Raw genomic sequence first — 53,632 nt, 5'->3', positions numbered from 1 at the left:
AAGTGCCTGTTGATGTTGAGTTGGAAGCTTCTATGTCAAGCGGTGGCGGGTAGTTCGCTGTTTGTGCTGGCCAGGTCGGTGATGAGTGCTTTGTAGACGACGTCGGACAGGTGGCGTTTGAGGGCGCGGAGCGCGGCTTTGCGGGTCGCGTGCGGGCGGCGTTGCAGGTATCGGTCGAGGTAGTCACGGGCGGGCTGGTGGCGGCGTAGCTGGGTGATGGCCATGCGGTGCAGGGCGGCGTTGAGTTGCCGGTTCCCGCCGCGGGACAGCCGGAACGTCGGTTTGTTGCCGGTCCAGATCGGGATCGGCGCGGTGCCGTTGTGCGCGGCGAAGGCCGCGCTGGTGGGGAACCGGGTGATGCCGCCGGTCTCGCCGATGATTTTCGCGGCGGTGAGCACGCCGATCCCGGTCAGGTCGAGCAGGGTGGGCGCCATCGGCCGGACGAGCTCGCCGATGCGCCGCTCGAGTTCGCGGACGCGGCGGGTCAGTGCGGTGATGTCGGCCAGCAGCTCGTCCGCCAGGGCCTGGCGGACCGAGACGGGCAGGGCCCGCAGCCGCTCGGACAGTCGCTGCCGGCCGCGGACGCTGGTCAGGGTGGCGGTGGCCTCCAGGGCGGGGTCGAGGTCGTGCAGGTGCCAGCGCAGCCGGTTGATCGTCGCGGTGCGCTGCTCGACCAGGGTGTCGTGGTGGTCGGTGAGCAGCCGGACATCCAGTGCGTCCTGGTCGAGGTGCGCGACCGGCAGGTCGTCCTCACGCAGGGCGGCGCGGGCGACGGCGAGCGCGTCGATCGGGTCGGACTTGCCGCGCGTGCGGGCCGAGGAGCGGGCGCGGGCCATGAGCTTGGGCGGCACCAGCACCACTCGCTGCCCGGCGGCGAGCAGGTAGCGGATCAGGCCACCGGCCAGGCCGCGGCCGTCTTCGACCGCCCACAGCACCTCCCGGGCCTGGCCTCGCGCCCAGGCCAGCAGCCCGAGCCAGTTCTCCGGCCGCGCGCCGACCGTACGCTGGGTCAGCCTGCGGCCGACCGCGTCAGCGGTGACCGCAGTGAGCGTTGACTTGTGCGGATCGATCCCACAGACCACCATCGACACTCGTGTTCGTCCTCTCAGCCAAGGGAGACAGCACATTCCCTCGGACCGGCTGGACGACACACCTCAGTCGAGGCTGGTACAGCGTCTAGGCCACGCTTCTATCAAGTCAGGCCGGCCGGTCCGAGGACCCTGGTCGCGGTGGACATTTCCAACACAAGCCACCCGTTACCGGGGGCGTGGTACTTGAGAGTCACCCCACGACCAGGGCCGGACACTAACCACTGATCACCAGCGGCGACACCAACTCTGACACTGAGTGGTACTTGCAGACGCCATCAGAGCCGGAGGCACGTCCGGCGGGCGAGTAACGGACGAAACTTCTGCAGGTGCTTAACGGCCGGCGAAGCTCACGCGGTCACGCGGTGGCCGGGATGAACTCGCGCAGCACCTCCATGCCGCTGACCGCGGGCGCTCCCGACGGCTCGGGGCCGAGCACGCGGGCGAGGACGGGACCCAGCACCTCGCGGAAGAAGCGGTCCGCGTGGTCCTTCGAGTCCCACACGGCGATGATCTGGAACTTGCCGTCGGCCTGGCAGGCGTAGCGGGCGCGCAGGCCGTCCGGGACGACCGAGCCCATGATCTTGTCGAGCTGCTCGAGGGAGTCGGTCGGCGGGGTCGCGATGGTGAGCCACATGGTGTTCCTCCTGAAGTCGGTGTGACTTCAACCTAGGAACTTCGCGCTGGTCAGCCATCCGCCGGAGTACTCGCCCTGGTACTCATCCACGCCGCGATCTGGCTGCGGGTGCTGAAGCCGAGCTTGGTGAGGATGTGCTGGACGTGGTTCTGCGCGGTGCGTTCGGAGATCACGAGCCGCCGCGCGATCTGGCGGTTCGTCATGCCCTCGGTGACCAGCGACGCGACCTCGTGTTCACGGCTGCTCAGCTCCACCGTCGTGAACGCGGTCATGCCCAGGGAACGGATCGCGCGGTCGGCGGCGCGCTGCACGGCGTCCGCGTCCTCGCCCCGTGCGCGCAACGCGGCGGCGAGGTGCCAGCGGGCCTCCGCCGCGAACGCCTGGGCGCCTGCCCGCGACGCCTCGTCGACGGCGGTGGCGAGGTCGGTGACGGCCTGGTCGAGGTCACCGAGCGCCAGGTGGCCGCGGCCCAGCGCGAGGGACACCGGGCCCATGTACGCGACACCGTTGCCTGCCGCGTGCTCGCCGCGGAACTCCTCGAGTCTCGGCAGCACCAGCTTCAGGTCGTCGGTCAGGTCCAGGCCCGACGTCACCAGCACGGCGTCGACGAGACCGGGCAGCACGAAGAACGCGGGCAGGTCCCACTCGCCGGGCGGGCCGGTGCGGCGGTACCACTCCAGCGCTTCGTCGCGAAAACCCGCGCGCAGCAACAGGAACGCCCGCGTCACCTTCGCCATCAGGCGGAAGCGCGGTGGTGGGTCGTGGAAGTGGCGGGCGAGGGCGAGCCCGTCCTCGGAGACGGGGAGGTGGCACGCGAGTCCGCACTGCAGGGCGAAGTACGCGCCGGACGCCGGTTCGCGCTCGATCACCCGCATGCGGTCGTAGGCGCGCCTGCCGACCTCCTGCGCCTCGGCGAACCGGCCCTGCGCCTGGGAGAGGCACGCCGTCACGACGTCCAGGTGCCACTGCGGGACCTGGCCGCCCACGCGGTCGCACGCGAGCCGCAGAGCAGGCAGTTCCTCTTGCGCGGCAGCGAGTTCACCGCTCTCGATCAACGCGTGGATCCGCCACAGCGAACCCCACATCGCGCCGCGCGGGCTGCGGGTGCGCTGCGCCAGGTCGATCATCTCGGTGGCGAGCCCGAGCCGTTCCGCGCGGCCCGCCGGTCCCGGACAGGCCTCCTGCCTCGCGTGCAGGGCCTCGGCGAGCGCGCGGTCGTCGCCGCTGCGCCGGGCCTCCTCGAGGGCGTCGCGGCTGAGCTCGTCGAGACGGTGCTGCTCGCCGCGGTAGAACGCGAGGTGACTGCGCTGGGCGAGCAGCCGGGCGCGGGTGGCGGGGCTGACGTCGTGGCGCAACGCGTTGTCGCACAACGGGGTCGCGACCGCGTTCACCCCCGCGCCGGGGGCGGCTTCGAGGACCAGCGCGGCTTCGGCGATCTGCTCGGGCGTCCGCGCCAGCTCGGCGGCGCGCTGGGCGGCCTGGACGCATCCCGTGAGATCGCCCGCGAAGTACGCGGCCTTGCCCAACGCCACCTGGATCTCGTGGCTGTCCTCCAGCGACGCGGCGACGCGGTAGAGGCGGGCGCCCTCCTCGTAGGCCAGCCGTTCGACGGCGTCCCCGGCGGCCCGGATCGTCCACGCGAGGGCTTCTTTCGTGGCACCGCAGGCGTTCCAGTGCCGAGCGACGTCGGCGTAGTGCGTGCTGTCCGTCATCGCCTCGGCGATCCGGCGGTGGATCGCACGGCGTTCCGCGGTGGTCAGCGAGGCCTCGACAGCGTCACGGGTCAGTGCGTGCACGAACCGGTGCCCGGTCGCGTCGATCAGGGTCGTGGCCTCGTCCAGCGCGCTGATCGGCCGGCCGGACGCCGTGGCGGCGAGGTCCAGATCGAAGTCGCGGCCGATCAGCGCGGCCGTTCTGACCAGCTCGCGGGTGTCGTCACCGAGCCTCGCCAGGCGGGCGGTGACGATGTCGCGGACGCTGCGCGGTGGCTGGTCGGCCCGCCAGGTGCCGTCGGCGACCGCGCGGGCGATCTCCGTGACGAACAACGGGTTCCCGCTGGTCAGTGACGTGACGGCGGCAGCGTGCTCAGGCCCGACGAGCTCGGCGACCTCGTTCGCGGACAAGCCGTGCAGGTCGATGCGGACGGCGGAGCGCATGAGGTCCGCGACGGCGGGGCACGGGTCGCGGAAGGTCGCGAAGATCAGGACGTTGCGCTGCAGCGTGGCGAGGTGCGCGAGGACGAGCAACGACGCCTCGTCCGCCCAGTGCACGTCCTCGACGACGATGACCAGGCCGTCGCGGTCCAGCGCGGTCGCGATCGCGTCGAACACCCGGAACCGGTCCTGCGGCACCTCGGCGTCGTGCGCGAGCACCACGTCCGGGTCGGCGCCGACCGCCTTGAGCACCTGCCGCCACGGCCAGAACGCCGGTGCGCCGGCGGTTTCGACGCAGTGTCCCCACACGACCTGACGGCCCAGCGCGAGCGCGTGCCCCGCGAGCTCCTGCGCCAGCCTGGTCTTGCCGATGCCCGGCTCGCCGCCGCACAGCACCAGCCCACCGGTCGCCGCGTCCAGCCGCGATCGCACCAGCGCGAGCTCCCGGCCGCGTCCCACCACCTTCACGTCCCGGATATCGCGCAAACCCCGGGAGGTGTTTCGCCGAAATTCGGTTGAGAGGTCTCGCGTGCGACGCCATGATATCGGTGTTCGCGCAGCTCAAAGGCATGAGAAATGCATTTGAGCAATGGTGGAGATGGGGCTGTGGAGCCCCGCCCGTCTGTAAAACGGGAGCTGACGCAAAGGCGGTTCGACTCCGTCCTCCACCACCAGCCGTTGCGCCACCGGGGTGACCCCGGGCAACGACTCCGTTCCTCCTCACGACCTAGTAGAGGAGGAAGGGGAGTCACCATGTCGATCGATGTCCAGCAGCCGAGGCCGCTCGGTCTGGTCGGGAGCCACGTCCAGATCGCCGGTACCGCGGGCGGTGCGTTCGAGGCGCAGTTCAACTACCGGATCCACGAGGGACACGACGAGGTCACCGGCGGGTTCATGGCCGGTGACGGGATCGGCGGCCACGGCCAGTTCCAGATCAGCGTCGACGTCTCCGGCGCGTCGTTCGCGCTCGACCGGCTCTTCGTCGAGGTGTTCTGGCCGTCGCCCGAGGACGGCGCCGAGCTCGACAAGGTCATCGTGCCGGTCGTGTACGGGCCGCGGATCGTGCCCGGCTACCGCGTGTACCTGGAGTACACGATCCAGCCCGGCGACACGTTGTCCGCGATCAGCCTGCAGTTCTACGGCAACGCCAACCTCTACACGCGGCTGGTGCGGGCGAACCCGCACGTGATCACGAACCCGAACGTGATCCATCCCGGGGATGTGATCCGAATTCCGCAGGCATGACCTCGTGACGACCGGAGTCCACGACGGGATCGCGCAGCTCGAAGTGCACGATCCCGTTCTCCTCCCACACCACCTCGCCGAGGGACTCCCACAGGTCCAGGGCGCCGGGGGAGTGGCGGTAGGCGTGCAGGTAGATCGAGTGATAACCACCGTCGGCCTGCGCGAAGGCCAGCAGCTCGGCCACCATCGCCCGAGCGAGGCCGCGCCGCCGGTGCTCCGGCCGCACGTACACCCGCCGCACCTGCGCGGTCGCTCCGGACGGGTACCGCTGCGCGAGCCAGCCGGGTTCTCGTGGTCCGCGCGAGTCCAGGGCCGCGGTCCCGGCGACCGTGCCGTCCCGCCGGTCGATCGCGACCACCAGGGTGTGCCGCCGCGGCGCCAGGTAGTGGCCGGTCAGGTCGATGACGTCGTCGTGCCACTGCGGCACGTAGCCGGTGCCGAAGTCGCGGTACAGCGCGTCGAGCATGACCGACCGCGCGTCCCCGAGGTCCTCCGCCGTCGCCACCTTGATGCCATAGTTGTGCACTTGCCCATGATATGCAGCTGAGCGGGTTGTCCGGACGTGATCACGACCGGGTGAGGCTGTGGACCGACCGCGAGTTCGGGAAGCTCTGGCTCGCCAGGGTGATCTCGAACGCCGGGTCCGCGGTGTCGGGCGTCGCGCTGCCCGTCCTCATGTACTCGCTCACCGGCAGCGCCGTGCACACGGGCGCTCTCGCGGCTCTCACGGCCGCGCCCTATCTGGTGTTCGGGCTGCCCGCGGGAGCGCTCGTCGACCGCATGCACCGGCGCACGGTCATGGTCGTCACCGACCTCGTCAGCGCCGCGCTGCTCGTGAGCGTGCCGGTGGCCGCCGCGGCCGGCGCGCTGACCCCGGTCCACCTGCTCGTGGTGGCCGGGGGAGTGGCGAGCGTGACCGTGTGGTTCGACGCGGCCAACTTCGGTGCCGTGCCCGCGCTCGTCGGCAACGACAACCTCGTCCGGGCCAACAGTGCGATCTGGAGCGCATCGACCGCCGTGCACATCGCGGCACCGTCGGTCGCGGGCGTGCTGATCGCGGTGATCGGGCCGGCGGGGACGATGGCGCTCGACGCGCTGAGCTTCGCGGTGTCCGCGGTGCTGGTCCGGATGATCCTCAGGCCGCTCAACCAGCGACGGGAACCCCGGATCTCTCTCCGGGCGGACATCAGGGAAGGGCTCGAGTTCCTCTGGAGGGACCCCACAGTCCGGCTCTTCACCGCCTTGGGCGTCGGTCAGGCCGTCAACGGCGGTGCGGTGTCGGGACTTCTCGTCGTGTACGCGTTCCGGGTGTTCGACGTGCCCGAGAACGACGCGCGGATCGGGGTGTTGTTCAGCGCGCTGGCGGCCGGGTCGTTCGCGGCGATCGTCGTCATGCCCAAGATCAGCGACGCCTGCTCGCCCCGTCACGTCACGACGATCGGGCTCTCCGCCGGGGTGGTCGTGACGGCGTCGCTCGTGGGCGTGCACCTGTGGGAGCTGGCCGTGATCAGCACGGCGCTGTGGGGCCTGACCTCGACGATCGTGATAGTCAACGGCATCACGGTCCGCCAGATGATCACCCCTGATCATCTCCAGGGGAGGGTGAACCTGGTGGGGCGCATGCTGACCTTCGGTGTGGGGCAGCCCCTCGGGGCGATGGCGGGTGGAGTGATCGCCGACGCGCTGTCCGTCCAGACCGCCCTGGTGATCACGGCGTTACCGCTCGTGCTCGCGGCGGCGATCGGGTGGTCGCAGCTGAAGCCCGCGCCCGGCCGTGAGTTGGGACACGGGCTCAAGTGAAGCTGTGCCGAGGACCTGGTGCCTTGTTGGTTTCATACAAAGCACGCTGCTCAACTCGTTCCGATCCAGCGATTTTGTTACCCGGTAGTAGCCGAGAGTGTGTACGTCGAGTGGGCGGCGACTGCCGCTGAGGTCGTAATGTCCGCGAGGAGCCAAGTCGTTGTTCAGTCGTGTAGCGATCGTCAACCGCGGGGAAGCCGCAATGCGGCTGATCCACGCCGTCCGTGAGCTCGCCGCCGAGTCAGGGGAACGGATCGAGACCGTCGCCCTGTACACCGATGTCGACAAGTCCGCGCCCTTCGTCAGGGAAGCCGACCTCGCCTACAACCTCGGCCTGGCGGCTGATCGTCCGTACCTCGACCTCGAAGTGCTGGAGACCGCTCTCGTCGAGACGAAGGCCGACGCCGCGTGGGTCGGCTGGGGCTTCGTCGCCGAGATCCCCGAGTTCGCGGAACTGTGCGAGAAGGTCGGGGTCACCTTCGTCGGCCCGTCCGCCGAGGCGATGCGCAAGCTCGGCGACAAGATCGGCTCGAAGCTGATCGCCGAGGAGGTCGGCGTTCCCGTCGCGCCGTGGTCGCGCGGTGCCGTCGAGAACCTGGAGCACGCGCTGAAGGTGGCCGAGGAGGTCACCTACCCGTTGATGCTCAAGGCGACCGCCGGTGGTGGCGGCCGCGGCATCCGCAAGATCACCTCCCCCGACGAGCTGCGCGAGAACTTCGACCGCACCAGCATGGAGGCCGAGCGCGCGTTCGGCTCCGGCGTGATGTTCCTGGAGCGCCTCGTCACCGGCGCTCGGCACGTCGAGGTGCAGGTCATCGCCGACGGCCAGGGCACGGCGTGGGCGCTCGGCGTCCGCGACTGCTCGGTGCAGCGGCGCAACCAGAAGATCATCGAGGAGTCGGCGTCCTGCGTGCTGGAGCAGCACCAGGTCGACGAGCTGAAGGCGTCGGCGGAACGGCTCGCGAACGCCGTCGGCTACCGCGGCGCGTGCACCGTCGAGTTCCTCTACCACCCCGGTGAGAAGCTCTTCGCGTTCCTCGAGGTCAACACCCGTCTGCAGGTCGAGCACCCGATCACCGAGATCACCACGGGCTTCGACCTCGTCAAGGCGCAGCTGCACGTCGCGGGCGGCGGAAAGCTGGAGGGCGTCAAGCCTGCCGAGCTCGGCCACGCCGTCGAGGCCCGCCTGAACGCCGAGGACCCGGACCGCGACTTCGCACCGTGCCCCGGCACGATCGTTCGTCTCGAACTGCCCGCGGGCCCCGGCATCCGCGTCGACACCGGTGTGGCCGAGGGCTCGCAGATCCCCGCCGACTTCGACTCGATGATCGCCAAGATCATCGCGTACGGCCGCGACCGCGACGAGGCGCTCGGCAAGCTGCGCCGGGCCATGGCCGAGACGACCGTGATCATCGAGGGCGGCACGACCAACAAGAGCTTCGTGCTCGACCTGCTGGACGAGCCCGCCGTGATCGACGGCTCCGCCGACACGTCCTGGATCGACCGCGTCCGCGCCGAGGGTGGCCTGGTCTCGCACCGCCACTCCGCCATCGCGCTGGCCGCGGCCGCCATCGAGGTGTACGAGGACGAGGAGCAGATCAACCTCACGCAGCTGCTCGCGTCCGCCCGCGGTGGCCAGCCGCGCACGAACCACGAGGGCGCGCGCAAGCTGGAGTTCGTGCTGCGCGGTCAGCCGTACGTCGTGAACGTCGCCCGCATCGGTGCCGCGAAGTACCGCGTCGGTGTGTCGGCAGCGGACTCCGCCACCGTGCTGACCGGTGACGTCGACGTCGAGCGGTTCGACCACCACGTCGGCCAGATCACCGTGAACGGCACCAGGTTCCGCGTCGTCACCGGCACGCACGGCCCCGTCCACCAGGTCGAGGTCGACGGCGTCACCCACCGCGTCACCCGTGACGAGGGCGGTGTCCTGCGGTCGCCGATGCCCGCGCTCGTCGTCGCGACCCCGCTGGAGGTCGGTGCCGAGGTCGAGGCCGGCGCACCCGTCCTGGTGCTCGAGGCGATGAAGATGGAGACGGTGCTGCGCGCGCCGTTCCGTGCGCGGTTGAAGGAGCTCACCGTCGTCGTCGGCACGCAGGTGCCCGCCGGTGGTGCGCTGCTCAAGCTGGAGGAGATCGAGGACGCCGACGGCGCCGAGGTCGAGCAGAAGTCCGAGTCGTCGGTCGAGCTGGAGCTGCCGGCACCGCGCACGGACGTCCGGCCGGAGGAGCTCGTCACTCGCGGTCTCGACGACCTGCGCGCGTTGCTGCTGGGCTTCGACACCACGGCCGCGGACACCGACCGGGTGCTGAAGAACTACATGGACGCGAGGGGCGACCTGAGGGAGCGGCCGCTGGTCGCGGAGGCCGAGCTGCTCGGCATCTTCGCCGACCTGTGCGACCTCTCGCGCAACCGCCCGGCCGGCGAGGAGACCAAGCCGGAGAACCACATCCACTCCCCGCGCGAGCACTTCCACACCTACCTCAAGACGCTCGACGCCGACCGCGCCGCGCTGCCGGAGAGCTTCCGCGCCCGGTTGAAGAACGTGATCGGCCACTACGGCATCGCGGAGCTCGACCGCACGCCGGAGCTGGAGCAGGCCGTCTTCCGCATCTTCGTCGCGCTGCGCCGCGGTGTGTTCGACGCGGCCGTCGCGACGACCCTGCTGAGCCAGTGGGTGCAGGAAGCGCCACCGGTCGAGTCCGAGCGCGTGCAGGTCGGCCTGGTGCTGGAGCACATCGTCGCCGCCACCCAGGTCCGCTACCCCGCGGTCGCCGACCTGGCCCGCAGCGTGGTGTTCACCTGGTTCGCGCAGCCGTTGCTGCGGCGCACCCGCGCCCGCGTGCACAGCGAGGTCCGCAAGCACCTGATCCACCTGGACGCCCAGCCCCAGGCCGCCGACCGCGAGGAGCGGATCGCGGCGATGGTGGCGTCCGCCGAACCGCTGGTGCGCCTGCTCGGTCAGCGCATCGGCAAGCCCGGCGCGGACAACACCCCGTTGCTGGAGGTGCTGGCACGGCGCTACTACACCAACAAGGCGCTGGCGAACCCACGCGTGAACGGCGCGTTCTTCATCGCGGAGAACGAGCCGGAGCAGACCCGTCTCGTCTCGACCGCGGTGGAGTTCCCGGCGCTGGCGGACGCCGTCGGTGACGTCGTCAAGCACGGCAACGGCAGCGCCGTCGTCGCGGACGTGTACGTCAACTGGCCCGACGGCCCGTCCGACCAGGACGAGATGGCCGCGGCCCTGGGCGCCGCCCTCGCCGCGCACCAGCTGCCGCCCACGGTCACCCGCATCACCACCACGGTCGCGGGCCGCCGCGGCGAGTCGATGCACCACCACTTCACGTTCCGCCCGTCTTCCAACGGGTTCGCCGAGGAGAGGCTGGTGCGCGGGCTGCACCCGCGCATCGCCGAACGCATGCAGCTGGAACGGTTGCGGGAGTTCGACCTCACCCGTCTGCCCGCGGTGGACGAGGACGTGTACCTGTTCCGCGCGGTGGCCAAGTCGAACAAGTCCGACGAGCGTCTGGTGGCGCTGGGCCAGGTTCGCGACCTGACCCCGCTGCGCGACGACGACGGCCGGATCGTGGCCCTGCCCGCCGCCGAGGACGTTCTCGCGGCCTGCCTGGACGGCATCCGCCGCGCCCGCGCCCAGTCCGGTGGCCGGACCCGCCTCGCCACGAACCGGGTCGTGCTCTACGCGTGGCCGCCCACCGACCTGTCCTCGAAGGACCTCGACGCGGTGGCGCAGCGCGTGCTGCCGACCACGACGGGCCTGGACCTGGAGGAGGTCCTGTTCCTGGCGCGCCGCAAGGACAGCGAGACCGGTGAGCTGACCGACATCGGCGTCCGGATCGCGAACGACGCGGGCGCGGGCGTGCGGTTCTCGTTCGTGCAGCCGCCGACCGAGCCGATCCAGCCGCTCGACGACTACCGCCAGAACGTCCTGCGCGCCCAGTCGCGCGGCACGATCTACCCGTACGAGCTGGTCGACATGCTCGTGGGCGACGGCGGTTCGTTCGTGGAGCACGACCTGGTCGACGGTGCGCTGGTGCCGGTGGACCGCCCGCGCGGCGGCAACAAGGCGGGCATCGTCGTCGGTGTGGTGACCACGCCGACCCCGGCGTACCCCGAGGGCATGAAGCGCGTGGTGCTGCTCGGCGACCCGACCAAGTCGCTGGGCGCGCTGGCCGAGCCCGAGTGCTCGCGGGTGATCCACGCGCTGGACCTGGCTTCGTCGCTGGCTGTTCCGCTGGAGTGGTTCTCGCTGTCGTCCGGCGCCAAGATCTCGATGAGCTCCGGTGTCGAGAACATGGACTGGGTCGCGGCGGCGCTGAAGCGGATCGTCGAGTTCACCCAGGCCGGTGGCGAGATCAACGTGGTGGTCAACGGCATCAACGTCGGCGCCCAGCCGTACTGGAACGCCGAGGCCACGATGCTCATGCACACCAAGGGCATCCTGGTCATGACCCCGGACTCGGCCATGGTGCTGACCGGCAAGCAGGCGCTGGACTTCTCCGGCGGCGTCTCGGCCGAGGACAACTACGGCATCGGCGGCTACGACCGCGTCATGGGCCCGAACGGCCAGGCGCAGTACTGGGCCCCGAACCTGCGGTCCGCCTTCGACGTGCTGCTGGCGCACTACGAGCACAGCTACATCGCTCCTGGTGAGTCCGGCCCGCGCCGAGTGTCCACTTCGGACCCGGTTTCCCGGGACGTGTCCTCTTATCCGCACGTGGTCGGCGACAGCCCGTTCGCCACGGTCGGCGAGATCTTCTCGGTCGAGGCCAACCCGGACCGCAAGAAGCCGTTCGACATCCGCACGGTGATGCGCGCTCTGTCCGACCAGGACCACGACGTGCTGGAGCGCTGGGCGGGCATGGCCGACGCGGACACCGCGGTCGTCCAGGACGTGCACCTGGGCGGCGTCCCGGTGACGCTGCTGGGCATCGAGTCCCGAGGCGTTTCCCGCACCGGCTTCCCGCCCACCGACGGCCCCGACACCTACACGGCCGGCACGCTGTTCCCGAAGTCGTCGAAGAAGGCGGCCCGCGCGATCAACGCGGCCTCTGGCAACAGGCCTCTCGTCGTTCTGGCGAACCTGTCGGGCTTCGACGGCTCGCCGGAGTCGATGCGTGAACTGCAGCTGGAGTACGGCGCGGAAATCGGCCGCGCGATCGTCAACTTCCGCGGCCCCATCGTGTTCTGCGTGATCTCGCGCTACCACGGCGGCGCGTTCGTGGTCTTCTCGAAGGCCCTGAACCCGTCCATGACGGTGCTGGCGGTCGAGGGTTCGTACGCGTCGGTCATCGGCGGCGCCCCGGCTGCGGCAGTGGTGTTCGCCCGTGAGGTCGACGGTCGCACGGTCAACGACCCGCGGGTGAAGAAGCTGGAGTCGGCGGTGGCGGAGGCGTCCGGCGCCGAGCGCGCGGCGCTGACGGCCGAACTGGCGTCGACGCGGCAGGCGGTGCGGACGGAGAAGCTGAACGAGATGGCGGCGGAGTTCGACCGGGTGCACAGCGTGCAGCGCGCGGTCGAGGTCGGGTCGGTGGACGCGATCATCTCGGCTGCCGAGTTGAGGCCGGCGATCATCAAGGCGATCGAGGACGGGCTGGCTCGGGTCTAGTCGCTGGGTTTGGGGGAGCCCCGGTCGCTGTGGCCGGGGCTCTTTCTCGTGTGGGGGATGCTGTGCGTGACATCGCCGAACTCGTCGAGGTGGACGATCCCGGCTGGCCGGTGTGTTCGCGTTGAACGGCAGGGATCCGGACCGGGTCGGCAGGCCGGGAGATCGGGGCCAGGTCGTCTACTTCGCGCCGGACACCCTGGAGTGGGAGACCTTCGACGGCGGCGACGGCCACTGGCTCATGTCGATGCTGGACGGCGGGACGGGATCACGACGTGTCCGCCGTTGTGGTCGAAGGAAGGCTCGGAGAACATCGCGGCCGCAAGCCGCAAGGCGGTGCCGATGCGCGAACTCCTCTCGTTCCACGCGGCCACGTGCGGACAGCTCGGACTCGCCGCTCCCCGGACCCCTCGGAAAGGCCTGACCGTGGACTGGAAACAGGACCGCATCGGAACGTCGTTGCGCGGCACCAACCCCACCGTCCTGCGACGCCTCACCGCAGGCTTCGCGGCCATCGGCGACGTCCAGTTCCTCCCCGGCTACTGCGTCCTGCTGACCGACACCCCGGACGTCCAGCGCCTCACGGATCTGCCACGGCCACGGCGGCTCGAGTTCCTGTCCGATCTCGACGTGCTCGGCGAGGCGGTCGAACGCGTCTGCGCCCGCCGCGACGACGGGTTCCGCAGGGTCAACCTCGAGATCCTCGGCAACACGGACCCGTACCTGCACGCCCACGTCTGGCCGCGCTACGACTGGGAGCCGAAGCACCTGGTCGGCCGGCCCGTCTGGCTGTACCCGCTCGAGCGCTGGTCCGACCCGGGAACAGCGCTCGGCCCGCGCCACGACGACCTCCGGGCCGAGCTCACCGCGGAGATCGACCGGCTCAGGCGTCGAGCTTGAACGGGTCGTGCTCGGCCAGCAGCTTGTCCAGCCGGGCTCTGTCCACCCTGCTCGTGATGTACGTGTCCTCCTGCCGGTCCCTGATCACCTTGGACAGCGTGAACGCCGACGTGACCGTGTAGAGCATCGCGATCCCCAGGAACGCGCGCACCCACCCGTCGACCGGCAGGAACACGACTCCGATGCCGACCGCGGTCAGCGAGAGCCCGAACGAGAGGACCGCCTGCATGTAGAACGCACCGGTCGTCGGGGTGTGCGAGGGCGTCGTAGAAGTCATGATCCTGAGAGTCCTGGGTCACATCGGGACTGTCATGAGTACGGCTACTCAATGTCAGATCACGTTTCGTTCGTGACCCCGAACGGGATGTGCACGCACGGCACCGTCTGGACCAGGTGGCCGCGCTGGTCGTCGAAGAAGATGTGCGGCTTGAGCACGTCGAGGATCGGCGCCTTCTTGAGCCCTCCCAGGAAGAACGCGTCGTTCACCGTCAGTCCCCACGCCTTGAGGCTGTTGATCGCGCGTTCGTGCGCCGGGGCGGACCGGGCGGTGACCACCGAGACGCGAATGCGGTCCTCGGCCATGCGCTGGATCCGGTTGACGCCCGCCAGGAAGTTCCGCAGCGGTCCGGGATCGAGGGGCGTGACGACGTTCGTGGCCTCGTGCTGCTGGAACTGGTCGAGCCCGCCGCTCTGGTAGATCCGCTCCGCCGCGTCGTCGGCCAGCACGCCGTCGAAGTCGAACGCGATCCGCAACGCCGGGTCGTCGTCGTCCTGGAACGACGACTTGAGCACCTGGCCCGCGGGCATGCCGGCCGCGGTCGCCTTGCGCACGTCGTTCTCGTGCGCGGACAGGAAGAGCGACATGTTCAACGCGGGCATGAACTCGTGCGGGGCGCGTCCCTGCGTGAAGATCGCCCGCGAGATCGCGAGGCCGTGGTGGGCGGCCGAGCGGAGGATGCGCAGGCCCGTGTCGGGGGAGTTGCGGGACAGGACGATCACCTCGACCAGCGGTCCCAGCGAGTTGAGCTGCAACAGCCTGCGCAGGAACGGGAATGCGACGCCGGGCCTGAACGGTTCGTCCAGATGCGCTTCCTGGTAGGCGCGGTAGGCCTCCTCGCCCTCGGCGTGGAAGACCGCGTCGGACTCGGTCAGGTCGAACAGCGCGCTCGACGCGACGCCCACGACGAGCAGGTTCTCCAGGCTGGGCCCCATACGGCGTAGATCGTAGCGGGATGGGCGAGTGTTTCTGGTACGGTCGTACTAATGTACTGGGTGGTGCTGGTGGCCTCCGGGGTGCTGGAGGCGGTGTGGGCCACGGCGCTCGCGGAGTCGCGCGGGTTTCGTCGGCCGTGGCCGGTGGTGGTGTTCGTCGTGTCGATCGGGTTGAGCGTCGTCGGGCTCGCGTGGGCGATGCGCGGAATCCCCGTCGGCACGGCGTACGCGGTGTGGGTCGGCGTCGGTGCCGTGCTCACGGTGCTCGTCGCGGTGCTGCGCGGTGAGGAGAAGCTCGAAGTCGCACGAGCGCTGCTGCTGGTCGCGTTGATCGGCTGCGTCGCGGGACTGAAGGTGGTGAGCTGATGCACTGGGTCGTGCTGCTCGCCAGCGCCGTGCTCGAAGCGGTGTGGGCGACCGCGTTGTCGAACGAGCTCTACCTGCTCTTCGTCGTCGCCGCGGGACTGAGCATGGCCGGGCTTTCCCATGCCATGAAACGAATTCCGGTCGGAACCGCGTACGCCGTGTGGGTCGGGACCGGCGCGGCGCTGACCGTCGCGTGGGCGGTGATCACCGGTGAGGAGACTCTCTCCGCGTGGAAGATCGTGTTCCTCACCGGGATCATCGCCTGCGTCATCGGGCTGAAGTTCCTAGGAGAACGTCCAGCGCTGGTTGGGGCTTCCGGCGCAGTCCCAGAGCTGGAGCCTGGTGCCGTCGGCCGAGCTGGGGCCGGTGGCGTCGAGACATCTCCCTGACGCCGTGTTGCGCAGCTGGCCGTTCGACTCGGCGGTCCACTGCTGGTTGCCGGCGCCGGTGCAGTCCCAGAGCTGGGTCACGGCGCCGTTGGCGGTGCCGGACGCGTCGAGGCACTTGCCCAGGGCGCGCACGGTGTTGCCGTTGCGGGACCACTGCTGGGCGTTGGTGCCGTTGCACGTCCAGAGCTGCACCGCCGTGCCGTTGGCCGAGTTCGCCCCCGCCACGTCGACGCACTTGCCGCCGTAGCCCACGATCGTGCCGCCGGTGGGCGGGGTGCCGCCGGACGCGGCCTCCCAGATGGCGTTGAGCAGGCTGGTGCTGCCGGTGGTGTCCTGCGACAGCTCCCAGTTCATGATGCCGCCCGCGTTCGACACCGCCCACGTCGTCTTGCGCTTGATCGTGGGGATTCCGTTGTAGCAGTTGCCGTTGTAGCAGTCGCGGCCTGCGTTGGCCGGGTCCTGCGCGACGAGATCGCGGTAGGCGATGTAGGTCGGCCGGCTGTAGAACGGCACGCCGAGAACCGCTTTGCTGGCAGGAAGTCCGCGGCCCTTCCAGAAGTTGACCGCGTTGATCGACCAGTCGTAGTTCGCGTGCGGGCTGCCGCCGTCGTAGGCCATGATGTTCAGCCAGTCGACGATGCCGAACACCGCGGGCTGCACGCCGTTGGCCGTGCCTCCCTCACTCACCACGGCGGCCGTGAGGATCTTTCCGCGGCTGTGCAGCGCGTCGCCGAGCTGGCGCATCAGCAGGGTGTAGTTGTCACCCTCGGCACCGGGATCCGGGTACTCCCAGTCGATGTCGACGCCGTCCAGGTTGTACTGGTTGACCAGGTTGATCAGGGAGTTGACGAACGTCGTGCGGCCGTTGGCGCTGGCCGCGAGGATCTCGAAGTTGTCGTCGTTGCCGTTGTTCCAGCCACCGACGGCGATCGAGACCTTGACGCCGTTCTGGTGGCCGAGGCTCACCAGCTGCTGGAGTTTGGCGGGGTCGGGGGTGCCCTGGAGCGTGCCGTTCGAGTTCGGCAGCACGAAGGAGTAGTTGATGTGCGTCAGCTTGCTGTACTGGATCGCGCTGACGCTGCCGGACCACGACGGCATGTAGCCGACGCTCTTGAATCCCTGGGGATAGGCGGCCTGTGCGGCAGGCGCCATGACTGTCATCGTCGCCGCGGCGGCGGCCAGCGCGAGGCCGGCGGCACCGAGGCGTGAGCGGAGTGAACGCATTGCAGGGGTTGCCTTCCACTTTCGTCGAGCGCCCACTCGCGACGTTAGTGGTCTAGACCGGTTGTCGGGAAGATCAACTGGCGACCGGAACTGGTTCCGGTCGCCGTGCGGGGAATCACCGCAGGTGGGAAGCGCCGTTCACGTCGATGATCGTGCCGCTGGCCCACGTGGCGTGCTCGGTGGCCAGCCAGGCGACCGCGGAGGCGACCTCTTCCGGTTCGGCGACGCGGTTGAACGGGCTCTGCGCACGGATCGCGTCACCTTCCGGCCCGGCCAGGAAGTCGGTGACCATGTCGGTGCGGACGAATCCCGGTGCCACACCGGCGACCGCGATGCCCTGCGGGGCGAGGGACTGCGCGAGCGACTGCGTCAGCGCGTGCAGACCGGCCTTCGCGGCACCGTACGCCGGAGCGTCGGGCTCACCCCGGAACGCGCCCCGCGAACCGATGTTGATGATGCGGCCACCCTCGGTCATGTGCCGGACCGCGTGCCACGTGAGGTCGGCGGGGCCGTACAGGTTGAGCTCGATCGTGCGGCGCCAGGCCTGTTGCCACTCCTCGAAACCGGTCGTGGCGATGGGGTGGTGGAAGTAGATGCCCGCGTTGTTGACGAGGACGTCGAGCCCGCCGAGCTTCTCCACGGTCTCGGCGACGACCTGCTCCGCCTGGTTCGCCCCGAGATCGCCCTGGACGGTCACGTGGCCGCCGCCGGGAAGGCCCTCGGCGACGGCCTGAGCCGCGGCCGGGCCGGACCGGTAGTGGACGGCGACCTGGTGGCCGCCCGCGGCGAGGGCGTGGGCGATGGCCGCGCCGATGCCGCGGGAGGCTCCGGTGACGAGTGCGCGTCGGGTCATGTGGCGATCATGCCTGATTGTCGATCATCCACTTGCCGTTCTGCTGCACGAACGTGTACGTGTGCGTCTCGGTCGAGGAGACGGCCGAACCCTTCATGTACTGCAGCGTCACGGTCACGACGTTGTCGCCCTGCGGGACGAAGTTGGACAGCTGCACGCCGGTGTAGGCGCTCCAGAACCTCTGGTACTCCTGGAACGAGCTGGCGCGTGCCGCCTTGAACCTGTCGGTGAGCAACGAGTACCCGGTCTGGAGATCGCCGGGGATCAACGCGTAGTACGCGGTGATCGCCTCCTGGGCGTTCTTCGGCCCCGCGGGCGGTGGCGGCGGGGTCTCGCCCTGGCTCGAGGTGTTGTTCGGCGGGTTCGTCTGGGTGGTGGTCTGAGTCTGGGTCTGCGTCTCGGTCGGAGGCTGCTGCTGCGTCTGGCTCGTGGTGGTCGGGGTGGTGCTCGTGGAGCCCGACGCGGGCGGGTTGTTCGCCTGGTTGTTGTTGCCCTTGGGCCACAACAGGAACGACCCGACGCCGACCGCCAGCACGAGGAGGACGATCGCGATGGGGACGAGCGGGAACTTGCGGCGGTTCTGCTCGGGTTCGGCGGGAGGTGCCGGCGGGGGAGTCGCGAACACCGGCTCCGGAGCGGTCCGTGCCGGGGCGGGCTCGGGCTGCGGTTCCGGCTGCGGTTCCGGTTCTGGTTCTGGTTCTGGTTCTGCCGCAACGGGAACGGCCGGTTCGGCGGGCGTTTCCTCGGGCTTCGGAGCCGTGAGCTCGGCGGCCTCGGCGGCAGCGGCACCCGCCACCAGTCCGGCCGCGGCGGCCGCGGAGTCCTGCTTCGCCTTCTCCTCCGGCTGGGCCTCTGCCGGCAGCTGGACGGTGGCGGGGATGACGGCGGTCGCCTCGGACACCTGTGGCGAGTCGTTCACCACGGCGGCGAGCAGGTGGACCGCCTCCTCCATGGACGGCCGGCGCTCGGGATCGTTGGAGAGCAGGCGGAACAGCACGGGGGCGAGCAGCGGACCGGCGTTGGCCGGCGGCATGATCGAACCGCTGGCCACGCGGTGCAGCATCGCGATGTGGTTGTCGGCCGTGCCGAACGGCGGTCCGCCCTCGACCGCGTTGTACAGCGTGGCACCGAGCGAGAACACGTCGGAGGCGAGGCCCGCGTCCTCGCCGCGCGCGACCTCGGGGGAGAAGAAGGCCGGGGTGCCGACGGTGCCGGTCGCGGTGGCCGTGCCGTCGTCGGTGGTGCGCGAGATGCCGAAGTCGGTGATCTTGACTTCCTGGTCGCCGATCAGGACGTTGCCGGGCTTCACGTCGCGGTGCTGGATGCCGTGGCGGTGCGCGGCGGCGAGGGCGGCGGCGGTGTAGCAGCCGATGCGGGCGACCTCGCGCGGCGGCAGCGTGCCCTGCTCGGAGATGACGGCGGCGAGGCTGCGGGAGGGGAGGTACTCCATGATCAGCCAGGGCTGCCCGTCCTCCTCCACGACGTCGTAGACGCGGATGGCGTTCGGGTGTTCGAGACGGGCGGCGAGGCGGGCCTCGCGCATGGCTCTCGCCTTGGCGCGTTCGATCTTGGTGTCGTCGACGCCTTCCAGCACGAGCAGCTCCTTGGCTGCCACCACGCGGTGAAGCTGCTCGTCATAGGCCTGCCAGACGACTCCCATCGCACCCTGGCCGACCTTCTGCCTCAACCGGTAGCGGCTCCCGATGAGCCTGCTGCTCTCCTCCACGCGCGTGACCGTCCCCTCTGATCATCCGCAAGTGTGACGGTTGCCGCGTTCTCGATTGACTGTAACCCTATATGGGGGTATATATGGGGTTATGCCAAAAATCAACGTGTACCTCCCCGACGATCTGGCCGAGACCGTCAAAGACCTCAACCTCCCGGTGTCAGCGATCTGCCAGCGTGCGCTCGAGGTCTCGGTCAAGCGCATCACGGCGGTGCGCGGCTTCACCGTCGCCGACCTCGACGGTGAGCGGGGTACCCAGATGACCCAGCGCCTTCGCGCGGTGATCCGGCTCGCCGCCGTCGCACCGGTGGTGACCACCTCTGAGCTGGCGCAGGCGCTCGTCGACGAAGGCGGCAACCTGGCTCTCGACGTGCTGCGCGCGATCGACATCGACCCGCGGACGTTGAGCTTCCCGTCGGAGCCCCAGGAGGGCGCGGGGTTCGCGTCCGACGCGGTCAACGCGCTGGAGCTCGCCGTGGTCGAGGCGGTCGCACTGGGGCACAACTACGTGGGCTGCGAGCACCTGCTGCTCGGGCTGGTGGCCGAGCCGGACGGCAGGGGCGGCGAGGTGCTGCGTTCGCTCGGCGCGGACCTCAAGGGCACCCGGCGGGCCGTGCAGACGGCGCTCGCCGGCATCGTGCACGCGAAGAAGATGCAGTCCGTCACGCCGGACGCCACCAAGGTCCTGGAGATGATCATGGCTCGGCTGGACCGGCTGGAGAAGCACGCCGGTATCGGCTGACCAGCTCCTCGCCGATCGCGGCCAGGTGCTCCTGCACCTCGGGGGACTCGACGGTGATCAGGCCGCCCCACCCGGCGACGTTGCGCGCGATGTCGAGCGGGGTCGGCGCGGTCAGCTCGACCTTCACGTGGTCGTCCAGGTGCTCGACGACCGTGCAGTGGCGGCCGTGCTGTCGTTTGAAGATGTCGAGGAACCGGGTGGGCACCAGGACGGTCGCGGTCGTCGCCGAGCGGCGTCTCTCCATCGCCGTGACGATCTCGTCCCAGGTGCCCGCCAGTTCGAAGTCGGCTGGCCTCGACGCCTTCGCGCCGGTCAGCGTGGCGCCGAGGATCCGGTCGAGCCGGAACGTGCGCTGGCCGTCACTCGTGCCGGCGATGAAGTACCAGGTGCCGTCCTTGTCGACGAGTCCCCACGGGTCGACCACGCGCCCTTTCGGCGCTTCACCGCGCTTTTGATAGGTGAGCCGGACCCGGATCTGCCGCACCACCGCCTCCTGCAGCACCGCGACGAGGCCCGGCCGGTCCTTGGTGTCCTCGCCCCAGGCGGCGGTGTCGATGATCGTCGCTTCGGCGGCGGCCTCGGCGTCCGCGCGGAACGTCTGGGGCAGCGCGCGGACGAGTTTCCGCAGCGCCGACTTGATCTGCGGGGCGACGGAGGCGGCGGGGCCGGCTATCAGGAACAGTGCCTGCGCCTCCGCCGAGGTGAGCCCGCTGAGGTCGGTGCGGGCGCCGCCGATCAGCGACCAGCCGCCGCCGCGGCCCGGCTGGGAGTAGACGGGAACGCCCGCCGCCGACAGCGCCTCCAGGTCGCGGCGGGCGGTGGCTCGCGAGACTTCGAGCTCTTTTGCCAGGTCAGCGGCAGTGACCTGACCGCGGGCCTGCATCAGCAGAAGGGTGGCGACCAGACGGTCTGCGCGCATGTCTCCAGGTTTCCGGTGAAAGTGCTCACTGGATGAGCACTTTACGGCCGAAGGTGAAAACCGACCGACCCGAAAATTTCTGGAGGATCTCGTGTTGCGAGGCATGTCGACCGTCACCTACTTCGCCGACGACGTCGCGGAGGCTCGCGCCTGGTACGCGTCGTTCCTCGGCGTGGACGCGTACTTCGAGCGGAAGATGCCGGACGGGACGCTCGGGTACGCCGAGTTCCGGATCGGCGACCACCAGGCCGAGCTGGGCATCGTGGACCGCAGGTTCGAGGTGAGCCCTTCCGCGGGGCCGGCGGGGGCCGTCCTGTACTGGGCGGTGGACGATCTGGAGGGCACCTTCGCGAGGTTGCAGGAGCTCGGTGCGCAGGTGCACGACGAACCGCGCCCGCGTGGTGAGGGGTTCGTGACGGCGTCGGTGGTCGACCCGTTCGGGAACGTCCTCGGGATCATGACGAACGCGCACTACCTGTCGATGGTGGAGCAGACCTCCTGAGAAGCCCATTTGCCGCCTATCCTGCACAGATGACGACGCAGCTCGCCATCACCGGACATCGGGGCCTCTCCGCGGAGCTGGAGGCGGAGGTCGATCGCATGATCCGCGCCGTCGTTGCTCGGACGGGTGCTGCCGAAACCGGTGCTGTCGTGGGTGTTTCGTGTCTGGCGGACGGTGCGGACGCGGTGTTCGCGCAGGCCGTGCTGGACGCGGGCGGGTCGCTCGTCGCGGTGCTGCCGGCTTCCCGGTACCGCGAGACGCTGCCCGAGGAGTACCAGCCGGTCTACGACAGGTTGCTCGCCCGTGCGGGCAAGGTCGTGCAGCTGCCGTTCGTGACGCCCGATCCGCACGCCTACATGGAGGCGGGCAAGCGGATGGTGGACGAGTCCGACTCGCTGCTCGCCGTGTGGGACGGGCAGCCGGGACGCGGGCCGGGTGGAACGGCGGACGTGGTCGCCTACGCGCGGTCGCGAGGCGTGCCGGTCACCGTTCTCTGGCCTGAAGGCGCGATCCGCTGAGAACCCTTCCTGCCAGCCCTCTTCCTGCCAGCACCCTGCTCAGTATGGCCGGCCTGAGGAGCGCCGTCGGGTGGTCGACCATCTGCGAGACGCGGACGCACGCGCGATAGACCTGTTTGCTGTGGGGGATCACGTCGGCCAGACGCCTCGCGTACCACTGCGCGAACCGGGCGCTCGGCGACCGCCTTCTGGTGCTCCAGCCCAGGTCGTGGGTGGTCGCCGACGTCCACGGGGTCCATGCCGCCTTCGCGACCGCGCGCTGGAACAGCTGGGGTTCCTTGGCCAGGTCGTGGTCGTGGAGGAGCGTTTGGAGGTCCGCGCAGTTCAGGGCGGCGAGGGTCGTGCCGTGCCCGTGGACGGGGTTGAGCGAGACGACCGAGTCGCCGAGCGCGAGCAGGCCGCGGGGCCAGTTCGGCACCTTGTGAAAGCGGTTCCAGCGGCTGCGCAGATTGCCGGCGTGGTGGATCGGCGAGGCGGGCGTCGCCGTCTTGATGATCTCCGCGATGTCCTGGCACTCGAGGGCGGTGGCGTGGGAGAGGAAGCCGTCCTCGTCCGTCGGGGCCGCTTCGCCGCCGGCGCTGAACAACGTCACGAACCAGTGGGTGCCGTCGACGGAGGCGACCGCCCCACCGCGTTTCGTGGTGGGCGCGTGGGTGAACTCGCGGGCGGTCTTCCAGTCGAGCTTCAGGTCGGGGTTCACGTGGTAGAGGCGTGAGCTGCAGGCGAGGTGGCCGTTGACGATCATCGGTGCCGGGCAGTGCACGCCGAGTTCCGCGAGCCACGACACGAGCTTGCTGTTGCGGCCGGACGCGTCGACGACGAGGTCCGCGTAGTCGGTGAAGGTCGTGTCCGCGGAAACCGCGTCTCTGACTGTGTTTCTGGAAGGCGGGGCCTCGCGCCTGCCGTGGACCCCGGTGACCGTGCCGCGGTCGTGCAGCAGGCCGTCGATCGTCACACCGTCCACAAGGGACACGTTGGGCAGCTTCAGCACGCGGCGGCGGATGATCCGTTCGATCGTCGCGCGCGACGTCGAGAGCACGCTGAGGCCGACGTGGTCGCGCGGTGCCCATCCGGCGGCGGACCGGATGAGGAAGTCGCTGCCGACGTCGGCGCGGACCGCGCCGACGTACTCGAGCTCGGCGCCGAGACGGGGGAAGAGGGTGTCCAGCACCTCGGCGCCGCGGGCCAGCAGCGTGTGCGGGTCGTGGGCCTGGGGAGTGCCGGCGCGGTGTTCGGTGTCCGGGGCGATCTGGTCTCGTTCCACGAGGACCACGTCGCCGTACGACTCGGACAGCACCCTGGCCGCCAGCAACCCCGTGAAGCCGGCGCCGATGACGAGGGCGCGGTCGGAGTACATGGCGGTCATGCTGGCAGAACCGGGCTTGCGGAACGATCCTCCGAAAGTTCCTAGCTGAGCTTGGCGACGAGTTCTGCCCGGCTGCGCACCCCGAACTTCGCGAAGAGCGACTTGAGGTGGTCCTGCACGGTGTAGGGGGAGATGTCGAGCCGCGCCGCGATCTCCGAAGTCGGCTGCCCGGCGAGGACCTCGTGGCAGACGTCCTGTTCGCGGGCGGTCACGCCGTGGGCCTTGAGCAGCAGTCCCATCAGCTCGGTTCCGGAGGCCCGGCTGATCGTCACGGCCGCCTCGGAGCTGTCGTCGGAGAGGAGCTCGCTCGCCTCCAGCAGGATCCATCCGCCGTGCGCGTCGCGGACCCTCGCCTTGAACGCGCCGGTGCGTGCTCCCGCGGCGGCGGCGCGCAGCATCACCGCGAACCGGCCGGGCGCGATCTCTTCCAGTTCGTCCCGCCACCGCGTGGCGGAGGCCGTCGACGCCCGGATCGTGCCGTCGGTGGTGACCACGATGATCGCGGGTGTGTCCGGGTGCGATCGCCTGGCCGCAGTGAGGGCCGCAGTACGGGCCGCGAGGCGGGTGGCGGCGCCCAGCGCGGGTGCGACCGAGGCCATGAACTCCAGCTCGCGTTCGCTGAAGTCGCTCGTGCGCACCACGCCCGCCGCACCCCAGCACGTGTCGTCGGCGCGGAACAGCACGCGCAGCTCGTGGCTGAGTCCCAGCGGGCGCCAGACCTCGTTGAGGCGCGTGGACCGCTTGTCCTCCAGCCGGGCCACGGTGTCGCCGCGCTGCGCCAGTGCCGCGAACGTGTGCGGCTCGTCCGGCGCGTACTCGCAGGCAGCGAGCACCGGCTCGTACTGCGCAGGGATGCGGTTGACGCCGCTGGTCATCGAGCTGATCGCGCCCGAGTCGGGGTCCATCGAGGCCCAGCAGGTGAGCTCGCACGGGACCACGCGGTCGACCAGGGCGATGGCGGCCGCGTGCAGTTCCGCGACGTCGAGACCCGCGCTGGCGAGCGCTGTGACGTCGCGTCGCACGCCGAGCGCCCGACCCTCCCACATGGTTGGCAGTATGCGCGCGGTTCGAGCGGTTCGGGCATCCCAGTTTTCCGGGATACAGCCGTGTGCCGGGCGGGCGGACGCTTCTCGGCATGATGAGCACAGGTGGCGTGACGAACACAGGTGGCGTGACGAACACAGTTGGCGTGATGAGCACAGTCGGCGAGGGTGACGAGCTGACCGTCCCCGACGCGAAGATCACCGTCCGGATCTCGGGCGAGGACACCGGTGGCGCGTACGAGTTGTTCGAGGTGGACGCGCCACGAGGGGAGGCCGCGCCGCCGCACCGCACGCCGTGGCCGAAGGTCTACTACGTGCTGCACGGACGCATGGCCGTGCTGCTCGACGGCGAGCTGCACGACCTGTCGCCGGGGGACGCGATCACGATCCCGCCCGACGCGCCGCACACGTTCACCGTGCACACGCCGTCGGTGCAGTTCCTGGCGTTCGCCGTGGGGGACGTGATGGGTGCGTTCTTCCGCGATCTGTCGGAGAACGGCTTTTCGGCGTTGGAACGGCACGGGGTGACGATGTGAGCGTCGTGGCTCAGGTCGCCGCGGCGGTCGCGGCCCTGATTCACCTGGTCGTGTGGGTGTGCGAGGCGTTCCTGATCCACCGCGTCCACCACTCGATGTTCCGGCAGCCGGCCTCGGACGTGCCGGCGATCCGGCTGTGGGCGTTCGGTGTGGGGTTCTACAACCTGTTCCTGGCGTGCGGCCTGATCGCGGGGCTGATCGCGCTGCACTCGGGGCAGGAGCTGGTCGGTCGCACGCTGATCTTCTACGTGTCGTGGTTCATGGTGCTGGGCAGTGTGGTGCTGGCCGTGGCCGACCAGCTCGCGATGAGCAGGCCACGCAACCAGGCGTGGGGAGGCGTGGCCGCGGAGGGCGTTCCGCCGCTGGTCGTGCTGCTGTTCGCCTGAAGGGACCGGCTACTGCTTGAGGTCGATCGTGGTGCGCTTGTGCACCAGCGCGATCACTTCTGGCGGCACCGCGTCGCCTGCCTCCAGCAGCCGCGGCAGCAGTTCGGCCTCGGTGAGCACGGCGCGGAGGAACATCTCGACCGTGACGTCGTGGTCCGGCTTGTGCACGACGGTGATCTCGTCACCGGACGCGATGAGTCCGGCCTCGAGCACTCGGAAGTAGGCACCGGGCCTGCCTGCCTGGGTGAACCGCTTGACCCACCCGCGCTGCCCCAGGAAGCCGGCGAACGTCCGGCAGGGCACGCGTGGCGCGGTGACCTCCAGCAACGCCGTGCCGACCCGCCAGCGTTCGCCGATGAGGGCGTGCGTCTGGTCGATGCCCTGCGTGGTGAGGTTCTCGCCGAACTGGCCGTTGTGCAGGTCGACGCCGAGCTCGGCCTGCCACCAGTCGAGGTCCTCGCGGGCGTAGCCGTACACGGCCTGGTGCTCGCCGCCGTGGTGGTCGAGGTCGGCGATCGTGTCGCCGGCGACACCGCTTCCCGCGGTTCCCTTCGGCCCCTGCGGGCTGACCTGCAGCGGGCCCTCGACCGGCCGCTTGTCGATGCCGGTGGCGCCCTTCTGGGCGTAGTCGACCGGAATCGTCTGCTGGGCGATGTTCAGCGAGAGCACGACGGGCATGGACCCGAGGTTATTGCCCGACCGCCTTGGCGGCGATCGAATTGACGTAGTCCTGGTAGATGCCGACCTTGTGCGTGATCAGGTCCATGCAGTCCTGGAGCTGGACCATCTGCTGGCGGACCCGTTCCTGGTGCTCCTTGAGGATGTCGAGGCGCTGCAGCTCGTTGCCGTCGCCCTGGCGGACGAGCTCGGTGTAGCGGCGGATCTCCGGCACGGGCATCCCGGACATGCGCAGCATGATGCACATGCGCAGCCAGTCGACGTCCTGCTGCGTGTACACCCGGCGGCCGCCCGGTCCTCTGTGGACCTCGTGGGCGAGGATGCCTTCCTTCTCGTAGAAGCGCAGGGCGTGCACGCTCAGCCCGGTGCGTTCGGCGACCTGTCCGATGCTCAACTGCATACGCCCGAGCATAGGTTCTTGACCTAGAGACGACTCTAGTTCCTAGGTTTTCGCTCATGAACATGCGTTATCGCGTACTCGGGGGAACCGGCATCGAGGTCAGTCACCACTGCCTCGGCGCCATGATGTTCGGCTCCGTCGCCAACGACGACCACGACGAGGGCGTGCGGATCATCCACCGCGCCCTCGACGCGGGCATCAACTTCGTCGACACGGCGGACATGTACTCGGCGGGCGAGTCCGAGGAGATCGTCGGCAAGGCGTTGAAGGGTCGTCGCGACGACGTCGTGCTGGCCACGAAGGTGCACTTCCCGCTGGGTGAGGGCCGCAACCGCAGCGGCAACTCGCGCCGGTACGTCGTGCGGGCCGTCGAGGACAGCCTGCGGCGTCTCGGCACCGACTGGATCGACGTGTACCAGGTGCACCGGCCGGACTACGCGACCGACGTCGAGGAGACGTTGTCGGTGCTGACCGACCTGGTGCGGGCCGGGAAGATCCGGGCGTTCGGGTGCTCGACGTTCCCGGCGGAGGAGATCGTCGAGGCGCACCACGTGTCGCTGAACCGCGGGCTGATGCGGTTCCGGACCGAGCAGCCGCCGTACTCGATGCTGGCGCGGGGGATCGAGCGGTCGGTGCTGCCGGTCTGTCAGCGGCTCGGGATGGGCGTGCTGGTGTGGAGTCCGCTGGCGAGCGGGTTCCTCTCGGGCAGGCACCGGCGGGGTGCGAACGCCGACGCGTTCCGGGCGACGCTCACGCCGGAGCGGTTCGACGAGTCGCTGCCGGCGAACGCGGCGAAGTTCGAGGCGGTCGAGCAGTTCGCGAAGCTGGCCGCCGAGATCGGGGTGTCGTTGCCCGCGCTGGCGATCGCGTTCGTGACGACGCACCCGGCGGTGACGTCGGCGATCACCGGGCCGCGCACGATGGAGCAGCTGGAGTCGTTGCTGGAGGGCGCTTCGCTGGTGTTGACCGACGAGGTGCTGGACCGGATCGACGAGATCGTGCCGCCCGGCACCGACACCTACGACGTGAACGGGTTCTGGAAGCCCGCGTCGCTGCTGGACGTCCACCAGCGACGCAGGCCCGTCGATCAGCGCTGACTCACCACTCCTGGGTGGTCAGGCCGGTGCCCAGGTAGACCTGGTCGTAGCCGTTGCCGTCGTTGTCGTCGGTGTAGACGACGGTGATGCGGCCCCACGGGTCGACGCCCACGGCGGGCTCGTCCTGCCTGCCGGCGGCGTTCGCGACCGTGAGCTGGCGTGCCGGCCTGCCGGTGGTGGTGCCGTCGGGGTTGTAGACGTGCGTGTAGACGTCGTCGGCCTCCGCAGTGGTCACCGCGACGCCGAGCTGGTCGTCGATGCCGACCTGGGGGTCGGTGCCGGTGGTCTGGGCCGCGGCGCCTCGGGACGCTCCGGCTGCGGTGAAGGACTGGGTGCGCACCCCGGACTGTTCCCAGGCGATCGCGAAGTCGCCGTTGAAGTTGGCCGCCACGGCGGGGCGTTTTCCTGGCCCCGTCGTGGTCTGCGCCTGCTTCACACCGCCGGACGGGGTGAGGATCTTGCGGGCCACGTTCGCGTCCGCCTCCCACGCCACGATCGCGTTGCCGGCCGCACCCATCGCCACCTGCGGTTTGGCGTGGGTGCCGCCGGCGTTGTTGACCTGGGCCTCGTAGGTCTTGGACGAGATGGACGCGAAGCCGCTGGCTCGCACGGTGGGTGCGTTGGTGCCCTGCTTGTCCTCCCACGTCACCGCGAAGGCGCCGGTGTCGGGATCCGCTGCGACGCTGGGAAAGTACTGCTGGCCGTCGGAGCTCGCGTTGGCCGTGCCGGAGCCGGAGACGGTGCCGCTCGCGCTGACCGAGCGGACCGCGATGTTGTAGTAGCCGTTGCCGTCCGGGTCCTCCGACCAAACGACGACGGCGCTGCCGTTCTCGTGCAGCGCCACGTCGGGCTGCCAGTGGCGCCAGTTCCCGGTTCCGCCGTCGCTGAGCTTCTTCTCGTAGACCGACGTTCCCTCCTTGTAGAGCCGGATCCAGACGTCGGAGTGGACCGGGTCGGCGGGGTCGGTGGTGTCGCGGTCGTCCTCCCACACGACGGCCGTGTAGCCGTTGCGGGTGGCCGAGACGGATGCGCTGTCCTGGTCGCCGGTCGAGGCGCTGTTGACCGTGGACCACGTGATGGGGGCGGGGGCCAGCAGGAGGCTGGCGATCAGCAGTGTCTTCACGGTGCCTGCAATCCGGGGTTGTTCGCCTCGACGACGTAGCTGCCGACGGTCTTCACCGGGTAGTCGCGCACGGTGACCTTGTCGACGGCGCGGAAGTCGACCCGCATCTCGGTGGGGGTGGTGTGGGTCTTCACGAAGCCGCGCAGGTTCTTGAAGTACTTCACGTGCGGGTTCAGCGTCGGGTTGAGGCTGTTGTCGGCCGCGTTGCCGTCGCCGCCGGACGTGACCGAGGTGGTGACGAGCTCGGTGCCGATGATGCGGTTCTGCGTGCCGTAGTTCTGCATGAGGTTCGCGGCCCAGCTGCGGTGCACGTCGCCGGTGAGCACGACCGTGCCCTTGTTGCCGTTGGTGTCCCAGGCGTTCTGGATGCGGGTGCGGTTGGCGGTGTAGCCGTCCCAGGCGTCCATGCTCTTCGCGCCGTCCGCGTTCGCGAGCCGTTGCGCGAAGAACACCTGCTGGCCCAGGAAGTCCCAGGTGCCGAGCTTCTGCCGCAGTCCGTCGATCAGCCACGTCTCCTGCGACGTGCCGGTGAGCGTGCGCGAGGCGGCGTCGGCTTCCGGGCAGACCTTCGTGCCGTCGCCGCACGCCTGGTCGTCGCGGTACTGGCGGGTGTCGAGCATGTGGAACGTCGCGAGGCTGCCCCAGCGGATCCTGCGGTGCAGCAACATTTTCTCCGCGCTGGGAGCCTGGGCGCTTCTGAGCGGCATGTGCTCGTAGTAGGCCTTGTACGCGGCGGCGCGGCGGGCCTTGAAGTCACCGGCCGGGTTCGTGTCGTTGCGGACGAGGTTCGCGTAGTTGTTCTCGACCTCGTGGTCGTCCCAGACGACGAGCCAGGGTGCGGTGGCGTGGGCGGCCTGCAGGTCCGGGTCGGTCTTGTACTGGGCGTGGCGGACGCGGTAGTTGGCGATCGTGCTGATCTCGGCGGCGGGCGCGAACTCGCGGACCTTCGTGGTGGTGGCCGCGCCCTCGTAGATGTAGTCGCCGAGGTGCAGGATCAGGTCGGGGTGTTCCTGGGCCATGCGCCGGTAGGCGGTGAAGTAGCCCTCCTCGTAGTGCGCGCACGACGCGAAGAGCATGGTCAGCTCGGGGGAGGTGCCGACGGCCGGTGCGGTGAGCGTGCGGCCGACGGGGGAGATGTGGCCGCCGGTGCGGAAGCGGTACCAGTACTCGCGGCCGGGTTCGAGGCCGGTGAGGGTGACGTGCACGGAGTGCGCGCTCGCCTGGGTGGTGGTGAACGTGCCGGTGCGGGCGATGTTCGTGAAGCGCTCGTCGGTGGCGACCTGCCACTCGACGGCGGTGTTGGTGTTCGGCATGCCGCCGAGGCCGTCGGCGTTGAGGGGGTTGGGGGCCAGACGGGTCCAGATGACGAAGCCGTCGGCTGCTGGTTCGCCGGACGCGACACCCAGGGTGAAGGGGTAGCCGATCGCGTTGGCCAGTTTGGGGAGGAGGACTCCGGCGCCCGCTCCCGCGAGGCCACCCACGATGAAGGTGCGTCTCCGTAACGTGCTCATGACCCGCAGGCTTACCGAACGCGGGTAAAGGCCCGCCTAATTGCATGCGGCTTCAGAGTGGTTTCCCACCAGGCGAAAGCGGCGTAGTCGTCGGGGTGGATGTCGAACGCGTCGGCGAGGAGCTCGGCCGCGCAGAGCGGCATGCCGGTGTCGCGGACGGCGCGGTGGAGCAGGGCCACGTGGTCGCGGGACCAGGACTCAAGGCGCAGGCCGGGTAATCGCTCGGCCTCGCAGCACGGCTGGGCGCACACGACGACGTCGAACCACTCGTCGTCGTGGTCGTTGAACGCGACCGTGACGCCGAACCGGCCCGGGTGCAGCGCGGTGACGGTGCTGCGTCTGGTCTCGTAGTGCAGCGGGTGGGGGAGGGCGGCGAGCCGTTTCGCGGCGCGCAGGTCCGGGCCCGTGATGTCGACCGGTTCGTGGTGCACGCCGTGGTCGAGCACGACCACGTTCCACGTGCTGCGAGCGAGCCGGAGCGCGGTGGCGAGGCCGGAGATGGTGGCACCCACCACGAGTGCTGAGCTGTGCGCTGAGTTGATGTGCGCTGTGGCCATGACCAGCCCCTTCCCCCTAGGATTGAGGCTAGCGAACGTTCAGAAATTTCTGAAGACAGGGTGACTGTGACCGGCGAGACAGATCGCAGGGAAGCGGCCGAGCGCCTGGCGCTCGCGCTGGTCGCTGCCGGGATGCAGCGGATGGCGGCGCGGGCGCTGGCGGCGTTCCTGTTCTCCGACGAGGAGTCGCTGACCGCGGGGGATCTCGCCGACGAGCTGGGGGTCAGCGCGGGCTCGGTGTCGGGCGCGATCAGGACGCTCGCGCAGCTGGGGCTGATCGAGCGGAGCTTCGTGGCCGGGAGTCGTCGCGAGCACTTCCGGATGCGGGAGAACGCCTGGACGACGGTGTACTCGCGGCAGCACTCGATGGTCGACGACGTGCTGAGCGCTGCGGAGAAGGGGATCGACGCGGTCGGGCCAGGACTGGCGCACGACCGGCTCGTCTACATGCGCGACTTCTACACGTTCCTGCTCAACGAGGTTCCCGCGCTGGTGGAGCGGTTCGAGCAGCAACGTGCTGGGGCCCAGCGTTCTCGGCGCCGTGGAGGACCCCGGCCATGATCAGGTCGAGCATCCGCTCGGCCTGATCCGGGTCGCCGTTCTGGGCGACTCCGATGAGCAGTGCCAGCAGGTCCATCGGCTCGGTCCGCGCGCCGAGCGGGGCCAACAGGGCCGACACCGCCTCGGTCATCTTGGCGCGGCTGTGCTCGAACGGGTTGATGCCCGCCGCGATCACGGCCTGGAGCGCTTCCTTGAGGTCGTGTTTCGTTGCCGCGTAGGCGATGAAGCGGTCCATCCACTCTCGCAGCGCGGCCTCCGGCCCGTGCGTCTCGAGCAGTTCGGGGGCCGCGTCGCAGAGCTTCTCCAGCTCGGTGCGGTAGACGGCCTCGATCAACGCCTCGCGCGTCGGGAAGTGCCGGTACAGCGTGCCGATGCCGACGCCCGCCTTCTTGGCGATCGCGCCGAGCGTCACGTCCTTGTGGTGCGTGAACGCGTCGAGCGCCACCTCGATCAGCAACCCTCGGTTGCGGACGGCGTCAGCGCGCACTTCTTCACTCCTATGGGGTACGTCACTTGCGAAACGGAGGACCCTCCGTTTACGGTGGAACCCGAACCGGAGGAACCTCCGTTTCAGTGTACGACACAGGTTGGGGAAATCGGATGAGTGAGCGCATCACCACGCCGTTCGGCTTCGAGACCACCGCTCTCGAGGTGGTCGAGGGGGTCGACCTCTCGGGCCGTCGCGCCGTGGTCACCGGTGGGGCGTCGGGCATCGGCGTCGAGACCGTGCGGGCCTTGGCCGCCGCGGGCGCCGAGGTCACCATCGCGGCCCGCGACGTCGAGGCGGGCGAGCGCGTCGCCGCGACGCTGGCCGAGGCGACGGGCAACAAGGCGATCTTCGTGGCTCCGCTGGAGCTGACGTCGCAGGACTCGGTGAAGCAGTTCGCCCGCTCGTGGGACGGACCGCTGCACCTGCTGATCAACAACGCGGGCGTGATGGCGACTCCGCTGACGCGCACGCCGGAGGGCTGGGAGCTCCAGTTCGCCACGAACCACTTCGGGCACTTCACGCTGACGCTGGGCCTGTTCGACGCGTTGCGCGCCGAGGGCGCCCGTGTCGTGAACGTCAGCTCGGCCGGTCACCTGGCGAGCCCGGTGGTGTTCGACGACCTCCACTTCGAGCGCCGCGAGTACGACCGCTGGCAGGCGTACGGCCAGTCCAAGACCGCGAACGTCCTGTTCGGTGTCGAGGCGGGCAGGCGCTGGGCGTCGGAGGGCATCACGATGAACGCGCTCATGCCGGGCGGGATCCTGACCGCGTTGCAGCGGCACATCACGCCCGAGGAGCTGCAGGAGCGCATCCGGCTGCGCGGCGGAGACAAGCCGCTGAAGCTCAAGACGCCGGAGCAGGGCGCGGCCACCACGTTGGTGCTCGCCGTGTCCCCACTGGTCGAAGGCCGTTCCGGCCTCTACTTCGAAGACTGCAACGAGGCACTGCCGCACACCGCCGGCATGACCGACGGGCTCGCCGCCTACGCGGCCGACCCGGAGGCCGCGGCGCAGCTGTGGAAGGTGTCCGAGGAGACGCTGAAGGTGCAGGCATGATCACCACTGGATTCGGATTCGAGACGACGGCCCTGGAAGTCGCCCAGGTGGCCGACCTGGCGGGCCGCCGCGCCGTGGTGACGGGCGGCGCGTCGGGCATCGGCGTGGAGACCGTGCGAGCCCTGGCCGTGGCCGGCGCCGAGGTCACCATCGCCGCCCGCGACGTCGACGCGGGCCAACGCGTGGCGTCGTCCCTGATCAAGGCAACGGGCAACAAGTACATCTCGGTGGCGAAACTGGACCTGTCCTCCCAGGCCTCGGTGAAAACCTTCGCCCGCAACTGGGACGGCCCTCTCCACCTCCTGATCAACAACGCCGGCGTCATGGCCACCCCGCTGACGCGCACCCCGGAGGGCTGGGAGCTCCAGTTCGCCACGAACCACTTCGGCCACTTCACCCTGACGCTGGGCCTCTTCAACTCGCTGCGAGCCGAAGGCGCCCGCGTGGTGAACGTGAGTTCCTCCGCCCACCTGATGGGCGAGGTCGTCTTCGACGACCTCCACTACGAGCGCCGCGAGTACGACCGCTGGCAGGCGTACGGCCAGTCCAAGACCGCGAACATCCTGTTCGGCGTAGAGGCGGGCAAGCGCTGGGCCTCCGAGGGCATCACGATGAACGCCCTGATGCCAGGCAGCATCGCCACCAACCTCCAGCGCCACCTCACCCAGGAGGAGCTGCAGGAGCGCATCAGGCTGAGCGGCGCCGCAACCAAGCGCCGCATGAAAACCCCAGAACAAGGCGCCGCCACCACCCTGGTCGTAGCAACATCCCCGCTGCTCCAAGGCCGCTCCGGCCTGTACTTCGAAGACTGCAACGAGGCCCACCCCAACACCGGCGGCGTCCTCTCCGGCGTTGCCCCCTACGCCCAGGACCCAGAAGCGGCCTCCCAACTCTGGAAGGTCTCAACAGAAACCCTCTCCCTCTAACCGGCGCCGGGACCCTGAACGTCAAGGCAACCGGGCGATCGCGGCCGCACCACACAGACCGCGATCGCCTGCCACCGACCGCACCTACGTCGAACCCAGTCGCAGCAACCTCCCCGGTGCTGCAAGCCCGCTCCGGCCTCCACATCGAGACCTGCAACGAGGCCCAGCCCGACACCGGGGGCGCGCCCAGGTGCCGTCTCCGGTCCGACATCGAGGCACAGCAGTCGATCGCCCCGACGCCCAAGCCAACAAACCGGCCCCTGGCACCTTCCGCTCATCCTCCTAGCGGAGCCGGTGCCCCCAACAAGCGAACCCTGCGCTGAGCGCACCACCCAACCCCCCGACAGATGATCACCGGTCAAACACCTTCTCGGCCATGGCCCAGCACCACGTGTGGCCGGTACGGCGCGCGCAGCCTCGCCCTCTCGTCCTCGCTCAGCTGTGTCCGCACCGCCGCGACCGCGTCGTCCAGGTGTTCGGTCCTGGTTGCTCCGATGATCGGCGCGGTCACTCCGGGCTGGCCGAGCAGCCAGGCCAGCGCGATCTGCGCTGGGGGGAGGTCGCGTTCGGCGGCGATCGTGCGCACCGCGTCCACCACGTCGAAGTCGTCGTCGGTGTACATGTTGTCGGCGATGGGGTCGGAGCCGGACCGTGTGGTGGTGTGGCGGCCGCCGCGTTCGCGGGAGCCGGTCAGCAGGCCGCGTGCCAGTGGGCTCCACGGGATGATGCCGACGCCCTGGTCGAGGCAGAGCGGGATCATTTCCCGTTCCTCCTCGCGGTAGACGAGGTTGTAGTGGTTCTGCATCGACACGAACTTCGTCCAGCCGTGTGTCTCCGCGACGTGCTGCGCCTTGGCGAACTGCCAGGCGAACATGCTCGACGCCCCGATGTACCTGGCTTTTCCGGAGGTGACCACGTCGTTGAGCGCGTTCATGGTTTCCTCGATCGGCGTTTCGTGGTCCCAGCGGTGGATCTGGTACAGGTCGACGTGGTCGACGCCGAGCCGGTCGAGCGAGGCGTCGATGGCGGCCATGATGTGTTTGCGGGACAAGCCTTTTTCGTTCGGGCCTGGGCCTGTCGGGAAGTAGACCTTGGTGGCCAGGACGTAGTCGTCGCGGCGGGGGAACAGCTTGGCCAGCAACCGGCCGGTGATCAGCTCGCTGGCGCCGTCGGAGTACATGTCGGCGGTGTCGAAGAACGTCACTCCCGACTCGACGGCCTGGCGGACGATCGGCTCCGCGGCGTCCTCGCCGAGGACCCAGTCTCGCGCGTGGGGACTGCCGTAGCTCATCATGCCGAGGCAGATCCGGGACACGGTGAGGCCCGACGTGCCCAACCGGACGTGGTCCATCAGTTCTCCTTGTCATCCTGTGGTTCCTGGTGCACCGCGACGCCCGCCGCGATCAACGCGACGCCGGCCAGCTCCTGGGCAGAGGGGATCTGGGCGAGCACCACGATCCCGATCACCGTCGCGACCGCGGGCAGGATGCTCAGCATCAGCGCGAAGGTGCTGCGGCGTAACCGGGCCATGGCGAGCTGGTCGGTCACGTAGGGGATGACCGACGAGCAGATGCCCACGGCTGCTCCGGCCAGCAGCGTTGCCGGGCTGGTGAAGGCAGGGGCTGCGGCGACGGCGCAGAACGGTGCCGCGATCACCGCCGCGATGAGCATGGCGGCGCCGAGCTGGTCGATTCCGGAGAATCCGGCGCCGGTGTTGGCGATCCGGTGGCCGAGCACCACGTAGAGCATGAACAGCGCGCAGTTGACGAAGGCGAAGAGGAGCCCAAGGGGCTCACCGGTGAGCTGGAGGTCGGTCAGCGCGACCACCCCGCCCACGGCTAGCACGAGGGCGGTCACGTTGCGGCGGCTGCGCAAACCGATCGCGGCGAGCACGATCGTGCCGAGGAACTCGATCGCGCCGACCGTTGCCAGGGGCAGCCGGGCGATGGCGAGGTAGAACGTCGTGTTCATGGCCGCGAGCACCACGCCCAACAGGAGCAGGGTTCGTCGCTGCTCCGGGCTGAGGTGCCGGACCGACCGCCACGGCCTGCGCCACAGCGCGAACACCACTGCGGCGGCCGCGATTCGCAGCCAGACCACGCCTAGCACGTCCACGCGGGCGAACAGCACCACGGCGAAAGCCGGTCCGAGGTAGTGGAAGACGGCGCTGACGGCGAAGTACGCCGGTGCCGGCAGCCACGGCGCCGTGAGCCGCGCTGCGCTCCCGGGCGGTGTTGTCATGCGGAGTATCTTCCAAAAGCAACATCCACTGCCGGAATGGCACTATCCAGGAAGACGGCGCGAGTTGCCTGGAGAATCAAGCTCAAACGGCCAAAATTCCTTCACCGGACGTTCGTCGCTGCTGGACGAGGTGAACGTGCGGCTGCTCGACGAGCTGCACAGCGATCCGCGGCTGTCGATGTCCGAACTCGCCCGCCGCGTCGGCATGTCGGCGCCGGCTGTCACCGAGCGGGTGCAGCGCCTGGAGCGCGCCGGCGTGATCACCGGCTTCCGGATGGAGGTCGACCCGGCGGCTCTCGGCATGCCGGTCACCGCGCTCGTGCGCATCCGGCCAGGGCCCGGCCAGCTCCCGAAGATCGTGGCGGCGGCACAGGACACGCCGCAGGTGGTCGAGTGCTTCCGGATCACGGGTGAGGACTGCTTCCTGCTCAAGGTGCACGGGCCGTCCATCGGGCAGCTCGAGGAGGTGCTCGACCGGTTCCTGATGTTCGGGCAGACGACCACCTCGATCGTCGTGTCCGAGCCGGTGCCGCGGCGGCCGCTTCCCGTTTCCGCCTCGGACCAGCGTCGCCAGTAGAGGTCTGGACCATTTCGTGCTTCAATGACAACGGGTCGCCGCCTGAACGCGAAAGGTGAGCGAATGTCTGCCCGCTTGTTGCTGAGGGCACTGACAGCCCTGCTTCTGCTCATGACCACCGTTCTTCCCGCCACCGCCCAAGCGGCCGACACCTGTGCGCTCAAACCCCGGCCCGCGGGCAAGGTCCTGCACGGTTACTGGGAGAACTGGGACGGTGCGTCGAACGGGGTGCACCCGCCGTTCGGCTGGACTCCCATCACCGACAGCCGCATCAAGCAGCACGGCTACAACGTCATCAACGCGGCGTTTCCCGTGATCCGCTCCGACGGCACGGTGCTGTGGGAGGACGGCATGGACGCCGGCGTCAAGGTCGCGACGCCTGCCGAGATGTGTGCGGCGAAGGCGGCCGGCGCCACGATCCTGTTGTCGATCGGGGGTGCGACGGCGGGGATCGACCTGAGCTCCACCACCGTGGCCAACCGGTTCGTCGCGACCGTCGTGCCGATTCTGAGGAAGTACAACTTCGACGGCATCGACATCGACATCGAGACCGGGCTGGTGGGCAGCGGCAACATCAACCAGCTGTCGCCGTCGCAGGCCAACCTCATTCGCATCATCGACGGTGTGCTGGCGGCTATGCCGTCGGGCTTCGGGCTCACCATGGCGCCCGAGACCGCGTACGTGACGGGTGGCAGTGTCGTCTACGGCTCGATCTGGGGCGCGTACCTGCCGATCATCAAGAAGTACGCCGACAACGGGCGCCTGTGGTGGCTGAACATGCAGTACTACAACGGTTCCATGTACGGCTGCTCCGGTGACAGCTACCAGGCCGGCACCGTGCAGGGCTTCGTGGCGCAGACCCAGTGCCTCAACAAGGGGCTGGTGGTGCAGGGCACCACGATCAAGGTTCCCTACGACAAGCAGGTGCCGGGCCTGCCTGCCCAGCCGGGCGCGGGCGGGGGTTACCTGAGCCCGTCGCTCGTCGGGCAGGCGTGGGGCAGCTTCGGTGGTCAGCTCAAGGGGCTGATGACCTGGTCGATCAACTGGGACGGCTCGAAGAACTGGACCTTCGGCGACAAGGTGAAGTCGCTGCAGGGTCGCTAGAGCACCTTCGTGTTCTGCCCGGCGGCGATCTTCCACTGGCCGTCCTCTTTGGACACGACGTAGAGCGGTGATCCCTCGTTCTCGTCGGTCGCGGGAGTGCCGTCGGGCTTGAACGGACGCTGGCGGATCTTGACGGCCGCCACGTCCGGTCTGATGAACACGACGTGCACCACCTCGTACGTGGCGGTGCCCAGCTTCGTGGCGCCAGGGAGGACCTGGCGGGTGAAGGTGGCGATCTCGTCGCGGCCCGTGAGGCGCTTGCCGTGTGCGGTGGTCCAGATCGCGTCCTCGCGGAACTGGTCGATGAACTCCTCGGCGAGCTCGTTCTGCTGGGCGTGCTGGACGGTGGCGACGAGCTTCTCGATCTCTGCGATGTCGTTCATGGTCAAGATCTTGATACCTCGACCATGATGGAGGTCAAGCGCGGAGTGATGTGGGTAACGTGGGGACGATGGACTGGAAGCTTTCCGAGGAGTTCGTGACCCAGGACGGTGTGGTGCGCTGGGATCGGCGCGGTGCGGGGGAGCCGGTGGTGCTCCTGCACGGCACGCCGTTCAGCTCGGTCGTGTGGCGGGCGATCGCCGCTGACCTGGCCACCGACCACGAGGTGTTCGTGTGGGACATGCTCGGGTACGGGCAATCCGAGATGCGGTCGGGGCAGGACGTCTCGTTGCGTGCTCAGGGGCGGATCTTCGCCGATCTGCTGGCCGAGTGGGGGCTCGTCAGGCCGGTGGTGATCGCCCACGACTTCGGTGGTGCGGTCTCCCTGCGCGCGCACTTGTTGCACGGTGCCGACTACGCCGCGCTCGCGTTGTTCGACCCGGTTGCCCTGGCACCGTGGGGATCGCCGTTCTTCCGGCTGGTGCAGGAGCACTCCGCCGTCTTCGAACGGTTGCCGGGCAACCTGCACGAGGCGTTGGTGCGTGAGTACGTGCGCTCGGCCAGCAGTCCTGGCCTGGCGCAGGAGGTGCTCGACGAGCTGGTGTCGCCCTGGACCGGTGAGGCGGGGCAACCGGCGTTCTACCGCCAGATCGCCCAGGCTGATCAGCGCTACACCGACGAGATCGAGCACCGGTACGGGGAGATCGCCTTACCGGTCACCGTGTGCTGGGGCGAGGACGACGAGTGGATCCCGCCGGCCAGGGGTGAGCAGCTGGCCGCCGCCGTCCCGCGGTCGGAGCTGCACCTGGTGCCGCGGGCCGGGCACCTCGTGCAGCTCGACGCGCCCGGTCCGGTGCTCGATCTCGTGCGCCGGTTCCTGTCACGGCACGCGGGTCACGTGCGCGGTGCGACCCGGGACTCGTAGGAGTTCGGCCTGTACCCCGGGTTGAAGAAGCAGCCCGTGCCGTACCTGGTGTCGTGGCCGGGGCAGCTCGCCGCGACCAGGTACGGGTTGGCTCGCACGCCCCACTTCTCCCACGCCTGCAACGCCTGCATGGCCGCGGCGTACTCGGAGTCGCTGAACGCGCTGTGCGTGGCCTCGTTCGTGAACGTCTGCACGAGGTTCCACCAGCGGCCGGCCTTCAGCACCGTGTCGCGGTACGCGGATTCGTGTTCGACGAACGCGGTCGGGTCGCCGATGGCGTGCACCGAGAGCACCGGGATGTCGATTTTTCCGGTGAGGTCGCTGTCGTAGGCCAGCGCGGCGCGTGCCTCGGGGTCGGCGGAGAAGCGTTCGACGCCCGCGTTCAGCGCGGCGTCGTCGTGCGAGCCCTTGTACACGACGCCCGCGTTGCTCCACGGGTTCTTGTCGCCGAGGCGGTTGTGGACGATGTCGCGGAACGTGAACGTCGCGAAGTTCAGGTGCGAGTTCAGCGTCTCCTCGGGGATCTTCGTGACGGTGAGGACGTCGGTGAGCTTCTGCTGCTGTTCCGGGGTGCGGTTGCCTGCGGTGCCGAGGCATTCCTCGATGCGGCCGCGCAGGCCCGCGGTGGTCATCGTGGAGCCGGCGCGAAGCCCCTGCCACAGCGGGTACTGCACCTCGGACGGCCGCGGGTGGTTGCCGCAGTAGTACTGGTAGACCACGCGCAGGTCCACCCGGTAGTCGTAGCCGCGTGAGCCGCCCGCCATGACGCCGCTGGTGAGCAGGGCGGCGTCGTAGCCCTTGTACAGCTCGATGGTCTTCGCCGCGACGTTGCCGCCCCACGACTGCCCGTGGAGGTACACCTTGTGCGGCTTGAGCATCGCGCTGACCGTCCTGCGCAGGTTGTCGGTGTCCTCCGCGGCCATTCGCGTGCCGTAGCCGCCACGCCGGTACGAGGTGCCCGCCCAGGCGTAGCCCTCCTTCACCATCACGGCCCAGCGGTTCAGGTCGTCCCGCGTGCGTTCGGGAGTGGGGTCGCCCAGGTCGGGTCCGCCGTGCGAGTGCACGACCAGCGTCTTGTTCCACTTCTTCGGCACGGCGATCGTGTAGTACGCGCCGTTGGCGTCCCGGCCCTCGTAGCAGGTGGTGCCGCTGGGGACGTTCTCCGGGCACGGCGCGGCCGGGGGCAGGTGCACCGGGGACGTGAGACTCGCGGTGAGTGCGAATGCCAGCAGGACGTTCATGGCCGGAATCGTCAGTCCGGCTCGGCATGTGGTCCAGTTCACTCGCACAAACTTGGGACTTTCCTGACGTTGCGGTCCTGGTACCGGGAAATGGCAGGTGGCAGCGGTACGGTCGTGATCGTGCGCTATCCACCGGAACCGTGGCACATGCAGGGGACCGTCGTGCTCTCGGTGTTCCGCTTGCCGCGAAGACTGGTGCCGGACGACCACCTGCCGGTCGGCGCACGGGTGATCACGTTGGCGGGCAATGCTTTCGTGGCTGTGGCGTTCGTGTCGTACGAACCGGGCAGCGTGCTCACCTACGACGAGCTGCTCGTGGCGGTCCCGGTGTGGGACCGGGGTGCGGTGGCCGTGTCGGTGCCGCAGATCTGGGTCGACAGCGAGGCGTCGCGGCTGGGTGGGCGCGAGCTGTGGGCGATTCCGAAGCTGCTCGCGCGGTTCGGCGAGGGCTCGTCGATCGCGGGTGTCGCGGTGACCGGTGGCGTGTCGTTGCCGGGGCGGTGGCGGTTCGCGGGGCCGACCGCGCAACGTCTCGACGGCCGTGAGGTGCGTGCGCACGCGGCCATGTCGGGCCGGCCCAGGCTGGTGCGGGCGGGGTGGATGTTCCCCGTCGGCGGGCCGCTGGGCTACCTGACCGGGCGGACGCCGCTCGTGAGCGTTGCGATGGACGACATGCGGCTGACGTTCGGCCAGTCCCCGTACGCTCAGGCGCCGTAGCGGACGCTGTTCAGCACGTGCCGCGCCCACGCGTGGTCTGCGGGGTCGTCGTAGAGGCACGTCACGAGCAGCAGTTCGCCGAACCGCGCCACGTGGCCGTAGAACTCGTGCCCGCCGCTGTTCGTGGTGAGCCACAGGGCGTGCCGCAGCTCGACTCCGTCCCTGACCAGGAACTGCTGGTCCTCGGGCACGTCCGGTGCGCCGCTCAGCGCCATCTCGAGGAACCGCTCGGCCGGTGTTCCCTGCGCCTTGCGGGTGTCGACGAACACCGTGCGCCCCGGACCGGCGAACCGGAGGCCGTCGTCGAGCAGGTGCGGGGTGAGGCCGGCGGTGCGTTCGATGCTCCACGGGCCGCGCAACTTCTGCTGGACCGACACCGGCAGTTCCACCAGGAACGCTCCCAGCACCCGGTCGCGGTCCCACGTGTGGTCGAGCAGCGGGTGCTGGACGAGCTCTGGCGGCTCGTCCGGTTCGCGGACCTCGGCGGTGACCTTCGCGCCGTGCAGGTCGTCCCACGGTTTGATGTCGTGCGCGAACGTGCCGGTCAGGCGCAGTGAAGGACTGCCCCAGGCGGTCTCCGCACGGCGGGCGGCCGCGGTGGTGACGCGCATCCAGGCTCCGAACCACAGTTCCAGGTCGCCGGTCAGCTCCACGGGGAGCACACACCGGACGTACGCCGCGTCGCCTGCCAGCAGGACGTTGCCGCCCGCCCGGCGCTCCGCGTCCCTGGCGCCGGGTGGCAGGCCCAGGTCGAGGTCGAGGGCACCGGACTCGTCGACCTCCGCGCCGCAGCAGTGGCAGGCCGTCATCCGACGTACCGCACGCTGTTGAGCACGTGCTGCGCCCACGCCCGGTCGGCCGGGTAGCGGTGGACGCAGCGCACCGAGAGCATCACGCCGCGCCGGACGACGTGGCCGTGGAACACCTGCTCTTCCTGGCCGTCGATGACCTCGCTCAGCCAGAACGCGTGGCGCAGCTCGTCGCCGTTGTGCTCGACGGAGTGCTCGGCGCTCGCGGGGTAGCCGTCGAGGACCGCGCCGAGGAAGTCGCTCGGGCTGCCACCCGTGCGGTCGGCGTAGACGTCGAGGCCCACCCAGCGGTCCGGGCTCGAGAAGCAGACGGTGTGGTCCTCGACCACGCAGCGCATGCCCGCGGACCGTTCGATGGTCCAGACCTCGCCCAGGGTCTCGCGGACGGGGATCGGCAGCGGCTGCCGGATGCGGCACAGCACCTCGTCGCGGTCCCACTCCTGTTCCAGCGCGGGGTGCGAGGTGAAGTAGGGGAGCTCGTCGGTGTTGAGCACCGCCGCCTCGACCGGGACGCCGAGCAGGTCCCACGGCTGGATGACGTTCGCGAACTTGCCAGAGACGTGCAGGTTCGCGTACTCGGCGTCGTTGTCCCACACGGCGTGGGCGTACATCGCGTCGACCTTGCTGATCTGCATCCACGCACCGAACACCAGCTCGACTCCGCCGGTCAGCCGAACGGGGAGCAGGCATCGGAGGTAGGAGTCGCCGTCCGGTCCGACGAGCAGTCCGCCTGTCGGGGCGCCGAGTTGCTCAGCGGGCACGCCGATCAGTTGCTCCGGACGGTTCAACCGGTAGTCGATGCGGTCCGTAGACGTGATGTCGGCTCCGCAGCATCCGCATTGGACGGTCATGCGCAGATGCTAGAGCTCCTCGTCTGCGAGTAGACGGGAACGCACCAGAAAACGCACTCCCAGTGGTGCTTCCAGCGAGAAACCGCTCCCACGCCCCGGCACCACGTCGATCGTGAGGTGCGTGTGGCTCCAGTACTCGAACTGGGCCGCCGACATCCACACCGGCACGGCGAACTCGTCCACCGAGAGGTCGCCCAGGTGCACGTCCGACGAGCCCGTCCGGAACTCGCCGGCGGGGTAGCACATGGGGGCCGAGCCGTCGCAGCAGCCGCCGGACTGGTGGAACATCAGGTCGCCGTGCGAAGCCCGGAGGCGGCGGACAACTTCCGCCGCCTCCGGGGTCAGTGCCACGCGCGGCATCAGAAGAAGCCCTGGGCGTTCGGGGAGTAGCTGACGAGCAGGTTCTTGGTCTGCTGGTAGTGGTCGAGCATCACGCGGTGGTTCTCGCGGCCGATGCCGGACTGCTTGTAGCCGCCGAACGCCGCGTGCGCCGGGTAGGCGTGGTAGTTGTTCACCCACACGCGGCCCGCCTGGATGTCGCGGCCCGCGCGGTAGGCGACGGAGCCGTCGCGGGACCACACGCCCGCGCCCAGGCCGTAGAGGGTGTCGTTCGCGGTCTTCATCGCGTCGTCGTAGTCGGAGAACTGCGTGACGGCCACGACCGGGCCGAAGATCTCCTCCTGGAAGATCCGCATCTTGTTGTCGCCCTCGAAGACCGTCGGCGTCACGTAGTAGCCGCCGGACAGCTCGCCGCCGAGGTCCGCGCGCTCGCCGCCGGTCAGCACGCGGGCGCCTTCCTGCTTGCCGATGTCGATGTAGGACAGGATCTTTTCGAGCTGGTCGTTGGACGCCTGCGCGCCGATCATCGTGTCGGTGTCGAGCGGGTGGCCCTGCTTGACCGCCTTCGTGCGTTCCACGGCGTCGCCGAGGAACTGGTCGTAGATCGAGCTCTGGATCAGCGCGCGCGACGGGCACGTGCAGACCTCGCCCTGGTTCAGCGCGAACATCGTGAAGCCCTCGAGTGCCTTGTCGTAGAAGGCATCCCGCTCGGCCGCGACGTCGGAGAAGAACACGTTCGGCGACTTGCCGCCGAGTTCCAGGGTGACCGGGATGATGTTCTCGCTGGCGTACTGCATGATCAGCCGGCCGGTCGTGGTCTCGCCGGTGAACGCCACCTTCGCCACGCGGCGCGAGGACGCGAGCGGTTTGCCCGCCTCGACGCCGAAACCGTTGACCACGTTCACGACGCCCGGCGGCAGCAGGTCGGCGATGAGCTCCATCAGCACGTGGATCGACGCCGGTGTCTGCTCGGCGGGCTTGAGCACCACCGCGTTGCCCGCGGCCAGTGCCGGCGCGAGCTTCCAGACCGCCATGAGGATCGGGAAGTTCCACGGGATGATCTGGCCGACGACGCCGAGCGGCTCCTGGAAGTGGTAGGCGATCAGGTCTTCGTCGATCTGCGAGATCCCGCCCTCCTGTGCGCGGATCACGCCCGCGAAGTAGCGGAAGTGGTCGACCGCGAGCGGCAGGTCGGCGGCGAGCGTCTCGCGGACCGGTTTGCCGTTCTCCCACGTCTCCGCGACCGCCAGTGCCTCCAGGTTCGCCTCCATGCGGTCGGCGATCTTGTTCAGCACGTTCGCGCGGTCGGCGACCGAGGTCTTCCCCCACGCGCGGGCGGCGCCGTGGGCCGCGTCGAGCGCGCGTTCGACGTCGTCCGCGGTGCCGCGGGCGATCTCGGTGAACTCCTCACCGGTGACGGGGGTGGGGTTGGCGAAGTACTCGCCCTTGGCGGGCGGCACGTACTCGCCTCCGATGAAGTGGTCGTACCGGTCGCGGTACGTCACCACGCTGCCGGACTGCCCTGGAGCCGCGTACTTCGTCATTTCGCCTCCCGCATCGTTGCGCACTGGGTGGCGACGGTAGGTAGCGCAACGTTTCACGCACGTTGCATCCGAAAGGAGTAACGCGAGGCGCCAGAAGGGCCGTCATCCTGGGGTGGTGACGGACCTCGGCGAAGCAGCGCGGCCGGTGATCGCCGAGTCGTGGCGGCGGTCCCTCGCGGCGCGCGTGGACCCGGACCGGCACGAGGCCCCGGTCGTCTACGCGCCGGACGAGATCGAGGACCTGCGGGGCACGCACCCGCTCGCGTCGGCCGTGCCGCTGCTCGTGCACACGCTGTCGATGGACGAGACGATCATGATCGTCACCGACGCGGGCGGCCACATCCTGTGGTGCGAGGGCGACAACCAGGTGCGGCACAAGGCCGAACGCGTCCACCTCACCGAAGGGTCGCGGTGGAGCGAGGACGTCATCGGCACGAACGCCATGGGCACCGCGCTCGCGACCGGCAGGCCAGTCACCGTGCACTCCCGCGAGCACCTCGTGCGCACCTACCACGGCTGGACGTGCGCGGCGAGCCCGATCCACGACCCGCACACCGGGCTGCTGCTGGGTGTCGTCGACGTCAGCGGGCCGCTGCGCACCATGCACCCGGCCGTCGCGCAGCTCGTGTCGGCCGCCGCCCGGCTCGCCGAGCACCAGCTGCTCCAGGTCGCGCCGCGCCACCACGTGCTGACGCTGAACTTCCTCGGTGGTCTGCGCGCCGAGCTCGACGGCAGGCCGCTGGTGCTGACGTTGCGCAACGCCGAGGTACTGACCGCGCTCGCGTTGCACCCCAAGGGCCTCACGGCGGAACAACTCGCGTTGTTGCTCTATGGTGAACGTGGGAACCCGACCACGGTCCGCGCGGAGCTGCATCGGCTGCGCGCGCAGCTCGGTGGTGTCCTGTTGACGAGGCCGTATCGGCTGGACGCGGTGGTTCGCGGTGATTTCCTGGACGTGCGCACGGCGCTGAGATCGGGTGACGCGGGGAAGGCCACCCGGCACTACAGCGGCGAGCTGCTGCCCCGTTCGGACGCGCCGGTGATCCGCGAGGAACGCGTGGACCTCGCCGCCGCGGTGCGCAAGGGCGTGCTGGAGCGGGGAGATCTCGACGCGCTGCTGTCGTTCGCGGACAGCGGTGAGGACGCGGAGGTGCTCGAACGCCTGCGTCTGCTGCTCCCGGCCGCGGATCCTCGTCACGCACTCGTCTCCTCGCGCCTGCGAAGGGCGCTGGAATAGGCTTTCCCGCGGGGGAGGGCAAAGTGAAGCAGTGCATCAACTGCATGACCCGGTTGCCGCGCAGAGAGGTCACCGAGGTCGCGTGGTGTGCCTTGTGCGCGCCGTGCCTGAGTGCGGTGTCGGATCAGATGAAGGTGCTGCACGACAGGCCCGGTGGCGCTGCCGTGCAGATCCTGCAGTGCGGGTGGTGCGGTGTCACGCGGTCGTGCGGTGCCGGCTCGCGCACGCGGTGCCTGGTGTGCCTGGACGACAGGTCGGTGCCGGACCCGGCGGTGCAGAAGATCGCGGGCCGGCTCGAGCTCGACGGCACCTGGCGGGAGAACTCGGAGCTCATCGCCGCGACGACCGTGAAGATCCGCCTCGCCAAGTACTTCCAGCCGGGCTGGACCGTGCTCGCGACGGACGTGCACGGTCTGCCGTGGACCGGTTTCCGTTGGCTGACGAAGTCACACGGCACGTGGGGGCGCAACGACGAGACGGGTGAGGTGCAGCAGCTCAAGCACTCACGCGGCGAGGAGAACCTCCTTTACCTGGTGCGGTACGGGAAAGTGCTGAAGTTCGGGCGCGGGAACGCCGAACGCGTGGGCGGGCACGTTGCGCAGGGTGCTGTTCCCGTTCTGGTGCTGTCGGCGGCCAGGCAGGACGTCACGGTCGCGCGTGACCGGTTGAAACGCTTGCACCGCACGGAAATGGTGTCGCAGCGGACGCCGGTGGACCTCTTCGCGGTACTCCCCGACGGCCTCGACGTCACCGATCGGTACTCGCGGAGTTGATCGGAGCTCCACCGGGTAGTCCACCACCGTGGACGAGATCGTCGTGGTGGGACAGATGGCACGGGACCTGGTTCTCGTCGTGGACGAGGTGCCGGGTCCGGGCGGCACGGCGCCGGTGCGGGAACGCCGCGAGATGCTGGGCGGCAAGGGCGCGAACATCGCGGTCGGCCTGGCCCAGCTGGGCGCGGCGGTCGAGCTCGTGGGCGTGGTCGGAGACGACGACATCGGCGAACGGCTGACCGCCCGGGCCGCCGCGGACGGGATCGGGACCGGGGCCGTGGTGTCCAGGAAGGGCTGTGGGACCGGGTTGATCGTGAACGTCGTCGCCGACGGCTGGCGATCCTTCGAGGACCTGCCGATAGACCTCATCGCGCGTGCGGCGGCTGTGGTGGTGCAGCTGCAGCAACCGCCTGAGGTGGCGCTCAAGGCCGCACGCGCGGCGACGGGGTGCGTCGTGCTCGACGGCGCACCGGACCGTCTCGGCGACGAGCTGCTGGCGTGCGCGGACGTCGTGCGCGCGGACCACCAGGAGGCCGAGCTGCTGGTCGGCCGGAAGATCACCAGTGCGGACGACGCGGTGCGGGCGGCTCACGAGGTGCGTGAGCGGGGTCCGCGGTTCGTGGCGTTCGCCGTGGACGACGTCGGCAACGTGTTCGCGTGGGACGGGGGAGAGCTCGTGGTGCCGCTGGGGGACGTCGAGGTCGTGGACACGACCGGTGGTGGTGATGCGTTCGTGGCGGCGTTGACGTTCGCTCTCACGCGTGGAGACGGCCCCGAGGACGCGGCGCGCCGGGCGGTCGAGGCGGCCGGAGCCACCGTGACGCGTCCAGGTGGGCGTCCTGACCTCACCGGATGCTGATCAGCCGCGTTATCGTTGTTGAGGTCCGGTGAGGGGAGGTCCGCGTGCGAATGCTCGCAGTCGTGCTGTTGCTGCTGCTCTGCGCTGCCCCGGCGCAGGCCGCGACCGGCACGTACGTGCGCATCGGGCACTTCTCGATGGACCAGGCACGCGTCGACGCCACCCTCGACGGGGTGAAGCTCGGCACGCTCGACTACGCCGACCTCTACGAGTACCGGCGCGTCGAGCCGGGGGAGCACGTCGTCGAGTTCCGCACGGGCGGGGCGGACCCGGGCAGCCCGGTGCTGCGGTCCGTGCTGGTCAAGGCGGGTGCGGGCGAGGCGTACACCGTCATCGACATCGCGTCGTCGATGAAGGTCCTGGAGGACGACGTCAGCCTGCCGCCGAACGGGCAGGCGCGGCTGCGGGTGATCAACGCGGGCGATGCCGAGATGGACCTCGTGCGCGGTGGCACCTCCGTGCACCGCAACGTGCAGGCGAACTCCACCACCGGGTACGTCCTGGTGCAGCCGGGCTCGGGTGAGCTGCAGGTGCTGCAGCGCGGCAAGGACTCGACGCGGCTGGAGGCGCCCATCGAGGCGGGCGCCGTGTACTCGCTGCTGGTGAGCGCCCGGCGGATCGAGCTGCGGACCGACGCCAAGGCCGCCGAGGTCGTGCCCGGCGGCGGCACGGAGACCGGGTTCGGCGGCATGGCGGGCGGCTGGGACTGGTTGACCGCGCTGGTCATCGCGCTCATCGTGGGCATCGCGATGTTCTCGGTGCGCGGCAGGCTGTTCCGGTTCGGCTGATGAGCAAGGCCAAGCTCGTGATGGGCGCGGCGGTGCTGGTCACGTTGATCTACGTCGTCAAGGGCCCCGGCGCCGACGAGGTGCCGGAGCCGGTGACCGTGCGGATCCCGTCGATCGGCGTGGAGACCACCCTCGAAGCCCTGAAGGTCGACTCGGCCGGGGTGCTGGAGCCGCCGACGCGTGCCGACAAGGCCGGGTGGTACGCGAAGGGGGTCGCGCCGGGTGACGCCGGCCCCGCGGTGATCGCGGGGCACGTCGATTCGAAGACCGGGCCGGGGGTGTTCTTCCGGCTGCCGGAGCTCAAACCCGGTGCCGAGGTGCTGGTGGAGCGCAAGGACGGCAGCAAGCTGACGTTCGTCGTCAACCACACGTTCTCCACGGAGAAGACGGCGTTCCCGACGGCCGAGGTCTACGCGCCGACGCCGTTGTCCGAGCTGCGGCTGGTGACGTGCGGCGGCGAGTTCGACCGGGTGGCGGGCAGTTACCGGAACAACGTCGTCGTCGAAGCTGTGCTGAAGGTCTGATCTGCCAAAGCGGCGACCAGCTCAGTGCGACTCGCGGGCGACCTCGCTGCCGCTGGACCCGACCAGGAAGTCCAGGTCGGCACCGGTGTCGGCGCCCAGCACGTGGTCGACGTAGAGCCGTTCCCAGCCGCGCTTCGGTGACGCGAACGCCGCGGTCATCTCGGCGCTGGGCGCCCGGTCGGCGAAGTCCGGCGCTTCCACGTCGATCCGCCGGTTCTCCACGTCGAGCACGATGACGTCACCGGTGCGGACCAGGCCGAGCGGTCCGCCCGCGGCCGCTTCCGGTGCCACGTGCAGCACGACCGTGCCGTACGCGGTGCCGCTCATGCGTCCGTCGCAGATCCTGACCATGTCCCGCACGCCCTGTTCCAGCAGCTTCTTGGGCAGCGGCATGTTCGACACCTCCGGCATGCCCGGATAGCCGCGCGGGCCGCAGCCGCGCAGCACCAGCACCGAGTCGGCGTCGACGTCGAGGTCCGGGTCGTCGACGCGGGCGTGGAAGTCCTCGATGCTGTCGAACACCACGGCCTTTCCCCTGTGTTGCAACAGGTGTGCCGACGCGGCCGCTGGTTTGATCAACGCGCCGGACGGTGCCAGGTTGCCGCGCAGCACCGCGATCCCGCCTTCGGCGATGATCGGTTCGGTCCGGCTGTGGATCACCTCCGGGTCCCAGATCGGGGCGTCGTCGAGGTAGTCGACCAGCGGCAGGCCCGTGACCGTCAACGCGGTGGGGTCGAGCAGGTCGCGGACCTCGCGCAGCACGGCCAGGAGCCCGCCGGCGCGGTGGAAGTCCTCCATCAGGAACCGGCCGGCGGGCTGGAGGTCCACGAGCAGCGGCACGCCGGAGCCGATGCGGTCGAAGTCGTCGAGGGTGAGGTCGACGCCGAGGCGTCCGGCGATGGCCAGCAGGTGCACGACGGCGTTGGTGGAGCCACCGATCGCGGCCAGCGCGACGATCGCGTTGTGGAAGCCTGCCTTGGTCAGGAACGTGCTGGGGCGCCTGTCCTTCTCGATCAGCTCGACGATCAGGCGGCCCGTGCCGTGGGAGGCTTCGAGGAGCCTGCTGTCGGGCGCGGGAGTGCCCGCCACGCCGGGGACGACGGTGCCCAGCGCCTCCGCGACCAGTGCCATCGTGGACGCGGTGCCCATCGTGTTGCAGTGGCCGCGGCTGCGGATCATCGCGGATTCCGAGCGGGCGAACGCCTCCTGGGACAACGTGCCGGCCCGGACCTCTTCGGACAGTCGCCAGACGTCGGTGCCGCAGCCGAGGGGGATGCCGCGGAACGTGCCGGTCAGCATCGGACCGCCGGGCACCACGATCGCCGGGATGTCCACGGACGCGGCGGCCATCAGCAGCGCGGGGATCGTCTTGTCGCACCCGCCGAGCAGCACCACGCCGTCCACGGGGTTGGCGCGCAGCATCTCCTCGGCGGCCATCGCGGCCATGTTGCGCCACAGCATGGCGGTCGGGCGGACGTTGGTCTCGCCCAGCGACACCACGGGGAGGTTGAGCGGGATGCCGCCGGCCTCGTGCACGCCGTTCGACACCGACTTCGCGACCTCGTCGAGGTGCGCGTTGCACGGGGTGAGGTCGGAGGCGGTGTTGGCGATGGCGATCTGGGGGCGGGCGAAGGCGTCGTCCGGTGCGCCGCGGCGCATCCAGGCGCGGTGGATGTAGGCGTTGCGGTCCTGACCTGCGTACCAGTGCGCGCTGCGGAGGGTCACGCTCCCGTCGTACGGGTCGGCGTGCGAATGCGCAACCTTTTCAGCGGACCCGGTGCGGCTACCGGAGGCTCGCCAGGGCGTCCGTCGCCCGGTCGTCCAACGGGCTGCCGTGGCGGTGCACCATCCGCCACGCCCCGTCCTCGCGGCGGAAGACCGTGGTGACGCGCAAGGCGTAGGACTTCGGGGCCCCGGCAGGGTCGAGCACCTCGGACCGTTCGATCGCGCACACGTACCCGATGTCACCGCTCGACTCGGCGGCCACGACCTCGATGTCGAGGGATCTGCTGCCGTGGAACCACTTCTCGATGGTGTCGAAGATCTGCTCGACCTCGGACCAGCCGACGCCGCCCATGGCCGCGCCGAACAGCACCACGGGGTCATCGTGCGACCACATCTCCTTGCGTGCGGCGGGTCCGGCAAGCATGACTCCGCGGGTCGGCCCGCGCAGGCCTCAGAGCGGCAGGTCGGGCGGGAGCTGCAGCGCGATCGTGATCAGCGAGTGGACCCGGTTGGCGATCACCGTCAGCAGCCCGTGCATCTCCGGTGACGCGGCGTCGCACGCTTCCTGGAGCGTGCGCAGGTCCGTGTCGATCTGGCCGAGCACCGCCGCCGTGTCGGCCGGCCGGGCCGTGAACGCGCGGGCGATGTCCTCCAGTGGCAGGCCGTGGACCTCCAGGCGTTGCACGAGGTGGATGCGGTCCACGTCGTCCGCGCGGTAGAGGCGGTAGTTGCTGGCCGTGCGCTGGGCGGGGCTGATGAGGCCCAGGGTCGTGTAGTAGTCGACGGTGCGGATGCTGACGCCCGCGCGGGCGGCGAGCTCACCGATCTTCAGGAGCGATTCGGACAAATCGACCACCTCCGTCCTGAAGCTGCGGGCCGAAACCGTACAGTGCTACGTGCTACTGTTGGAGTATGCCTGATGAAGCCGACACAGACGGCTGTAGTACGTGGCCGGGTGCGACTTGTTGATCGCGTCCGGCTTGCTCGCCATCGTGGTCCTGACTGTGGCCACGGGCTATTTCGTTGCTCAGGAGTTCGCGTACATGGCGGTCGATCGCGGCCGTCTGCAGCAGCTGGCGGAGGCCGGTTCCAAGCCCGCCGAGCGTGCGCTGCGCGTGACTTCGAAGCTCTCCTTCATGCTGTCCGGTGCCCAGTTCGGCATCACGGTGACGGCGCTGCTCGTGGGGTACGTGGCCGAGCCGTTGCTCGGCACCGGCCTGGGCGTGCCGGGCTCGATGGTGATCGCGCTCGTCTTCGCGACCTTCGTGCAGATGGTGCTCGGTGAGCTGCTGCCGAAGAACCTCGCGATCGCCCGGCCCGAACGGCTGGCGCTGGCGTTGAGCGGGTCGACGCTCGCGTACCTGAAGGTCGCCGGGCCGGTGATCCGGTTGTTCGACGCGGCCGCGAACCGCCTGCTGCGCGCGATCGGCATCGAGCCGGTCGAGGAGCTGCCGCAGGGTGCGACGCCGGACGACCTCAAGCAGATCGTCGAGGACGCGGGGGAGCAGGGTCACCTGGATCCCGAGCTGACCCGGTTGCTGGAGCACGGCATCGGGTTCCGCGACCTGGTCGCGGAACAGGCGATGACGCCGCGCGTGAACGTCCACACGGTGCGGTTCGACGAGCCCGCCGCTCGCGTGGTCTCGTTGCTGGACACCGGGAACTCGCGTTTTCCCGTCGTCGGTGACGACCTCGACGACCTGCGCGGTGTCGTGGGCCTGGCCGAGGTGCTGACCCTGACGCCTGAGGAACGTTCCTCGGTGGCGATCGAGAAGATCGCCTCGCCCGCCCTGGTGGTGCCGGCGACGCTGCCGTTGCCCGCGGTGCTGGAGCGGCTGCGCACCGAACGCCGTCAGCTCGCCTGCGTGGTCGACGAGTTCGGCGGGTTCGCCGGCGTGGTCTCGCTGGAGGACCTGGCTGAGGAGCTGGTCGGCGAGATCCACGACGAGGACGACCTGGTCGAGGACACGATCGCGGCTCTGGGTGAGCACCGCTGGCAGGTGCCCGCACGGCTGCGGCTGGACGAGGTCGAGGACGCCACCGGTGTGGCGCTGCCGGAGGACGACGCCTACGACACGGTGTCGGGTCTCGTGCTGCACCGGCTCGGCCGCGTGGCGCAGTCCGGTGACGAGGTCGTGGTGGACGGCGTGACGCTGCTGGTGACGGCGGTGGCGCGCAACGTGCCGGACTCGGTGGAGATCAACGTGCTGGAGGTGGCCCGATGAGCATCGTCATCTCCGTGGTCCTGCTGGCGCTCAACGGGTTCTTCGTCGCCGCCGAGTTCGCGTTGATCGCGGCGAAGCGGCACCGCCTGGAGCAGGCGGCCGAGACGTCACGGGCGGCGCGTGCCGCCGTGGCCGGTGTCCGGGAGCTGTCGCTGATGCTCGCGGGTGCCCAGCTCGGCATCACGCTGTGCACGCTGGGGCTGGGCGCGCTGGCCAAGCCTGCCGTCGCGGACCTGCTGGAGCCGGCGCTGAAGCTGACCGGGCTGCCGGACGCGTTCGCCTACGGTGTCGCGTTCGCGATCAGCCTGGTGCTGGTGGTGTTCCTGCACATGGTCGTCGGTGAGATGGCGCCGAAGTCGTGGGCCATCGCGCATCCCGAACGGTCCGCGTTGATCCTCGCGCTGCCGTTCCGCGCGTTCGCCCGCTCGGTCCGCTGGGTCCTCAGTGGACTGAACTCGACGACGAACCGCCTGCTGCGCCTGATGAAGGTCGAGCCGCAGGACGAGCTGGCGCAGGCGCACCGGCCGGACGACCTGCGGATGCTGCTGCGGCAGTCCGCCGAGCACGGCCTGATCCCCGAGGCCCAGCAACGGTTGCTGACCCGGATGCTCCAGGTCCAGCGCACGACGGTGCGCGAGGTCATGGTGCCGATCGCGCAGACGTCGACGGTGTCCCCGCACACCACCGCGAGGGAGATCGAGCGGCGCAGCCTCCAGTGTGGACGGTCGCGCTTCCCGGTGGTCGACCTGCGCGGCCGGTACGTCGGCCTGGTGCACATCCGCGAGGCCATGCGGGCCACGGCGCGCGGTGAGGACCCGGCGGCGCAGGAGCTGATGGGTCCCGTGCTGACGCTGTCCGCGTCGATGCCGGTGGCGCAGGCCGTGACCGAGATGCGGAACGCGCGTGCGCAGCTCGCGCTCGTCGAAGACGGCGGAATTCACGGCATCGCCGCACTGGAAGACCTCCTCGAAGAGCTGATCGGCGACTTCGAGGATGAAACAGACACCCGTCCGGTCGGCGCCCGCTGACCGGAGTTTCCCTCCGAGAGGAAACGCGAAAATGTTCAAACGGATGCTCAGCGCTTTCGGCGTTGGCGGCCCGTCGGTCGACACCGTGCTGGACTCGCCGCACGCCGCGCCCGGC

At 69.6% G+C, this 53,632-nt stretch carries 56 protein-coding genes, 1 tRNA gene and 1 pseudogene (1 of these 58 running past the window's edge); 29 read left to right on the top strand and 29 right to left on the bottom strand.

Features of this window, described 5'->3' with window-relative positions; genetic code table 11:
* Positions 1-35 precede the first annotated feature (35 nt).
* The 3 genes from ACFOWZ_RS02595 to ACFOWZ_RS02585 form a co-directional block, all read right to left on the bottom strand.
* Entirely contained in the window at positions 36-1,085 is a 1,050-nt protein-coding gene (locus ACFOWZ_RS02595) for an IS110 family transposase (RefSeq protein ID WP_382367988.1), read from the bottom strand.
* 361 nt (positions 1,086-1,446) lie between these two features.
* The gene (locus tag ACFOWZ_RS02590; RefSeq protein ID WP_382367985.1) at positions 1,447-1,725 is read right to left on the bottom strand and encodes a hypothetical protein; all 279 of its coding nucleotides are present in this window, start codon (positions 1,723-1,725) and stop codon (positions 1,447-1,449) included.
* Between the two features lie 50 nt (positions 1,726-1,775).
* Complete coding sequence (locus tag ACFOWZ_RS02585) at positions 1,776-4,346, bottom strand: ATP-binding protein (RefSeq protein ID WP_382367982.1); 2,571 nt, start codon at positions 4,344-4,346, stop codon at positions 1,776-1,778.
* A gap of 123 nt (positions 4,347-4,469) precedes the next feature.
* Between ACFOWZ_RS02585 and ACFOWZ_RS02580 the strand changes: the two genes are divergently transcribed.
* Positions 4,470-4,552: transfer RNA gene (locus ACFOWZ_RS02580), tRNA-Tyr, on the top strand.
* A gap of 79 nt (positions 4,553-4,631) precedes the next feature.
* Positions 4,632-5,123 carry a Gmad2 immunoglobulin-like domain-containing protein gene (locus ACFOWZ_RS02575; protein ID WP_382367979.1) on the top strand — a complete coding sequence of 164 codons (492 nt, stop codon included), beginning with the start codon at positions 4,632-4,634 and terminating at the stop codon, positions 5,121-5,123.
* Here ACFOWZ_RS02575 and ACFOWZ_RS02570 read toward each other — a convergent pair.
* Positions 5,068-5,649 (bottom strand): GNAT family N-acetyltransferase, encoded by a 582-nt coding sequence (locus tag ACFOWZ_RS02570; protein ID WP_382367976.1) that lies wholly within the window; start codon positions 5,647-5,649, stop codon positions 5,068-5,070. The genes ACFOWZ_RS02575 and ACFOWZ_RS02570 overlap by 56 nt on opposite strands.
* A 50-nt stretch (positions 5,650-5,699) precedes the next feature.
* On the opposite strand from ACFOWZ_RS02570, the gene ACFOWZ_RS02565 reads away from it, so the two are divergent.
* From ACFOWZ_RS02565 to ACFOWZ_RS02550, 4 genes and pseudogenes are all read left to right on the top strand, one after another.
* Positions 5,700-6,923, top strand: coding sequence for an MFS transporter (locus ACFOWZ_RS02565; RefSeq protein WP_382367973.1), 1,224 nt, complete (start codon positions 5,700-5,702; stop codon positions 6,921-6,923).
* Positions 6,924-7,083: 160 nt separating this feature from the next.
* A complete protein-coding gene (locus tag ACFOWZ_RS02560; RefSeq protein WP_382367970.1) occupies positions 7,084-12,552 on the top strand; it encodes an ATP-binding protein in 5,469 nt (1,822 codons plus the stop codon).
* A 112-nt stretch (positions 12,553-12,664) separates the two neighbouring features.
* Positions 12,665-12,799: pseudogene (locus ACFOWZ_RS02555) on the top strand (DUF2625 family protein); the annotation flags it as partial.
* Positions 12,800-12,834: 35 nt separating this feature from the next.
* Positions 12,835-13,449, top strand: coding sequence for a hypothetical protein (locus ACFOWZ_RS02550; RefSeq protein WP_382368307.1), 615 nt, complete (start codon positions 12,835-12,837; stop codon positions 13,447-13,449).
* Here the strand turns inward: ACFOWZ_RS02550 and ACFOWZ_RS02545 are convergent.
* Together ACFOWZ_RS02545 and ACFOWZ_RS02540 are read right to left on the bottom strand one after the other, a co-directional pair.
* Entirely contained in the window at positions 13,433-13,726 is a 294-nt protein-coding gene (locus ACFOWZ_RS02545; protein WP_030470167.1) for a YiaA/YiaB family inner membrane protein, read from the bottom strand. The two genes, ACFOWZ_RS02550 and ACFOWZ_RS02545, sit on opposite strands and share 17 nt — an antisense overlap.
* A 59-nt stretch (positions 13,727-13,785) precedes the next feature.
* Positions 13,786-14,661 carry a 5'-nucleotidase gene (locus ACFOWZ_RS02540; protein WP_382367967.1) on the bottom strand — a complete coding sequence of 292 codons (876 nt, stop codon included), beginning with the start codon at positions 14,659-14,661 and terminating at the stop codon, positions 13,786-13,788.
* 51 nt (positions 14,662-14,712) lie between these two features.
* Here ACFOWZ_RS02540 and ACFOWZ_RS02535 point away from each other — a divergent pair, with 51 nt between their 5' ends.
* Entirely contained in the window at positions 14,713-15,027 is a 315-nt protein-coding gene (locus ACFOWZ_RS02535) for a DMT family transporter (RefSeq protein WP_382367964.1), read from the top strand.
* A complete protein-coding gene (locus tag ACFOWZ_RS02530; RefSeq protein ID WP_382367961.1) occupies positions 15,027-15,416 on the top strand; it encodes a DMT family transporter in 390 nt (129 codons plus the stop codon). The genes ACFOWZ_RS02535 and ACFOWZ_RS02530 overlap by 1 nt, the downstream gene beginning before the upstream one ends.
* Here the strand turns inward: ACFOWZ_RS02530 and ACFOWZ_RS02525 are convergent.
* The 3 genes from ACFOWZ_RS02525 to ACFOWZ_RS02515 all read right to left on the bottom strand — a co-directional run bounded on the left by ACFOWZ_RS02525 (position 15,312) and on the right by ACFOWZ_RS02515 (position 19,219).
* Positions 15,312-16,640: a glycosyl hydrolase family 18 protein gene (locus ACFOWZ_RS02525; protein ID WP_382367958.1), complete on the bottom strand. Its 1,329-nt coding sequence runs from the start codon at positions 16,638-16,640 to the stop codon at positions 15,312-15,314. The genes ACFOWZ_RS02530 and ACFOWZ_RS02525 overlap by 105 nt on opposite strands.
* A gap of 115 nt (positions 16,641-16,755) precedes the next feature.
* Positions 16,756-17,493: an SDR family NAD(P)-dependent oxidoreductase gene (locus ACFOWZ_RS02520; RefSeq protein WP_382367955.1), complete on the bottom strand. Its 738-nt coding sequence runs from the start codon at positions 17,491-17,493 to the stop codon at positions 16,756-16,758.
* Positions 17,494-17,500: 7 nt separating this feature from the next.
* Positions 17,501-19,219, bottom strand: a complete 1,719-nt coding sequence (locus ACFOWZ_RS02515) for a serine/threonine-protein kinase (RefSeq protein WP_382367952.1) — start codon at positions 19,217-19,219, stop codon at positions 17,501-17,503.
* 91 nt (positions 19,220-19,310) lie between these two features.
* Between ACFOWZ_RS02515 and ACFOWZ_RS02510 the strand changes: the two genes are divergently transcribed.
* Positions 19,311-19,961, top strand: coding sequence for a Clp protease N-terminal domain-containing protein (locus ACFOWZ_RS02510; protein ID WP_382367949.1), 651 nt, complete (start codon positions 19,311-19,313; stop codon positions 19,959-19,961).
* Here the strand turns inward: ACFOWZ_RS02510 and ACFOWZ_RS02505 are convergent.
* Positions 19,915-20,880, bottom strand: coding sequence for a helix-turn-helix transcriptional regulator (locus tag ACFOWZ_RS02505; RefSeq protein WP_382367946.1), 966 nt, complete (start codon positions 20,878-20,880; stop codon positions 19,915-19,917). The genes ACFOWZ_RS02510 and ACFOWZ_RS02505 overlap by 47 nt on opposite strands.
* Positions 20,881-20,983: 103 nt before the next feature.
* On the opposite strand from ACFOWZ_RS02505, the gene ACFOWZ_RS02500 reads away from it, so the two are divergent.
* Both ACFOWZ_RS02500 and ACFOWZ_RS02495 read left to right on the top strand, forming a co-directional pair.
* Positions 20,984-21,382 carry a VOC family protein gene (locus tag ACFOWZ_RS02500; protein ID WP_382367943.1) on the top strand — a complete coding sequence of 133 codons (399 nt, stop codon included), beginning with the start codon at positions 20,984-20,986 and terminating at the stop codon, positions 21,380-21,382.
* Between the two features lie 29 nt (positions 21,383-21,411).
* Positions 21,412-21,900: a hypothetical protein gene (locus ACFOWZ_RS02495; RefSeq protein ID WP_382367940.1), complete on the top strand. Its 489-nt coding sequence runs from the start codon at positions 21,412-21,414 to the stop codon at positions 21,898-21,900.
* On the opposite strand, the gene ACFOWZ_RS02490 is transcribed toward ACFOWZ_RS02495, so the two are convergent.
* Positions 21,866-23,257, bottom strand: a complete 1,392-nt coding sequence (locus ACFOWZ_RS02490) for an FAD-dependent oxidoreductase (RefSeq protein WP_382367937.1) — start codon at positions 23,255-23,257, stop codon at positions 21,866-21,868. The genes ACFOWZ_RS02495 and ACFOWZ_RS02490 overlap by 35 nt on opposite strands.
* A gap of 50 nt (positions 23,258-23,307) precedes the next feature.
* Positions 23,308-24,312: a helix-turn-helix transcriptional regulator gene (locus tag ACFOWZ_RS02485; protein WP_382367934.1), complete on the bottom strand. Its 1,005-nt coding sequence runs from the start codon at positions 24,310-24,312 to the stop codon at positions 23,308-23,310.
* A gap of 146 nt (positions 24,313-24,458) precedes the next feature.
* On the opposite strand from ACFOWZ_RS02485, the gene ACFOWZ_RS02480 reads away from it, so the two are divergent.
* Both ACFOWZ_RS02480 and ACFOWZ_RS02475 read left to right on the top strand, forming a co-directional pair.
* A complete protein-coding gene (locus ACFOWZ_RS02480) occupies positions 24,459-24,845 on the top strand; it encodes a cupin domain-containing protein (RefSeq protein ID WP_382367931.1) in 387 nt (128 codons plus the stop codon).
* Positions 24,842-25,231, top strand: coding sequence for a DUF1304 family protein (locus tag ACFOWZ_RS02475; RefSeq protein ID WP_030470155.1), 390 nt, complete (start codon positions 24,842-24,844; stop codon positions 25,229-25,231). Before ACFOWZ_RS02480 ends, ACFOWZ_RS02475 begins: the two co-directional genes overlap by 4 nt.
* 9 nt (positions 25,232-25,240) lie before the next feature.
* Here ACFOWZ_RS02475 and ACFOWZ_RS02470 read toward each other — a convergent pair whose 3' ends face one another.
* Positions 25,241-25,909 carry an MOSC domain-containing protein gene (locus ACFOWZ_RS02470; protein ID WP_382367928.1) on the bottom strand — a complete coding sequence of 223 codons (669 nt, stop codon included), beginning with the start codon at positions 25,907-25,909 and terminating at the stop codon, positions 25,241-25,243.
* A 10-nt stretch (positions 25,910-25,919) separates the two neighbouring features.
* Positions 25,920-26,309 carry a MerR family transcriptional regulator gene (locus ACFOWZ_RS02465; protein WP_382367925.1) on the bottom strand — a complete coding sequence of 130 codons (390 nt, stop codon included), beginning with the start codon at positions 26,307-26,309 and terminating at the stop codon, positions 25,920-25,922.
* Positions 26,310-26,371: 62 nt separating this feature from the next.
* Here ACFOWZ_RS02465 and ACFOWZ_RS02460 point away from each other — a divergent pair, with 62 nt between their 5' ends.
* Entirely contained in the window at positions 26,372-27,406 is a 1,035-nt protein-coding gene (locus ACFOWZ_RS02460; protein WP_382368288.1) for an aldo/keto reductase, read from the top strand.
* A gap of 1 nt (position 27,407) precedes the next feature.
* Here the strand turns inward: ACFOWZ_RS02460 and ACFOWZ_RS02455 are convergent, their stop codons facing one another.
* From ACFOWZ_RS02455 to ACFOWZ_RS02445, 3 genes are read right to left on the bottom strand one after another with little or no spacing between them, the layout of a single operon-like run.
* Positions 27,408-28,529 carry a hypothetical protein gene (locus ACFOWZ_RS02455; RefSeq protein ID WP_382367922.1) on the bottom strand — a complete coding sequence of 374 codons (1,122 nt, stop codon included), beginning with the start codon at positions 28,527-28,529 and terminating at the stop codon, positions 27,408-27,410.
* Positions 28,526-30,040 carry an alkaline phosphatase D family protein gene (locus ACFOWZ_RS02450; RefSeq protein ID WP_382367919.1) on the bottom strand — a complete coding sequence of 505 codons (1,515 nt, stop codon included), beginning with the start codon at positions 30,038-30,040 and terminating at the stop codon, positions 28,526-28,528. Before ACFOWZ_RS02450 ends, ACFOWZ_RS02455 begins: the two co-directional genes overlap by 4 nt.
* Before the next feature lie 11 nt (positions 30,041-30,051).
* Entirely contained in the window at positions 30,052-30,597 is a 546-nt protein-coding gene (locus ACFOWZ_RS02445; RefSeq protein WP_382367916.1) for an FAD-dependent oxidoreductase, read from the bottom strand.
* Positions 30,598-30,657: 60 nt separating this feature from the next.
* On the opposite strand from ACFOWZ_RS02445, the gene ACFOWZ_RS02440 reads away from it, so the two are divergent.
* Complete coding sequence (locus tag ACFOWZ_RS02440) at positions 30,658-31,158, top strand: GbsR/MarR family transcriptional regulator (protein WP_382367913.1); 501 nt, start codon at positions 30,658-30,660, stop codon at positions 31,156-31,158.
* On the opposite strand, the gene ACFOWZ_RS02435 is transcribed toward ACFOWZ_RS02440, so the two are convergent.
* Entirely contained in the window at positions 31,070-31,645 is a 576-nt protein-coding gene (locus ACFOWZ_RS02435; protein WP_382367910.1) for a TetR/AcrR family transcriptional regulator, read from the bottom strand. The two genes, ACFOWZ_RS02440 and ACFOWZ_RS02435, sit on opposite strands and share 89 nt — an antisense overlap.
* Positions 31,646-31,758: 113 nt before the next feature.
* On the opposite strand from ACFOWZ_RS02435, the gene ACFOWZ_RS02430 reads away from it, so the two are divergent.
* Positions 31,759-32,703 carry an SDR family NAD(P)-dependent oxidoreductase gene (locus ACFOWZ_RS02430; RefSeq protein ID WP_382367907.1) on the top strand — a complete coding sequence of 315 codons (945 nt, stop codon included), beginning with the start codon at positions 31,759-31,761 and terminating at the stop codon, positions 32,701-32,703.
* Positions 32,700-33,629 carry an SDR family NAD(P)-dependent oxidoreductase gene (locus ACFOWZ_RS02425; RefSeq protein ID WP_382367904.1) on the top strand — a complete coding sequence of 310 codons (930 nt, stop codon included), beginning with the start codon at positions 32,700-32,702 and terminating at the stop codon, positions 33,627-33,629. The genes ACFOWZ_RS02430 and ACFOWZ_RS02425 overlap by 4 nt, the downstream gene beginning before the upstream one ends.
* 358 nt (positions 33,630-33,987) lie before the next feature.
* Here ACFOWZ_RS02425 and ACFOWZ_RS02420 read toward each other — a convergent pair whose 3' ends face one another.
* Positions 33,988-34,980: an aldo/keto reductase gene (locus ACFOWZ_RS02420; protein WP_382367901.1), complete on the bottom strand. Its 993-nt coding sequence runs from the start codon at positions 34,978-34,980 to the stop codon at positions 33,988-33,990.
* The gene (locus ACFOWZ_RS02415) at positions 34,980-35,870 is read right to left on the bottom strand and encodes an EamA family transporter (protein ID WP_382367898.1); all 891 of its coding nucleotides are present in this window, start codon (positions 35,868-35,870) and stop codon (positions 34,980-34,982) included. Before ACFOWZ_RS02415 ends, ACFOWZ_RS02420 begins: the two co-directional genes overlap by 1 nt.
* On the opposite strand from ACFOWZ_RS02415, the gene ACFOWZ_RS02410 reads away from it, so the two are divergent.
* Both ACFOWZ_RS02410 and ACFOWZ_RS02405 read left to right on the top strand, forming a co-directional pair.
* A complete protein-coding gene (locus tag ACFOWZ_RS02410) occupies positions 35,869-36,447 on the top strand; it encodes an Lrp/AsnC family transcriptional regulator (protein ID WP_382367895.1) in 579 nt (192 codons plus the stop codon). The genes ACFOWZ_RS02415 and ACFOWZ_RS02410 overlap by 2 nt on opposite strands.
* A 111-nt stretch (positions 36,448-36,558) precedes the next feature.
* Positions 36,559-37,551, top strand: a complete 993-nt coding sequence (locus ACFOWZ_RS02405) for a chitinase (protein WP_382368285.1) — start codon at positions 36,559-36,561, stop codon at positions 37,549-37,551.
* On the opposite strand, the gene ACFOWZ_RS02400 is transcribed toward ACFOWZ_RS02405, so the two are convergent.
* Positions 37,548-37,934 carry an SgcJ/EcaC family oxidoreductase gene (locus tag ACFOWZ_RS02400; RefSeq protein ID WP_382367892.1) on the bottom strand — a complete coding sequence of 129 codons (387 nt, stop codon included), beginning with the start codon at positions 37,932-37,934 and terminating at the stop codon, positions 37,548-37,550. The genes ACFOWZ_RS02405 and ACFOWZ_RS02400 overlap by 4 nt on opposite strands.
* Before the next feature lie 68 nt (positions 37,935-38,002).
* Between ACFOWZ_RS02400 and ACFOWZ_RS02395 the strand changes: the two genes are divergently transcribed.
* On the top strand, positions 38,003-38,857 hold the full coding sequence (locus ACFOWZ_RS02395) for an alpha/beta fold hydrolase (protein WP_382367889.1): 855 nt from the start codon (positions 38,003-38,005) through the stop codon (positions 38,855-38,857).
* On the opposite strand, the gene ACFOWZ_RS02390 is transcribed toward ACFOWZ_RS02395, so the two are convergent.
* Positions 38,827-40,098 (bottom strand): hypothetical protein, encoded by a 1,272-nt coding sequence (locus tag ACFOWZ_RS02390; RefSeq protein WP_382367886.1) that lies wholly within the window; start codon positions 40,096-40,098, stop codon positions 38,827-38,829. The genes ACFOWZ_RS02395 and ACFOWZ_RS02390 overlap by 31 nt on opposite strands.
* Positions 40,099-40,218: 120 nt before the next feature.
* On the opposite strand from ACFOWZ_RS02390, the gene ACFOWZ_RS02385 reads away from it, so the two are divergent.
* Positions 40,219-40,815, top strand: coding sequence for an acetoacetate decarboxylase family protein (locus ACFOWZ_RS02385; protein WP_382367883.1), 597 nt, complete (start codon positions 40,219-40,221; stop codon positions 40,813-40,815).
* On the opposite strand, the gene ACFOWZ_RS02380 is transcribed toward ACFOWZ_RS02385, so the two are convergent.
* The 4 genes from ACFOWZ_RS02380 to exaC are packed head-to-tail and all read right to left on the bottom strand — an operon-like array spanning position 40,803 to position 44,358.
* On the bottom strand, positions 40,803-41,624 hold the full coding sequence (locus ACFOWZ_RS02380; RefSeq protein WP_382367880.1) for a hypothetical protein: 822 nt from the start codon (positions 41,622-41,624) through the stop codon (positions 40,803-40,805). The genes ACFOWZ_RS02385 and ACFOWZ_RS02380 overlap by 13 nt on opposite strands.
* Positions 41,621-42,475, bottom strand: coding sequence for a hypothetical protein (locus ACFOWZ_RS02375; RefSeq protein WP_382367877.1), 855 nt, complete (start codon positions 42,473-42,475; stop codon positions 41,621-41,623). Before ACFOWZ_RS02375 ends, ACFOWZ_RS02380 begins: the two co-directional genes overlap by 4 nt.
* A 9-nt stretch (positions 42,476-42,484) precedes the next feature.
* The gene (locus ACFOWZ_RS02370; protein ID WP_382367874.1) at positions 42,485-42,835 is read right to left on the bottom strand and encodes a DUF779 domain-containing protein; all 351 of its coding nucleotides are present in this window, start codon (positions 42,833-42,835) and stop codon (positions 42,485-42,487) included.
* On the bottom strand, positions 42,835-44,358 hold the full coding sequence (gene exaC, locus ACFOWZ_RS02365; protein WP_382367871.1) for an acetaldehyde dehydrogenase ExaC: 1,524 nt from the start codon (positions 44,356-44,358) through the stop codon (positions 42,835-42,837). The genes ACFOWZ_RS02370 and exaC overlap by 1 nt, the downstream gene beginning before the upstream one ends.
* A 115-nt stretch (positions 44,359-44,473) precedes the next feature.
* On the opposite strand from exaC, the gene ACFOWZ_RS02360 reads away from it, so the two are divergent.
* Genes ACFOWZ_RS02360 through ACFOWZ_RS02340 form a run of 5 tightly spaced genes read left to right on the top strand, consistent with a single transcriptional unit; the run spans position 44,474 to position 48,539 of the window.
* On the top strand, positions 44,474-45,595 hold the full coding sequence (locus ACFOWZ_RS02360; RefSeq protein WP_382367868.1) for a GAF domain-containing protein: 1,122 nt from the start codon (positions 44,474-44,476) through the stop codon (positions 45,593-45,595).
* A 23-nt stretch (positions 45,596-45,618) separates the two neighbouring features.
* Positions 45,619-46,368: a hypothetical protein gene (locus ACFOWZ_RS02355; RefSeq protein WP_382367865.1), complete on the top strand. Its 750-nt coding sequence runs from the start codon at positions 45,619-45,621 to the stop codon at positions 46,366-46,368.
* Between the two features lie 28 nt (positions 46,369-46,396).
* Positions 46,397-47,227 (top strand): PfkB family carbohydrate kinase, encoded by an 831-nt coding sequence (locus tag ACFOWZ_RS02350; protein WP_382367862.1) that lies wholly within the window; start codon positions 46,397-46,399, stop codon positions 47,225-47,227.
* Between the two features lie 50 nt (positions 47,228-47,277).
* Positions 47,278-48,015, top strand: a complete 738-nt coding sequence (locus ACFOWZ_RS02345) for a DUF4397 domain-containing protein (RefSeq protein WP_382368282.1) — start codon at positions 47,278-47,280, stop codon at positions 48,013-48,015.
* A complete protein-coding gene (locus ACFOWZ_RS02340) occupies positions 48,015-48,539 on the top strand; it encodes a class F sortase (RefSeq protein ID WP_382367859.1) in 525 nt (174 codons plus the stop codon). The genes ACFOWZ_RS02345 and ACFOWZ_RS02340 overlap by 1 nt, the downstream gene beginning before the upstream one ends.
* Positions 48,540-48,560: 21 nt before the next feature.
* On the opposite strand, the gene ACFOWZ_RS02335 is transcribed toward ACFOWZ_RS02340, so the two are convergent.
* From ACFOWZ_RS02335 to ACFOWZ_RS02325, 3 genes are read right to left on the bottom strand one after another with little or no spacing between them, the layout of a single operon-like run.
* Complete coding sequence (locus ACFOWZ_RS02335) at positions 48,561-50,264, bottom strand: dihydroxy-acid dehydratase (protein WP_382367856.1); 1,704 nt, start codon at positions 50,262-50,264, stop codon at positions 48,561-48,563.
* Positions 50,265-50,322: 58 nt separating this feature from the next.
* Complete coding sequence (locus tag ACFOWZ_RS02330) at positions 50,323-50,658, bottom strand: nuclear transport factor 2 family protein (protein WP_382367853.1); 336 nt, start codon at positions 50,656-50,658, stop codon at positions 50,323-50,325.
* Positions 50,659-50,715: 57 nt separating this feature from the next.
* Positions 50,716-51,120, bottom strand: a complete 405-nt coding sequence (locus ACFOWZ_RS02325) for a helix-turn-helix domain-containing protein (RefSeq protein WP_382367850.1) — start codon at positions 51,118-51,120, stop codon at positions 50,716-50,718.
* Positions 51,121-51,229: 109 nt separating this feature from the next.
* Here ACFOWZ_RS02325 and ACFOWZ_RS02320 point away from each other — a divergent pair, with 109 nt between their 5' ends.
* The 3 genes in view from ACFOWZ_RS02320 to ACFOWZ_RS02310 are tightly spaced (at most 31 nt apart) and all read left to right on the top strand, a layout consistent with a single transcriptional unit that may run on beyond the window.
* Positions 51,230-52,489, top strand: coding sequence for a hemolysin family protein (locus ACFOWZ_RS02320; protein ID WP_382367847.1), 1,260 nt, complete (start codon positions 51,230-51,232; stop codon positions 52,487-52,489).
* Positions 52,486-53,517, top strand: a complete 1,032-nt coding sequence (locus tag ACFOWZ_RS02315) for a hemolysin family protein (RefSeq protein WP_382367844.1) — start codon at positions 52,486-52,488, stop codon at positions 53,515-53,517. The genes ACFOWZ_RS02320 and ACFOWZ_RS02315 overlap by 4 nt, the downstream gene beginning before the upstream one ends.
* A 31-nt stretch (positions 53,518-53,548) precedes the next feature.
* Positions 53,549-53,632: the beginning of a sporulation protein gene (locus tag ACFOWZ_RS02310; protein ID WP_382367841.1), read on the top strand. Its footprint extends 858 nt past the window's final position; the window shows 84 of its 942 coding nt (coding positions 1-84); its start codon is at positions 53,549-53,551; its stop codon lies off the right edge, out of view.

Source organism: Lentzea rhizosphaerae, assembly GCF_042649515.1.
Lineage (GTDB): Bacteria > Actinomycetota > Actinomycetes > Mycobacteriales > Pseudonocardiaceae > Lentzea > Lentzea aerocolonigenes.
The sequence above is the reverse complement of the archived record's forward strand: the minus strand, read 5'-3'. Positions and strand labels throughout refer to the sequence as shown.

Excerpts from the sequence above, each read along its gene's own strand:
- ACFOWZ_RS02530 (WP_382367961.1), top strand. The coding sequence starts at position 15,027 with ATGCACTGGGTCGTGCTGCTCGCCAGCGCCGTGCTCGAAGCGGTGTGG.
- exaC (WP_382367871.1), bottom strand. The coding sequence starts at position 44,358 with ATGACGAAGTACGCGGCTCCAGGGCAGTCCGGCAGCGTGGTGACGTAC.
- ACFOWZ_RS02595 (WP_382367988.1), bottom strand. The coding sequence starts at position 1,085 with ATGGTGGTCTGTGGGATCGATCCGCACAAGTCAACGCTCACTGCGGTC.
- ACFOWZ_RS02510 (WP_382367949.1), top strand. The coding sequence starts at position 19,311 with ATGCCAAAAATCAACGTGTACCTCCCCGACGATCTGGCCGAGACCGTC.
- ACFOWZ_RS02400 (WP_382367892.1), bottom strand. The coding sequence starts at position 37,934 with ATGAACGACATCGCAGAGATCGAGAAGCTCGTCGCCACCGTCCAGCAC.
- ACFOWZ_RS02430 (WP_382367907.1), top strand. The coding sequence starts at position 31,759 with ATGAGTGAGCGCATCACCACGCCGTTCGGCTTCGAGACCACCGCTCTC.
- ACFOWZ_RS02500 (WP_382367943.1), top strand. The coding sequence starts at position 20,984 with ATGTCGACCGTCACCTACTTCGCCGACGACGTCGCGGAGGCTCGCGCC.
- ACFOWZ_RS02375 (WP_382367877.1), bottom strand. The coding sequence starts at position 42,475 with ATGACCGTCCAATGCGGATGCTGCGGAGCCGACATCACGTCTACGGAC.
- ACFOWZ_RS02575 (WP_382367979.1), top strand. The coding sequence starts at position 4,632 with ATGTCGATCGATGTCCAGCAGCCGAGGCCGCTCGGTCTGGTCGGGAGC.
- ACFOWZ_RS02415 (WP_382367898.1), bottom strand. The coding sequence starts at position 35,870 with ATGACAACACCGCCCGGGAGCGCAGCGCGGCTCACGGCGCCGTGGCTG.
- ACFOWZ_RS02520 (WP_382367955.1), bottom strand. The coding sequence starts at position 17,493 with ATGACCCGACGCGCACTCGTCACCGGAGCCTCCCGCGGCATCGGCGCG.
- ACFOWZ_RS02380 (WP_382367880.1), bottom strand. The coding sequence starts at position 41,624 with ATGACGGCCTGCCACTGCTGCGGCGCGGAGGTCGACGAGTCCGGTGCC.
- ACFOWZ_RS02525 (WP_382367958.1), bottom strand. The coding sequence starts at position 16,640 with ATGCGTTCACTCCGCTCACGCCTCGGTGCCGCCGGCCTCGCGCTGGCC.
- ACFOWZ_RS02445 (WP_382367916.1), bottom strand. The coding sequence starts at position 30,597 with ATGGCCACAGCGCACATCAACTCAGCGCACAGCTCAGCACTCGTGGTG.
- ACFOWZ_RS02535 (WP_382367964.1), top strand. The coding sequence starts at position 14,713 with ATGTACTGGGTGGTGCTGGTGGCCTCCGGGGTGCTGGAGGCGGTGTGG.
- ACFOWZ_RS02450 (WP_382367919.1), bottom strand. The coding sequence starts at position 30,040 with ATGAGCACGTTACGGAGACGCACCTTCATCGTGGGTGGCCTCGCGGGA.
- ACFOWZ_RS02490 (WP_382367937.1), bottom strand. The coding sequence starts at position 23,257 with ATGTACTCCGACCGCGCCCTCGTCATCGGCGCCGGCTTCACGGGGTTG.
- ACFOWZ_RS02465 (WP_382367925.1), bottom strand. The coding sequence starts at position 26,309 with ATGCAGTTGAGCATCGGACAGGTCGCCGAACGCACCGGGCTGAGCGTG.
- ACFOWZ_RS02495 (WP_382367940.1), top strand. The coding sequence starts at position 21,412 with ATGACGACGCAGCTCGCCATCACCGGACATCGGGGCCTCTCCGCGGAG.
- ACFOWZ_RS02485 (WP_382367934.1), bottom strand. The coding sequence starts at position 24,312 with ATGTGGGAGGGTCGGGCGCTCGGCGTGCGACGCGACGTCACAGCGCTC.
- ACFOWZ_RS02330 (WP_382367853.1), bottom strand. The coding sequence starts at position 50,658 with ATGTGGTCGCACGATGACCCCGTGGTGCTGTTCGGCGCGGCCATGGGC.
- ACFOWZ_RS02470 (WP_382367928.1), bottom strand. The coding sequence starts at position 25,909 with ATGCCCGTCGTGCTCTCGCTGAACATCGCCCAGCAGACGATTCCGGTC.
- ACFOWZ_RS02370 (WP_382367874.1), bottom strand. The coding sequence starts at position 42,835 with ATGCCGCGCGTGGCACTGACCCCGGAGGCGGCGGAAGTTGTCCGCCGC.
- ACFOWZ_RS02540 (WP_382367967.1), bottom strand. The coding sequence starts at position 14,661 with ATGGGGCCCAGCCTGGAGAACCTGCTCGTCGTGGGCGTCGCGTCGAGC.
- ACFOWZ_RS02420 (WP_382367901.1), bottom strand. The coding sequence starts at position 34,980 with ATGGACCACGTCCGGTTGGGCACGTCGGGCCTCACCGTGTCCCGGATC.
- ACFOWZ_RS02410 (WP_382367895.1), top strand. The coding sequence starts at position 35,869 with ATGCGGAGTATCTTCCAAAAGCAACATCCACTGCCGGAATGGCACTAT.
- ACFOWZ_RS02460 (WP_382368288.1), top strand. The coding sequence starts at position 26,372 with ATGCGTTATCGCGTACTCGGGGGAACCGGCATCGAGGTCAGTCACCAC.
- ACFOWZ_RS02340 (WP_382367859.1), top strand. The coding sequence starts at position 48,015 with ATGAGCAAGGCCAAGCTCGTGATGGGCGCGGCGGTGCTGGTCACGTTG.
- ACFOWZ_RS02390 (WP_382367886.1), bottom strand. The coding sequence starts at position 40,098 with ATGAACGTCCTGCTGGCATTCGCACTCACCGCGAGTCTCACGTCCCCG.
- ACFOWZ_RS02545 (WP_030470167.1), bottom strand. The coding sequence starts at position 13,726 with ATGACTTCTACGACGCCCTCGCACACCCCGACGACCGGTGCGTTCTAC.
- ACFOWZ_RS02315 (WP_382367844.1), top strand. The coding sequence starts at position 52,486 with ATGAGCATCGTCATCTCCGTGGTCCTGCTGGCGCTCAACGGGTTCTTC.
- ACFOWZ_RS02405 (WP_382368285.1), top strand. The coding sequence starts at position 36,559 with ATGACCACCGTTCTTCCCGCCACCGCCCAAGCGGCCGACACCTGTGCG.
- ACFOWZ_RS02395 (WP_382367889.1), top strand. The coding sequence starts at position 38,003 with ATGGACTGGAAGCTTTCCGAGGAGTTCGTGACCCAGGACGGTGTGGTG.
- ACFOWZ_RS02345 (WP_382368282.1), top strand. The coding sequence starts at position 47,278 with ATGCTCGCAGTCGTGCTGTTGCTGCTGCTCTGCGCTGCCCCGGCGCAG.
- ACFOWZ_RS02590 (WP_382367985.1), bottom strand. The coding sequence starts at position 1,725 with ATGTGGCTCACCATCGCGACCCCGCCGACCGACTCCCTCGAGCAGCTC.
- ACFOWZ_RS02480 (WP_382367931.1), top strand. The coding sequence starts at position 24,459 with ATGAGCACAGTCGGCGAGGGTGACGAGCTGACCGTCCCCGACGCGAAG.
- ACFOWZ_RS02425 (WP_382367904.1), top strand. The coding sequence starts at position 32,700 with ATGATCACCACTGGATTCGGATTCGAGACGACGGCCCTGGAAGTCGCC.
- ACFOWZ_RS02505 (WP_382367946.1), bottom strand. The coding sequence starts at position 20,880 with ATGCGCGCAGACCGTCTGGTCGCCACCCTTCTGCTGATGCAGGCCCGC.